Annotated in this window: 53 protein-coding genes, 1 tRNA gene and 3 pseudogenes (1 of these 57 cut by a window edge); 36 read left to right on the top strand and 21 right to left on the bottom strand. The window is 62.3% G+C overall.

The annotated features are described in order from the left end of the window. From AC07SZ_RS21880 to amaB, 6 genes and pseudogenes are all read left to right on the top strand, one after another. Positions 1–138: pseudogene (locus tag AC07SZ_RS21880) on the top strand (IS630 family transposase); the annotation flags it as partial. Positions 139–211: 73 nt separating this feature from the next. Beyond that, complete coding sequence (locus tag AC07SZ_RS21875) at positions 212–1150, top strand: glycosyltransferase family 2 protein (protein WP_494915777.1); 939 nt, start codon at positions 212–214, stop codon at positions 1148–1150. A gap of 103 nt (positions 1151–1253) precedes the next feature. Beyond that, positions 1254–2342 (top strand): DNA topoisomerase IB, encoded by a 1089-nt coding sequence (locus tag AC07SZ_RS21870; protein ID WP_494915776.1) that lies wholly within the window; start codon positions 1254–1256, stop codon positions 2340–2342. 94 nt (positions 2343–2436) lie between these two features. Continuing rightward, entirely contained in the window at positions 2437–2811 is a 375-nt protein-coding gene (locus AC07SZ_RS21865; RefSeq protein WP_056578181.1) for a YciI family protein, read from the top strand. Next, positions 2808–4082, top strand: coding sequence for an RNA polymerase sigma factor (locus AC07SZ_RS21860; RefSeq protein ID WP_056578179.1), 1275 nt, complete (start codon positions 2808–2810; stop codon positions 4080–4082). The genes AC07SZ_RS21865 and AC07SZ_RS21860 overlap by 4 nt, the downstream gene beginning before the upstream one ends. A gap of 203 nt (positions 4083–4285) precedes the next feature. After that, positions 4286–5800 carry an L-piperidine-6-carboxylate dehydrogenase gene (gene amaB / locus AC07SZ_RS21855; RefSeq protein WP_494915775.1) on the top strand — a complete coding sequence of 505 codons (1515 nt, stop codon included), beginning with the start codon at positions 4286–4288 and terminating at the stop codon, positions 5798–5800. A 499-nt stretch (positions 5801–6299) separates the two neighbouring features. Here the strand turns inward: amaB and AC07SZ_RS21850 are convergent, their stop codons facing one another. The 5 genes and pseudogenes from AC07SZ_RS21850 to AC07SZ_RS21830 form a co-directional block, all read right to left on the bottom strand. After that, entirely contained in the window at positions 6300–7166 is an 867-nt protein-coding gene (locus AC07SZ_RS21850) for a hypothetical protein (protein ID WP_494915774.1), read from the bottom strand. Positions 7167–7322: 156 nt separating this feature from the next. After that, positions 7323–8237 (bottom strand): hypothetical protein, encoded by a 915-nt coding sequence (locus AC07SZ_RS21845; RefSeq protein WP_056578173.1) that lies wholly within the window; start codon positions 8235–8237, stop codon positions 7323–7325. Positions 8238–8692: 455 nt separating this feature from the next. Continuing rightward, positions 8693–9067 carry a hypothetical protein gene (locus tag AC07SZ_RS21840; RefSeq protein WP_056578171.1) on the bottom strand — a complete coding sequence of 125 codons (375 nt, stop codon included), beginning with the start codon at positions 9065–9067 and terminating at the stop codon, positions 8693–8695. A gap of 187 nt (positions 9068–9254) precedes the next feature. Continuing rightward, positions 9255–9690 (bottom strand): annotated as a pseudogene (locus AC07SZ_RS21835) (efflux RND transporter permease subunit); the annotation flags it as partial. Between the two features lie 51 nt (positions 9691–9741). Continuing rightward, positions 9742–10500 carry an SDR family NAD(P)-dependent oxidoreductase gene (locus tag AC07SZ_RS21830; RefSeq protein ID WP_056578165.1) on the bottom strand — a complete coding sequence of 253 codons (759 nt, stop codon included), beginning with the start codon at positions 10498–10500 and terminating at the stop codon, positions 9742–9744. Positions 10501–10655: 155 nt separating this feature from the next. Here AC07SZ_RS21830 and AC07SZ_RS21825 point away from each other — a divergent pair, with 155 nt between their 5' ends. From AC07SZ_RS21825 to AC07SZ_RS21785, 9 genes and pseudogenes are all read left to right on the top strand, one after another. Further along, positions 10656–12065: an aldehyde dehydrogenase family protein gene (locus AC07SZ_RS21825; protein ID WP_494915773.1), complete on the top strand. Its 1410-nt coding sequence runs from the start codon at positions 10656–10658 to the stop codon at positions 12063–12065. A gap of 16 nt (positions 12066–12081) precedes the next feature. Beyond that, complete coding sequence (locus tag AC07SZ_RS21820) at positions 12082–12885, top strand: N-formylglutamate amidohydrolase (RefSeq protein ID WP_494915772.1); 804 nt, start codon at positions 12082–12084, stop codon at positions 12883–12885. A gap of 71 nt (positions 12886–12956) precedes the next feature. Beyond that, the gene (locus tag AC07SZ_RS21815; RefSeq protein ID WP_056578162.1) at positions 12957–13541 is read left to right on the top strand and encodes a helix-turn-helix domain-containing protein; all 585 of its coding nucleotides are present in this window, start codon (positions 12957–12959) and stop codon (positions 13539–13541) included. 204 nt (positions 13542–13745) lie between these two features. Further along, positions 13746–14411, top strand: a pseudogene (locus AC07SZ_RS21810) (ABC transporter ATP-binding protein); the annotation flags it as partial. A 43-nt stretch (positions 14412–14454) separates the two neighbouring features. Continuing rightward, entirely contained in the window at positions 14455–15609 is a 1155-nt protein-coding gene (locus tag AC07SZ_RS21805) for an ABC transporter substrate-binding protein (protein WP_056578157.1), read from the top strand. Between the two features lie 42 nt (positions 15610–15651). Continuing rightward, positions 15652–16356, top strand: coding sequence for an ABC transporter ATP-binding protein (locus AC07SZ_RS21800; protein ID WP_056578155.1), 705 nt, complete (start codon positions 15652–15654; stop codon positions 16354–16356). Positions 16357–16364: 8 nt separating this feature from the next. Beyond that, the gene (locus AC07SZ_RS21795) at positions 16365–17264 is read left to right on the top strand and encodes a branched-chain amino acid ABC transporter permease (RefSeq protein ID WP_056578152.1); all 900 of its coding nucleotides are present in this window, start codon (positions 16365–16367) and stop codon (positions 17262–17264) included. Between the two features lie 33 nt (positions 17265–17297). After that, on the top strand, positions 17298–18383 hold the full coding sequence (locus AC07SZ_RS21790) for a branched-chain amino acid ABC transporter permease (RefSeq protein ID WP_056578151.1): 1086 nt from the start codon (positions 17298–17300) through the stop codon (positions 18381–18383). Between the two features lie 32 nt (positions 18384–18415). Continuing rightward, positions 18416–19810, top strand: a complete 1395-nt coding sequence (locus tag AC07SZ_RS21785) for a glutamine synthetase family protein (protein WP_494915769.1) — start codon at positions 18416–18418, stop codon at positions 19808–19810. 17 nt (positions 19811–19827) lie between these two features. Here the strand turns inward: AC07SZ_RS21785 and AC07SZ_RS21780 are convergent, their stop codons facing one another. The 6 genes from AC07SZ_RS21780 to AC07SZ_RS21755 form a co-directional block, all read right to left on the bottom strand. Beyond that, positions 19828–20145: a hypothetical protein gene (locus AC07SZ_RS21780; RefSeq protein ID WP_494915768.1), complete on the bottom strand. Its 318-nt coding sequence runs from the start codon at positions 20143–20145 to the stop codon at positions 19828–19830. Positions 20146–20343: 198 nt separating this feature from the next. Next, entirely contained in the window at positions 20344–21186 is an 843-nt protein-coding gene (locus tag AC07SZ_RS21775) for an endonuclease/exonuclease/phosphatase family protein (RefSeq protein WP_081295210.1), read from the bottom strand. Between the two features lie 120 nt (positions 21187–21306). Further along, positions 21307–22770, bottom strand: a complete 1464-nt coding sequence (locus AC07SZ_RS21770; protein ID WP_494915767.1) for a phospholipase D-like domain-containing protein — start codon at positions 22768–22770, stop codon at positions 21307–21309. A gap of 679 nt (positions 22771–23449) precedes the next feature. After that, positions 23450–24265, bottom strand: coding sequence for an oxidoreductase (locus tag AC07SZ_RS21765; protein ID WP_494915765.1), 816 nt, complete (start codon positions 24263–24265; stop codon positions 23450–23452). Between the two features lie 73 nt (positions 24266–24338). Further along, positions 24339–25637, bottom strand: a complete 1299-nt coding sequence (gene fabF, locus AC07SZ_RS21760) for a beta-ketoacyl-ACP synthase II (RefSeq protein ID WP_056578146.1) — start codon at positions 25635–25637, stop codon at positions 24339–24341. Positions 25638–25683: 46 nt separating this feature from the next. Continuing rightward, complete coding sequence (locus tag AC07SZ_RS21755) at positions 25684–26262, bottom strand: TetR/AcrR family transcriptional regulator (RefSeq protein ID WP_056578144.1); 579 nt, start codon at positions 26260–26262, stop codon at positions 25684–25686. A gap of 78 nt (positions 26263–26340) precedes the next feature. Here AC07SZ_RS21755 and AC07SZ_RS21750 point away from each other — a divergent pair, with 78 nt between their 5' ends. Continuing rightward, a complete protein-coding gene (locus AC07SZ_RS21750; protein WP_494915764.1) occupies positions 26341–27456 on the top strand; it encodes an efflux RND transporter periplasmic adaptor subunit in 1116 nt (371 codons plus the stop codon). After that, a complete protein-coding gene (locus AC07SZ_RS21745; RefSeq protein ID WP_494915783.1) occupies positions 27456–30566 on the top strand; it encodes an efflux RND transporter permease subunit in 3111 nt (1036 codons plus the stop codon). Before AC07SZ_RS21750 ends, AC07SZ_RS21745 begins: the two co-directional genes overlap by 1 nt. Before the next feature lie 235 nt (positions 30567–30801). On the opposite strand, the gene AC07SZ_RS21740 is transcribed toward AC07SZ_RS21745, so the two are convergent. Together AC07SZ_RS21740 and AC07SZ_RS21735 are read right to left on the bottom strand one after the other, a co-directional pair. Beyond that, the gene (locus AC07SZ_RS21740; RefSeq protein ID WP_494915763.1) at positions 30802–32037 is read right to left on the bottom strand and encodes a tyrosine-type recombinase/integrase; all 1236 of its coding nucleotides are present in this window, start codon (positions 32035–32037) and stop codon (positions 30802–30804) included. 1 nt (position 32038) lies between these two features. After that, on the bottom strand, positions 32039–32650 hold the full coding sequence (locus AC07SZ_RS21735; protein WP_494915762.1) for a hypothetical protein: 612 nt from the start codon (positions 32648–32650) through the stop codon (positions 32039–32041). 133 nt (positions 32651–32783) lie between these two features. On the opposite strand from AC07SZ_RS21735, the gene AC07SZ_RS21730 reads away from it, so the two are divergent. The 11 genes from AC07SZ_RS21730 to AC07SZ_RS21680 all read left to right on the top strand — a co-directional run bounded on the left by AC07SZ_RS21730 (position 32784) and on the right by AC07SZ_RS21680 (position 38824). After that, positions 32784–32972, top strand: a complete 189-nt coding sequence (locus AC07SZ_RS21730; RefSeq protein WP_494915761.1) for a DNA-binding protein — start codon at positions 32784–32786, stop codon at positions 32970–32972. Then, a complete protein-coding gene (locus AC07SZ_RS21725; RefSeq protein ID WP_494915760.1) occupies positions 32972–33157 on the top strand; it encodes a hypothetical protein in 186 nt (61 codons plus the stop codon). The genes AC07SZ_RS21730 and AC07SZ_RS21725 overlap by 1 nt, the downstream gene beginning before the upstream one ends. Continuing rightward, the gene (locus AC07SZ_RS21720) at positions 33157–33933 is read left to right on the top strand and encodes a DUF3102 domain-containing protein (RefSeq protein ID WP_494915759.1); all 777 of its coding nucleotides are present in this window, start codon (positions 33157–33159) and stop codon (positions 33931–33933) included. Before AC07SZ_RS21725 ends, AC07SZ_RS21720 begins: the two co-directional genes overlap by 1 nt. Next, positions 33930–34379: a hypothetical protein gene (locus AC07SZ_RS21715; RefSeq protein WP_494915757.1), complete on the top strand. Its 450-nt coding sequence runs from the start codon at positions 33930–33932 to the stop codon at positions 34377–34379. Before AC07SZ_RS21720 ends, AC07SZ_RS21715 begins: the two co-directional genes overlap by 4 nt. Positions 34380–34598: 219 nt before the next feature. Then, a complete protein-coding gene (locus AC07SZ_RS21710; RefSeq protein ID WP_494915756.1) occupies positions 34599–34952 on the top strand; it encodes a hypothetical protein in 354 nt (117 codons plus the stop codon). A gap of 17 nt (positions 34953–34969) precedes the next feature. Continuing rightward, positions 34970–35605: a hypothetical protein gene (locus AC07SZ_RS21705; RefSeq protein ID WP_494915754.1), complete on the top strand. Its 636-nt coding sequence runs from the start codon at positions 34970–34972 to the stop codon at positions 35603–35605. Between the two features lie 46 nt (positions 35606–35651). Continuing rightward, entirely contained in the window at positions 35652–36656 is a 1005-nt protein-coding gene (locus AC07SZ_RS21700; RefSeq protein ID WP_494915753.1) for a phage major capsid protein, read from the top strand. Between the two features lies 1 nt (position 36657). Beyond that, a complete protein-coding gene (locus tag AC07SZ_RS21695; RefSeq protein ID WP_494915752.1) occupies positions 36658–37200 on the top strand; it encodes an HK97 family phage prohead protease in 543 nt (180 codons plus the stop codon). A gap of 68 nt (positions 37201–37268) precedes the next feature. Continuing rightward, a complete protein-coding gene (locus AC07SZ_RS21690; protein WP_494915750.1) occupies positions 37269–37478 on the top strand; it encodes a cold-shock protein in 210 nt (69 codons plus the stop codon). A gap of 139 nt (positions 37479–37617) precedes the next feature. Continuing rightward, the gene (locus AC07SZ_RS21685; RefSeq protein WP_494915749.1) at positions 37618–37926 is read left to right on the top strand and encodes a hypothetical protein; all 309 of its coding nucleotides are present in this window, start codon (positions 37618–37620) and stop codon (positions 37924–37926) included. 103 nt (positions 37927–38029) lie between these two features. After that, entirely contained in the window at positions 38030–38824 is a 795-nt protein-coding gene (locus AC07SZ_RS21680) for a hypothetical protein (protein WP_494915747.1), read from the top strand. Positions 38825–38933: 109 nt separating this feature from the next. Here the strand turns inward: AC07SZ_RS21680 and AC07SZ_RS21675 are convergent, their stop codons facing one another. Both AC07SZ_RS21675 and AC07SZ_RS21670 read right to left on the bottom strand, forming a co-directional pair. Further along, entirely contained in the window at positions 38934–39338 is a 405-nt protein-coding gene (locus AC07SZ_RS21675) for a calcium-binding protein (RefSeq protein WP_494915745.1), read from the bottom strand. Next, a complete protein-coding gene (locus AC07SZ_RS21670) occupies positions 39338–39838 on the bottom strand; it encodes a hypothetical protein (RefSeq protein ID WP_494915744.1) in 501 nt (166 codons plus the stop codon). Before AC07SZ_RS21670 ends, AC07SZ_RS21675 begins: the two co-directional genes overlap by 1 nt. A 228-nt stretch (positions 39839–40066) precedes the next feature. On the opposite strand from AC07SZ_RS21670, the gene AC07SZ_RS21665 reads away from it, so the two are divergent. Beyond that, positions 40067–40495, top strand: a complete 429-nt coding sequence (locus AC07SZ_RS21665) for a hypothetical protein (RefSeq protein ID WP_494915742.1) — start codon at positions 40067–40069, stop codon at positions 40493–40495. Continuing rightward, positions 40492–40944, top strand: a complete 453-nt coding sequence (locus AC07SZ_RS21660; protein WP_494915740.1) for a DUF3102 domain-containing protein — start codon at positions 40492–40494, stop codon at positions 40942–40944. Before AC07SZ_RS21665 ends, AC07SZ_RS21660 begins: the two co-directional genes overlap by 4 nt. A 36-nt stretch (positions 40945–40980) precedes the next feature. Here the strand turns inward: AC07SZ_RS21660 and AC07SZ_RS21655 are convergent, their stop codons facing one another. After that, positions 40981–41289, bottom strand: a complete 309-nt coding sequence (locus AC07SZ_RS21655) for a hypothetical protein (protein ID WP_494915739.1) — start codon at positions 41287–41289, stop codon at positions 40981–40983. A gap of 74 nt (positions 41290–41363) precedes the next feature. Between AC07SZ_RS21655 and AC07SZ_RS21650 the strand changes: the two genes are divergently transcribed. Continuing rightward, a complete protein-coding gene (locus AC07SZ_RS21650; RefSeq protein ID WP_494915737.1) occupies positions 41364–41585 on the top strand; it encodes a DUF768 domain-containing protein in 222 nt (73 codons plus the stop codon). Between the two features lie 82 nt (positions 41586–41667). Then, entirely contained in the window at positions 41668–41910 is a 243-nt protein-coding gene (locus AC07SZ_RS21645) for a hypothetical protein (RefSeq protein WP_494915735.1), read from the top strand. On the opposite strand, the gene AC07SZ_RS21640 is transcribed toward AC07SZ_RS21645, so the two are convergent. Then, positions 41897–42526 (bottom strand): hypothetical protein, encoded by a 630-nt coding sequence (locus tag AC07SZ_RS21640; RefSeq protein ID WP_494915733.1) that lies wholly within the window; start codon positions 42524–42526, stop codon positions 41897–41899. The genes AC07SZ_RS21645 and AC07SZ_RS21640 overlap by 14 nt on opposite strands. 927 nt (positions 42527–43453) lie before the next feature. Here AC07SZ_RS21640 and AC07SZ_RS21635 point away from each other — a divergent pair. Together AC07SZ_RS21635 and AC07SZ_RS21630 are read left to right on the top strand one after the other, a co-directional pair. Then, the gene (locus AC07SZ_RS21635) at positions 43454–43714 is read left to right on the top strand and encodes a hypothetical protein (RefSeq protein WP_494915731.1); all 261 of its coding nucleotides are present in this window, start codon (positions 43454–43456) and stop codon (positions 43712–43714) included. Continuing rightward, positions 43711–44286, top strand: a complete 576-nt coding sequence (locus AC07SZ_RS21630; protein WP_494915730.1) for a hypothetical protein — start codon at positions 43711–43713, stop codon at positions 44284–44286. The genes AC07SZ_RS21635 and AC07SZ_RS21630 overlap by 4 nt, the downstream gene beginning before the upstream one ends. A gap of 36 nt (positions 44287–44322) precedes the next feature. Here AC07SZ_RS21630 and AC07SZ_RS21625 read toward each other — a convergent pair whose 3' ends face one another. Continuing rightward, a complete protein-coding gene (locus AC07SZ_RS21625; RefSeq protein WP_494915729.1) occupies positions 44323–45213 on the bottom strand; it encodes a DUF4238 domain-containing protein in 891 nt (296 codons plus the stop codon). Positions 45214–45376: 163 nt separating this feature from the next. Next, positions 45377–45453, bottom strand: a tRNA-Met gene (locus AC07SZ_RS21620). A 241-nt stretch (positions 45454–45694) separates the two neighbouring features. Between AC07SZ_RS21620 and AC07SZ_RS21615 the strand changes: the two genes are divergently transcribed. Continuing rightward, positions 45695–46660, top strand: a complete 966-nt coding sequence (locus AC07SZ_RS21615) for a Gfo/Idh/MocA family protein (RefSeq protein ID WP_056578140.1) — start codon at positions 45695–45697, stop codon at positions 46658–46660. Between the two features lie 15 nt (positions 46661–46675). Here AC07SZ_RS21615 and mnmA read toward each other — a convergent pair whose 3' ends face one another. Next, positions 46676–47866 (bottom strand): tRNA 2-thiouridine(34) synthase MnmA, encoded by a 1191-nt coding sequence (mnmA, locus tag AC07SZ_RS21610; protein ID WP_056578138.1) that lies wholly within the window; start codon positions 47864–47866, stop codon positions 46676–46678. 287 nt (positions 47867–48153) lie between these two features. Between mnmA and sciP the strand changes: the two genes are divergently transcribed. Next, positions 48154–48429, top strand: a complete 276-nt coding sequence (gene sciP / locus AC07SZ_RS21605) for a CtrA inhibitor SciP (protein ID WP_006203587.1) — start codon at positions 48154–48156, stop codon at positions 48427–48429. Positions 48430–48513: 84 nt separating this feature from the next. On the opposite strand, the gene AC07SZ_RS21600 is transcribed toward sciP, so the two are convergent. Further along, on the bottom strand, positions 48514–49390 hold the 3' portion of the coding sequence (locus AC07SZ_RS21600) for an NADP-dependent oxidoreductase (protein WP_056578136.1). 50 nt of this gene lie beyond the right edge of the window; only the last 877 of its 927 coding nucleotides appear in the window; its start codon lies off the right edge, out of view; it ends in the stop codon at positions 48514–48516.

Genomic DNA, 49390 nt, shown 5'->3' with positions numbered 1-49390 from the left:
AAACATTGGATGCGCCAAGCTCAGAAACGTACCGTCGAGGACACCTGGCGCCACATCGGCCACCTCGTCGAAACCATCGAGGCAGCCGAATGCAGGAACTACTTCGAAAACGCAGGCTACGCTTCCGTCAAAACGTGAAAGGCTCTAGTCTGTATTTGTTCCGAGGGACAACCATCGTACTGCCAAGGCGCGCGAGCGCGGGGTTTTGTCATTGAAAGCGGTCAGCGTCGTCATTCCTGCCCACAATGCAGGGGCCACAATCGCCACAACACTGGCGTCACTCGCCGGCGAAGCCGAGGTCATCGGCGAGGTCCTGCTGGTCGACGATGCATCGACGGACGGCACGACGGCGACGGCGCTGCGGGCCGCGGCGCAACTGTCCTTGCCGCTGCGTGTGCTGCCGTCCAATTGCCTCGACGCCGGCGGCGCCCGCAACGTGGCGCTGGCTGAGGCACTCCATCCTTGGGTTTACCTGATCGACGCCGACGATCTGCATCTTGATGGCGGATTGCGCGCACTGCTGCGGCAGGCCGAGAGCCAGCCGAAAGCCGACATGATCGTTGGCGCCTATCGGCGGCGGGTGAGCGGTGAGGATCGGCAGATCAAGGTGCCGAACGGCTACCAGGCCGCCTGCCTGGCGAACGCTTCCGCCTATGTGAAAGGCGACATACGGTCGGTCGCGGTGGGCAGCGTGCTGGCATCCCGGCGCCTCATCGGCGAGACGCGGTTTCCTGTGGGGCTTGCCTATGACGAGGACACCCTGTTCTGGGCACGGCTGATGAGCAAAGCCTCGTTGGCCATGATGCCGCAGCCGGTGATGGTCTATGAGGTTTCGCCCACCCGTTCGGACGATCGTTTTGCGATAAACCCGGCGCGGCGCTTCCTGGAGTGGCGCCGCGAACTGCGCACGCTCACGGATTGCAGCATCCCGGTCTCGGCGCTCAAGGCCAGGGAGGGACTGGTCGCCCTCAAGATCGCCCGCGTCCACTACGCCCGTGGCGACCTGGACACCGCCGCGCGTTTCCTGGCGGTGGCGGCGGTTGCGCCGAAGCGACGGTCGGAGGCATGGCGCTGCCTGCGCTACAAGCTCAAGCTCGCCGTGCGCCGCCGGCTGTCAGCTCAACAGATAGAACTACAAGGCGTTCTTTAGAGCAAGTCGGCCCCCGTTCGACGTCGCATTACCGACTTTTCGCACGGCTGTGGAACCAGCAGTCAGCCAATGGCTTATCTACCGACATCCGCGGGGAGCCGTCATGCTGCAGAAATCCGGATCATCCTACAGCCGATCGGCCGGCGGTGTAGCGAAGAATGGGGCGCAGCTTTCGGCAAGGGATGCCGCGCTGACCTATGTCAGCGATGCCGAGCCCGGTATCCGCCGGCTGAAGGCAGGCAAGCGGTTTTCCTACAAGGGGCCGGACGGGAAAGCAGTCTCGGATGCCACCAGGACCCGGATCGAGGCGATCGTCATTCCGCCGGCTTGGACGGATGTCTGGATCTCGCCCGACGCGCATGGGCATATCCAGGCGACGGGAAGGGACCAGCGGGGGCGCAAGCAGTATCGCTATCATCCACAATGGGCCGAGGAACGCGATGGTGCCAAATATTCAAGCCTCGTCGCCTTCGCCGAAAGCCTTCCGGATCTCCGGCGCACCATAGACCGCGATTTCCGCCGCCGCGGCCTGCCGTTTGAGCGTGTCGTCGCCGCGGTCGTCTGGCTGCTCGACAACACGATGATCCGCGTCGGCAATGCCGCCTATGCGCGTGACAACAAGAGCTTCGGCCTGACGACATTGCGCGACCGTCATGTCGACATCAAGGGATCGAGCCTGCGCTTTGCCTTCAAGGGCAAATCCGGCAAGGAATGGAGACTGAAGCTTGTCGACCGCCGCATCGCCAGGATCGTACGGGGTGCGCAGGATCTGCCGGGCCAGAAGCTGTTCCAGTATCTCGACGAGGACTGCAACCGGCGCCCGGTCCGCTCCGACGACGTCAACCGCTATATCCGCCAGGCGGTCGGCGATGCCTTCAGCTCGAAGCATTTCCGCACATGGGGCGGCACCATCCATGCCGCGTCGCTGTTTGCGCAGACGGAGCTGCCTGAGAGCCAGGCACAGAAAAAGCGAGCGATGAACAGTGTCATCGACAAGGTCGCCGAGCGGCTGGGCAACACCCGCGCGGTCTGCCGCAAATGCTATATCCACCCGCTGGTCTTCGAGGCCTGGCTGGAGGGGCGTCTGCTTGCCGAAATGGCGGAGGCCAACAAGCGCAAGCGGTCCATCGAGGGGCTCGATGAGGAGGAGGCGCTCGTGCTGAGATGGTTGAAACGCACGAACGGTGACTGACGGCAATCGTCAGCCGCCATCTCGGGATTTTTTTATCGACGTCGTGTCGGGATCGGCCCTACTGTTTCGTCCTTTGATACAGAAAGGACCAGCCATGCTTTACGCCATCCTCTGCTATGCCTCCGAAGACGTCGTCAGCTCGTGGAGCAAGGCGCAGGACGATGAAGTCATGGCCAACCTCCTCGGCGTCCAGGAGAAATACGCCAAGGCCGGCCGGCTTGGTCCCGTGGCGCGGCTTCTGCCGACGACGGCGGCGACCACGCTGCGGAAGGTCAAGGGCGAATCGATCGTCATCGACGGCCCGTTCGCCGAGACCAAGGAGCAGTTCCTCGGTTTCTATACGCTGGAATGCGCCGATCTCGACGAGGCCGTCGAGTTCGCCCGTGAGCTTTCCGAGGTCAATCCGAGCGGCGGATCCTATGAGATACGGCCGGTCTCGGTGTTCAATCCCACCGGGGTTGCCGTATGACCGAACTTGCCTGGATCAGCTCCGCGATCAGCGCCGCCCGCCCCCAGGCGATGGGTGCGCTGCTGCGCTATTTCCGCGATCTCGATACGGCGGAGGAAGCTTTCCAGGATGCCTGTCTCAGGGCGTTGAAGAACTGGCCGCAGAACGGACCGCCGCGCGATCCGGCGGCCTGGCTGATCTTTGTCGGCCGCAACAGCGGCATCGACGCGGTGCGCAAGCGCGCCAAGCAGGCGCCGATGCCGGAAGAAGACCAGATCTCCGACCTGGACGATGCCGAGAGCGATATCGCAGAGCGGCTGGACGGAGCGCATTACCGCGACGACATATTGCGGCTGCTCTTCATCTGCTGCCATCCGGACCTGCCGGCGACCCAGCAGATCGCGGTCGCGCTGCGTATCGTTTCCGGCCTGACCGTCAAGCAGATCGCGCGCGCCTTCCTGGTCGGCGAGAGCGCCATGGAGCAGCGCATCACCCGCGCCAAGGCGCGCATAGCCGACGCCGGTGTGCCGTTCGAGACGCCGGGCGCCGTCGAGCGATCCGAGCGGCTCGCGGCGGTGGCGGCCATGGTCTACCTGATCTTCAACGAGGGCTATTCCACCAACAGCGGCGAGGCGCCGGCCCGCGCGCCACTCTGCGAGGAGGCGATCCGGCTGGCCCGGCTGTTGCTGCGGCTGTTCCAGACCGAGCCGGAAATCATGGGGCTGGCGGCGCTGCTCCTGCTCCAGCATGCCCGCGCACCGGCCCGTTTCGACGAAGACGGCGAGATCGTGCTGCTCGAGGATCAGGATCGCAGCCTGTGGAGCCGCAAGATGATCGATGAAGGGCTGGCCCTTGTCGACAAGGCCTTGCGCCACCGCAAGCCCGGTCCTTACCAGGTGCAGGCGGCGATCGCCGCCCTGCATGCGCGGGCTGACAAGGCCGAGGACACCGACTGGGTGGAGATAGACCTGCTCTATGGCCTGCTCGAACAGATGCAGCCGTCGCCGGTCATCACGCTCAACCGCGCGGTGGCGGTCTCCAAGGTGCGCGGCCCGGAAGCCGCCCTTGCCATGATCGAGCCGCTGGAGCCGAGGCTTTCCGGCTATTTCCATTTCTTCGGCCTCAAGGGTGGGCTCCTGATGCAGCTCGATCGGGGCGAGGAAGCACGCGTCGCCTTCGACCGGGCCATCGCGCTTGCCAACACGGCGGCGGAGGCAGCCCATATCCGGATGCATATCGACCGCTTGATGAAAGACGGGGCCGTGCGCACGCCGGCAAAAAAGGCCAACTGAGCAGCATTCGCCCGCCTGGCTCAATCGTCTCTGGCTCAATCTTGTAATTTGGGCTTGGACCATGCCGGGGTGGCGATTTTCCCCTGAAACGAGTAAGGCCACGCCATGACTTTGCCTGAAGTGCCTTTCCGGCACACGGGCGGCATGGCGCGAGGCTTCGACCCGACGCCATATGGTGACGACGGGATCTGAAAGGGACAAAAATGACCATAGCCAAGGAAACGGCCGAGCTTCTGGCGAAACTGGGTGTTGCCAGGGAGGCGCTTGTCGGCGGCGACCTCATCGTGAAGAGCCCGGTGACGGGTGAAGAGGTCGCGGCGCTGAAGACGATCTCGCCGGCCGATGCGGCCAGGTCGATCGATGCCGCGCACAAGGCGTTCCAGTCCTGGCGGCTGGTGCCGGGTCCCAAGCGCGGCGAACTGGTGCGGCTGCTCGGCGAGGAATTGCGTATCCACAAGGCCGAGCTTGGCCGGCTGGTGTCGATCGAGGTCGGCAAGATTCCATCCGAAGGGCTCGGCGAAGTGCAGGAGATGATCGACATCTGCGATTTCGCCGTCGGTCTGTCGCGGCAATTGTACGGCCTCACGATCGCCACCGAGCGCCCCGGCCATCGCATGATGGAAACCTGGCATCCGCTCGGCGTCGTCGGCGTCATCTCCGCCTTCAACTTCCCGGTCGCGGTGTGGTCGTGGAACGCAGCCCTGGCACTGGTCTGCGGCGACGCGGTGGTGTGGAAGCCGTCGGAGAAGACGCCGCTGACCGCACTTGCCTGCGAGGCGATCTTCGCGCGCGCCGTCAAGCGTTTCGGCGCCGACGCGCCGCAGGGCCTGCTGCAGGTGCTGATCGGCGACCGTGCCGTCGGCGAAGTCCTGGTGGATCATCCCAAGGTGCCGCTGGTGTCGGCTACCGGCTCGACGCGCATGGGCAGGGAGGTCGGGCCGCGGCTGGCCAAGCGCTTTGCGCGCGCGGTGCTGGAACTCGGCGGCAACAATGCCGGCATCGTGGCGCCCAGCGCCGACCTCGACATGGCGCTGCGGGCGATTGCCTTCGGCGCCATGGGCACGGCCGGGCAGCGCTGCACGACGCTGCGGCGCCTGTTCGTGCATGAGAGTGTCTATGACGCGCTGCTGCCGCGGCTGAAGAAGGCCTATCAGAGCGTTTCGGTCGGCAATCCGCTGGAGACGTCCTCGCTGGTCGGGCCGCTGATCGACAAGGCTGCCTACGAGGCCATGCAGAAGGCGCTCACTGAAGCCACCGCCCATGGCGGCAAGGTGACCGGCGGCACGCGGGTGGAAAACGGTCATCCCGATGCCTATTACGTGCATCCCGCCCTTGTCGAAATGCCGAGGCAGGTCTCGCCGGTGACCGAAGAGACCTTCGCGCCGATCCTCTATGTGATGAAATATTCGGATTTCGACGCCGTGCTCGACGAGCACAATGCGGTGGGTGCGGGCCTGTCGTCGTCGATCTTCACGCGCGACCTGCAGGAATCGGAGCGCTTCCTCGGCGTTGACGGTTCGGACTGCGGTATCGCCAACGTCAACATCGGCACGTCGGGGGCCGAGATCGGCGGTGCCTTCGGCGGCGAAAAGGAAACCGGCGGCGGCCGCGAGAGCGGCTCCGATGCGTGGAAGGCCTATATGCGGCGCGCCACCAACACGGTGAATTATTCGAAGGCGCTGCCGCTGGCCCAGGGCGTCTCATTCGACATCGATTGAGACCGCCGGGGCTTTGCCCAAGGCTCGTGTCGATCAGGCTCGGCGAGCATCAATCGACACAGGTGGAGGGCGTACATGCCGCACTGACGCTGGACAGTTTCCGACGCTTGTCCAGCGTTGGCTTTTCGTGCCGTCTCTTCATGCAGGGTCCTCCCGGTATGTCTTGTCGTGCAAGCGTGTCTCGCTTGCAGGAGGCGCTTCGGCGATCAATTCACGCAGGTCGACGGCGTGCAGAGCGCCGTGACACCGGACAGTCGTTCGCGCCTGTCCAGGGTCGGCTTTTCTAGAGCAATTCCAGGAAAAGTGTGAAACGGTTTTCCGTCCGGAGTTGCGTTAAAACAATGAGTTAGAGCAGTTTGCCGTTTCCGTGAAACGGTGAAATGCTCTAGCGTCTTTTCATGTAGTTCCTCTCCAATCATGGCGCCGCGCATAACGGCTATTGGAGTGCCAGCAGGCATGACGGATTCGTGCATCCCCCGTGCGGGAGACGCCACACGCGTCAGCGGCCTGCCGTCGCGCCAAAGGTTTCGGTGAAGGCGGCATCCATAATCGCCAGCTTCACCGCCTGGGCGGCCATGTATTCCCCATAGAAATCGCGCGACACCCACATGACCGACTGGCCCCGTTGGCCGAGCCAGCCGACACTGCCGAGGTCTTCGGCGGCGCGAAGCTTGCGTGCAAGGTGAGTGCGCGACAGTTTCAGCCATTTGGCGAAATCGCCGATCGAGACGACGCCGGTGGGGATCCGATCGAGGCCGGCATGCTCGGGATCGACGCCCGATATCAGCCAGTCCATGACGACGCCGCCATTGTTGAGCCAGGTGAACAGGGAAAAGGTCTGCTTGGGCTCGCGCACCGGATTGGACGAGAGCAAGCCATCGGCAATCCGTGGCTGCAGCATGGCGAGCGCGTCCGGCCTGGCCAGGAACAGGGCCAGGCGGTTCGCACCGTCGAGACCGTCCAGCGTTTGCAGATGCGCCATCAGCCAGAGGGTAACCGGCTCCAGGGAGGCGGTGGCCGGCCGCAGGGGGCGGATGCGGCCATCCTGTGCCGTGGGCACATACTCGATGAAACCGTAGTGCAGCATTTCCTTGACGAAGGCGTCGGCGGTGTTGCGGCTGGCCACCGAATTCTGCCGGATCGCGTCGAGGAAACGCGCCGTCGTCAGTTCCTTGCGATAGTCGTCTGGCTCCCGCCTGAAATGCAAGGCAAGACCGATATGGGCCATGAGCCAGCGTTGCTGCGTGGCAAACACCGACGCGAGCCGCGGATTCATCTCATAGGTCTGGTTCATCGCCTGTGCCTGGACGCGGATACAGCGATGCAGTGCCGGATGATCGGCAATTTCTTCCAACGTCAGCGCCATTCCCCCCGCTGCGATAAGCCCCCTTGTCGCGAAGACGCAGGAACACATTTTCAGTCTTCGCGGCTCGTGTCCAGACGCCGGCCGTCAACAGTGGGTGAATGCGTTAGCGGGTACAAATCACGGCAGCGTTTCATCGCTTCGCGCAAACGCCGCTTCTCAGCCACCGCCTGGCGATGGCGGAAAACAAGTCTCGAAGGCGGTATCGACAACGGCCAGCTTGGCGGCCTGGACAGTCATGTATTCCTCATAGAACCCGTGCGACACCCACATCACCGAATGGCCGCGCTGACCAAGCCAGCCGATGCTGCCTAATTCCTCGGCGGTGCGCAGTTTGCGGCCGAGATGGGTCCGCGACAGCTTGAGCCATCTGGCGAAATCGCCGATCGAAACCACGCTGGTCGGGATTCGCTCCAGACTGGCGTGATCGGGATCGATACCGGACATCAGCCAGTCCATGACGATGCCGCCATTGTTGAGCCAGATAAACAGGGAAAAGGTCTGGTTGGGTTCACGCACCGGCTTCGAGGCCAGCAGGCCGTCGGCGATCAGGGGCTGCAGCGTGGCAAGCATGTCGGGCCGGTCCAGGAATCTGGTCAACCGGTCGCCGCCATCGATATGGTCAAGCGTGCGCAGATGGGCAATCACCCAGCCGGTGAACCTCTCGATGGTGGCCGCCGTCGGCTGCAGGGGATGCGTGCGGCCGTCCCCGCCCGCCACATACTCCGCGATGTTGTAGTGCAGCATCTCCTTGATGAAGGCGTCCGCCGTGTTGCGGCTGGCCACCGCGTTCTTGTGCACGACCTCGATGAAACGCGAGACCGTCAGTTCCTTGCGGCGGTCGTTCGGATCGCGCCTGAAGTGCATGGCTAGGCCGACATGGCCCATGAGCCAGCGCTGCTGCGTGGCGAAGATGGAAGCCAGCCGCGGGGTTTCCTCATAGATTCGGATCAGGGACTGAGACTGTTCCTGAACGTAGCGGTGCAAGGCCGGATGGGCCGCTATGTCTTCCAATTTCAGCGCGGATCTCCTGAAGCTTTGAAACAACTCTGATGGCGAGACTGCGTTCCTCATTTTCCAGCCTTCGGTATTTGTGTCCAGACGTACCAATTGCGAAGAACAGGGCCAGCCGAGATACGGATCCACGGCGACAGGTTCACGGTTCAGTCTGCTAACTGATTGCGATGGCTTGGAAAAATCCTCCCAATCACAGTCAGCCGAAGGAGCGCGCGTTGGATTGATCTTCCAACACGGCAAACCCGAACTACGATATCACCTATGCCGGTGCGTGCCTCATCGCAAGCCACCAGTACAGTGGCCTACAACGCCTATGCACGTGATGCCTGCAGCCGGTGACGGCCTTCTTCACCGGCCAGCTTGGCCTTCGGCCAACGCATGGCCGAAACCGCTTCCATCCGCGCAATCGGCTCGGTCCGACAGGCTCCTGCCTTGCTCGTTCGCGAGGCTCGATGGAAAAACGGCGCCCCGGAAATCTGTCCGAGACGCCGTGCGATCATGGTCAGCCCGTGTCAGCCGTTCGGGTAATAGCCGCCATCGGCGCCGTCGCCGATGTAGGTGCCGCCGCCTGAATCGGTTTGCAGTTGCTGATCCAGCCTCTCGATCTGGCCGAGCAAGCTCTGGTATGCACCGCCACCCGTGGCCGAGCGATGGATGCTGTCGGCCCGCATCATCAGGTCGTGCTCCTGCTCAGGGGTGATCGCCTTTGCATCCATTGCCTCGACAATCCCCTGCTTGACGCCCTGCAACTGGTCCAGGACCGCCCGTGCCTCGACGGACATGCCGCCAGGCTCGACCCGGTGGCGATGCACCGCGTAGGCACTCGATAGTGGCACCGCCGCCAGGAGCGATGCGATTGCTATGATCCTTGGTGTGAAACCGCGCATGGTTGCGCCTCCCTTCAACGGGAAAGCGGTAGGTTATCGCTTTCCGATCGCGGGCAATCTGCTCCGTCGCGTCGTGATGATCCTGTCATCGCCGGCGGATCGTGGCCCGCAAAGTCGATATAGGGATGTTCCGTGGCCCGGCATGGCAGAGGAACGGAAAGTTGACAGCTTGTGATCGACGGCGGGCTCACTCCCCAGCTTGCACGGTTGGTTGCCGGGGATACCGTGCCCGTGAACGCAATTGCCCGCACCAGCGACTGAAGCGGTCGACATAGATGTAGATGACCGGCGTCGTGTAAAGGGTGAGGATCAGGCCGCCGACGATTGCGATGCCAAGCGGCTGGCGCAGTTCCGCGCCCTCGCCAAGGCCGATCGCCAATGGCACGGTGCCGAACAATGCCGCCATGGTCGTCATCATGATCGGGCGGAAGCGCGGCAGGCACGCCTGGTAGATGGGCGTCGTGCGCCGGCTTGGCTTCGTTGCGCTCGGCAGCGAGCGCGAAGTCGATCATCATGATCGCGTTCTTCTTGACGATGCCGATCAGGAGGATGATGCCGATCAGCGCCATGATCGAGAACTCGATGTTGAACAGGGTCAGCGCCAACAAAACGCCGACACCGGCTCTCCGCGGCCATCCGCCTCGGTCGCGCCATCGCCCCCTGGTGGGCGCCTTCTACATGCGCATCAACAGGCCGCCATCGACGGCAAGCTCGATGCCGGTGATGTAGCTTGCCGCGTCGGAGAGGAGGAACAGCGCGGCGTTGGCCATGTCCTGCGGCGTGCCGATGCGGCCGAGCGGTGCGTAGCTCGCCACGGCCGAGCGCTTTTCCTCGGTGTCCCAGCGCGCCTGCAAAGGCGTCAACGCCATGCCGGGGCAGATGGCGTTGGAGCGGATGCGCTCACCGGCGAGCTGCATGGCGAGTGACTTGGAGAGCGCGCACACACCTGCCTTCGAGGCCTGGTAGGCGTCCTGTGGATTGGCGTCGCCGCGATACCACTGGATGGTCGAGAAATGCACCATGGCGCCGCCGCGTCCGCCCGAGCGCATATGCGGAACGACCGAGCGTGCGGTGTGGACGAAGGATTTCAAGTTGATGTTGAAGACCTCGTCCCAGACGTCGAGGTCCATCTCCAAGGCCGATTTGTCGCGGCCGAACCACAGCACGCCGGCGACATTGGCGAGATAGTCGATGCCGCCGCGTTCCCGGCCCGCCGTGTTGACGACCTGTTCGACGAAGGCGGCGTCGGTCAGATCGCCCTGCGCGAAGGTGAGCCTGTCGTCATAGGCGGCCAGCGACGCCGGACGGGCCTTGACGTCGATGGCGGTGACGGAGGCGCCGGCATCGAGCAGGGCCAGCGTGATCGCCTCGCCCATGCCGCCGCCCGCGCCGGCGACCACCGCATGCCTGCCGGTGAAATCGTAAGCGATCATCTCAACTCCCCTCATTTGCTGCCGCCAATGCGCGATGTCGGGACAATAGGGGCGGATAAAAATTCCATCAAGCGGTATTAGAAAAAATTTGCCAAAATGGAAAATCGCGATATCGTGCCCAGAATGACCTCTCATCTCGGATGGATTTCACGACCATGAACCTGCATTTCGGCGCGCGGACCTTTTCCGTGACTTCTCCCGTCGACGGCTCGACCTACACGACGCGCGCCTATGCGGACGGGGTGGCGATCGAGACCGCGCTGAGCCGGGCACGTGCCGCGCTACCGTCGTGGCGGCGCACGCCGCTGGCCGAGCGGCTGGCGATCCTGCTGCGCTTCGGCGAGGAAATGAAAGCGCGGGCAACGCCGCTCGCTGAAATGGTGGCGTGGCAGATCGGCAGGCCGCTGTGGCAGGCCGATGAGACGCCGCGCCTGGCACTGGTTGGCGAACTGCTGGCCGGCGTCGCACCGGAAACGCTGGCCGATGTGGCGTATCCTTCGGACGAAAACATCCGCCGCTACGCCAAGCCCGTGGCAGGTGGCCTGCATCTGTCGATCTGCGCCTGGAACTACCCGACCGCCATGCTCGGCTACCTCGTGACGTCGCCGCTCGCGGCCGGGAATGTCGTGATCTTCAAGCATTCGCCGCAGACGCCGCTGATCGCCGAACTGGCCGAGGATGCCTTCCATGCCGCCGGTGGCCCGGAAGGTGTCTTCCAGAGCCTGCACCTCGACCATGCCGATGCCGAGAAGCTGATCGCGTCGGGTGCCTTCAACGCGGTGAATTTCATCGGCTCGGTCAATGGCGGAAGGCGTGTCCATGCGGCCGCCGCCGGCACCTTCACACAGGTGCATCTCGAACTCGGCGGCAAGGACCCGACCTATGTCAGGGCCGATGCCGATATCGAGGCGACGATCCCGCAGATCGCCGAGGGCACCTACTCCAATGCCGGCCAGTCCTGCTGCTCGGTCGAGCGCATCTATGTCGACAAGGCGATCCACGACCGCTTCGTCGAAGCCCTGGTCGCCGAGACGGCCAAATGGACCATCGGCCATCCCTTCGACGAGAAGCCGATGGTCGGCCCCGTGGTGCGGGCAAGTGCGGCCGACACCATTCGCGGTCTCACTGACAGCGCGGTGCGGGCAGGGGCCAGGCGCCTGATGCCGCGGGACGGCGCGCTCAAGGCCTCCGGCCTTGGTCCAGCCTATGTCGCGCCGGAGGTGCTGGTGGGTGTCGATCACACCATGCAGATCATGCGCGACGAACTGTTCGGGCCGGTGGCCTGCATCCAGCCGGTCGGCAGCGACGACGAGGCGATCCGCCTGATGAACGACAGCGATTTCGGGCTGAGCGCCTCGATCTGGACCAGGGATATCGAGCGCGGCGTGGCGCTGCTTGACGAAGTCGAGGCCGGCACTGTCTATCTCAACCGCTGCGATCATGCCGACCTGCATCTGCCCTGGGGCGGCATCAAGAACTCCGGCCTTGGCCGCACCAATGGCCGCGCCGGACTGGCGGAGGCGACAGCGGCTAAGGCCTATCATGTCCGCTCCGTCATCGGCTGATGCGGAGCTTGGTGCTATGAACGGTCCCGGCCTTGCAGGGCTTGACGATGCGACCATCGCCGCGCTGGCCGCGGCCGGCGTCGAGCGGCTGCACATCGATGCCGCCAGCCCCTACCTGCTGATCGCCGAGCACGCCGGCCATGTCGTGCCCGCGCCCTGGCATGACCTTGGCCTGCCAGGGCCCTATCTCGGCACGCATTTCGCGGTCGACATCGGCATCGACGCCTTGACACGCCGGCTGTCGCGCATGTTGCGGGCGCCGGCCGTTATCGCGCACTATTCGCGGCTGTTCCTGGACTACAACAGGCCGGCCGGCGAGTGGGACTTCATGCGCCCGGATCTCGGCGGCATCCCGGTGCCCGGCAATGTCGCGCCGGATGCCACCGATGTCAGGCTGCGCAAGTCCATCGCCTGGGCGCCGGTCGAACAGGCAATCGTCGAGGCCGCGGCCGGCAGGCAGGCGCTGGTCTCTGTGCATTCCTTCACCCCGGTTATGGGCGGTGTCAGGCGCAATGTCGACATTGGCGTCTTGTGGCGGGAGCCGTCCGCCTTTGTCACCTCAGTGCTGAAGACCCTAGGCGCGCACGGTGCGGAAGCAGGCCTGAGGATCGGCGACAACGAACCCTATGACTGGCGCCAGGCGATCGGCTACACGCTGAACCGGCACGGGCTGGAGCAGGGCAGGCCTTGCCTCTACCTCGAGGTCCGCAACGACCTGCTTTCCGATCCGGAAACATTCGAGCTTGTCAGCCGCACGCTCGAGACCGTCTTCGCAACTGTTGCGATGTCGCTATGGCCGAAACCAGCCGTAGCCGTCTAAAGGCTGGACGCCCCAAGGCGGCCCCGCTAGAGCTTGTCGAATTGGAAACACGACAGCCAAGGGCGTGGGCGATGCAGGGCAATGTGGGCAGCAAGATCCGCGACGCGCGCAAGGAGCAGAATATCACGCTGCGCGATCTCAGCGAACGCTCCGGCCTTTCCGTGTCGCAACTGTCGAAACTCGAGAACGGCAAGGCGCGGCTGACGGTCGATGTCGCGTTGATGATCGCCGGCGTGCTGCATGTGCCGGTGGCTTCCTTCCTGTTCAGTCCCAAGCCCGGCATGCAGGCACGCCGTTCCATCACGCGCGCCGGCAGCGGCATCCTGCACCAGGGCAATGCCATGGAATTCGAGGTCTTGTGCAGCGATTTCCGCGACAAGACCAACATTTTCTGGCGCGTCACGCTGCGCGCGAAGAGTTTTGAGGAGAATGGCGGCTGGCGCAGCCATTCGGGCGAAGAGTTCATCCACGTGCTGAGCGGCAGTTTGGAACTGCACACGATCCACTATGATCCGACGGTGCTGCTGCCAGGCGACAGCATCCTCTTCGACGGCGAAATGCAGCACGCCTATATCGCGCTTGGTGACGAGCCCGTCGTCATGCTCATGTCGAACACGGTGCCGCGCGACGGGCTTCCCGCCGGCGCTGGAATTTGAGCCCAAAGCCGACCGCACAGCTGCTCATCTCAGAATATTTTCTAAAATGGAAAAAAATACTTGTTATGGAAAAGTCAGAGGTCTAGCATCCTTTGACCGGCCGAGAGGAGAAATAGCCATCGACCGGGATGGGAGAGGTGACCGATGCTGTCGGTTGAGGCAGTCAGCAAGACCTTTGGCGGCGTACAGGCATTGCGCAATGCGTCGCTGTCGTGTGAGGCCGGCGAAATCCTCGGCCTGATCGGCCCCAATGGCGCGGGGAAATCCACCCTGGTCAATGCCATCTCCGGCGTGCTCAAGCCCGATACCGGGAGTGTCCGGCTGGGAGGCCAGGAGATCACCGGCCATGGTCCCGAGCATTGCGCCCGGGCGGGGGTCGCGCGCACCTTCCAGACCATCCGCCTGTTCAAGGATCTGACCGTCAGGCAGAATGTCGAGGTCGCCCATATCACCTGCCGGGCGGTTCGCCCGGATGCGGCGGCGCGCATCGGCATCGACCAGTTGCTCGCCCAGTATCAGCTCGATGGGTTTGCCGACGTCCCGGCCGGCACGCTGTCCTATGGCAGCCAGCGCCGGCTCGAAATCGCCAGAGCGCTGGCGCTGGGCCCATCGCTGCTTTTGCTCGACGAGCCGGCCGCGGGCCTCAACGAAGGCGAGTCCGAGACGCTGGCCGTGGCGATCGAAGGCATTCGCAGCGATGTCGGCTGCGCCACCATCGTCATCGACCACGATCTGCGCTTCATCAACCGGTTGTGCGACCGGCTCTGTGTCATGGACCAGGGCCAGGTGATCGCCTCCGGACAGACCGAAGAGGTGTGGCGCGATCCGCGCGTCATCGAGGTTTATGTCGGGCAGTCCGCCACATCGTGACGGCTCCCGGGCCAGCAACAACAAGGCAGAAGGAGGGGTTCAAATGGAGAAGATGATCTTGGGAGCCGCGGTCGTCGCGGCGGGGCTTTTGCAGGTGGCGCATGCCGGGGCCGCCGATCTGAAGATCGGGCTCGCCGTGGCGATGACCGGCACCTATGCACCTTACAGCGAAGCCGAGGGCGCGCGCTGCATGGCCGACAAGCTGAACAAGGCGGCTGCGGCAGGCGATCCCAAGGTCGAGCTGATGATCGAGGACAACCGCTCCGACCCGCAGCTGTCGGTGTCGCTCGGCCAGAAGTTCCTCGATGCGGGCGCGCAGATCATCACCGGTGTGCCGTTCCCCGACGCGCTGATCCCGACCGCGCAGATCGCGGCACCCTACGGCGCCACCGTGTTTTCGGCGCCGAACACACAGCTTGAAATGCAGCAGGCAGGGCTCGACAATTTCATCGCCGGCGCGGTGCCCGATCCGATCAACGCGGCGGCCACCGCCAACGCGCTTTACGGCAAGGGCGCGCGCAGCGTGGCATTGATGGTCTCGCCCGATGCCGGCTCCTATTCGGAAAAGCTGCCGGAATGGTTCGGCGAGGTGTTCGAGCATCTCGGCGGCAAGGTCGTCGGGAAGTTCAACTATTCCTGGGGCACCACCGACTGGTCGCCGCAGATCGCCAGCATCAAGGCGCTGCCGCAGAAGCCGGACGCCATCCATATCTGCGGCGTGCTGCCCGATGTCGGCATCTTCATCCGCCAGCTGCGCGCCAATGGCTATGACGGCTGGGTCGCCGGCTGCGATGCCTTCGACGACAAGTCCCTGGAAGGCACGGTCGGCGATCCGGCGTCGCTGGAGAAGGTGATGTTCGCCACCCACGGCGCGACCGGCATCGACAGCCCGATCGACAAGTTCCTCGCCCAGTGCAAGGCCGACGGCTACAAGATCAACGGCATCTTCGACGCGCTCGGCGCCGACATGGTGCAGATCAGCTACGAGGCGGCCAAGAAATCCGGCACCGTCGAACCCGCCGCCTTGCGTGATGCGATCCGCGCACCGGGCGGCTATCCCGGCACCACCGCGCCTACCATCTCCTTCGCCGAGAAGAAGGGTTATCCGGTGAAAGCCGTACCGGTGATGGGCTTCTCCAACGGCAAGCGAGTGCTGATCACCGATACGCCGCCGACCTTCGTGCCGGCGCTGAACTGACGGGCAGCAGGTGATGATGATGAGAGCCTGGCAGGCCCGGTCGTGCTGAGCGTCGACAATCTGGTCGTCCGCTACGGCGCGGTGAGCGCGGTGCGTGACCTCAGCCTGAAGGTCGGGCGGGGCGAACTTGTCGCCTTGCTCGGTCCCAACGGCGCCGGCAAGAGTTCGACGATCAACGCGCTGACCGGCCTGGTCACGCCGGCCTCCGGTCGCATCGTGCTTGACGGCCAGGACATCTCGCGTGTCCGCACCGAAGATCGTATCCGCGCCGGGCTGACCTCGACGCCCGAGGGCCGGCACATCTTCGCCAATCTGACCGTGGGCGAGAACCTGCGGCTGGGGGCCGCGACACGACGCGACCCCAAGGGCGTGCGCGGCGATATCGAGCGCTTCCTGGCACTGTTTCCGGTGCTGTCCGAGCGCTACGGCCAAGCGGCCGGCACGCTTTCGGGCGGCGAGCAGCAGATGCTTGCCATCGCCCGCTCTCTGATGTCACGGCCGAAGCTGTTGCTGCTCGACGAGCCATCGCTCGGGCTGGCGCCCAAGATCGTCGTGCAGATCTTCGATTTCATCGGCGAGCTCAAGCGGGAAGGGCTGACGCTGCTGGTGGTCGAGCAGAACGCCAAGCAGGCGCTGCGCTTCGCCGACCGCGTCTACGTCGTCAGCGCCGGCACGCTCCGCTACGACGGGCCGCCGGCCGAGCTTGCCGACGAACATGGCCTCTTCAACCTCTATATTGGCGGGTAGGCGGCGACATGGACTATGCCTTGCAGCAGCTTCTCAACGCGCTGGCCTTCGGCGCGGAATATTCGCTGGTCGCGCTCGGCCTGGCGGTGGTGTTCTCGATCATGGGGCTGGTCAATTTCGCGCATGGCGAAATCATCGGCGTCTCGGCCTACAGCGTGCTCCTGGCGGCCGCCCTTGGCCTGACCTCGCCATTCGTGGCCGTGCTGCTTGCCGTCGCCGCCGCCGCCCTTGCGGCGGTCGCCTTTGAACGGGTGGCGTTCCGGCCGGTACGCTACGCGCCGACGACGACAGGACTGCTTACCGCCTTCGGCGTCTCGATCGTCGTGCAGAACCTGTTCATGCTGCTGATTTCGCCCAAGCCGCAGTCGGTCTCGATCCTCAACGGGCTGAACCAGATGTGGTTCTTCGGCCCGTTCGCGGTGTCGTCGCTGCAGGTGATGGAACTCATCGTCTCCGGCCTGACCATTCTGGCGCTGGTGCTCTTCCTCAACCGCTCGACTCTTGGCCTGGCGATCCGCGCAGCATCGCGCGATTTCGCCACGGTGCGGCTGATGGGCATCAAGGCCAACCGGGTGATCGCCACCGCCTTCGCCATTTCGGGCGCGCTGGCCGGCATCGCAGCCGTCTTCATCATCGCGCGGCGCGGCAGCGTCTCGCCCGATCTCGGTTTCAGCCTGGTGTTGAAGGCCTTCGTCGCCTGCGTCATCGGCGGCTTCGGCTCGCTGGCGGGGGCGGCGGCCGGCGGCATGCTGCTGGGCTTCATCGAAGTCGGGCTGCTGGTTGCCTTGCCGCAGGAATATGGGGGCTTCAAGGATGCGCTCACCTACGTGATCATCGTCGCGCTGCTGGTCTACCGGCCAGAAGGCCTGCTCGGCCAGCGGGTCGAACTCGGCGACAAGGAGATCTGAAGTGAGGGAGATTTGAAGTGGGGGAGATCTGAGGTGTCGCAGGTAATAGAAAACACCGCGCCCCCCGTCGCCACCGTGACGCGGCCCAGCAGCGCCCTGACGCGCTCGCTGATCGGCGGGCTGGTGACGTCGCTGCCGGTGCTGGCGATCGGGCTGGCGATCCTCGGCTTCGCGCCGACCTACTACACCTATCTGGCGCTCGGCGCCTTCGTGAACCTGATCGTCGTCGTCGGCCTGCAAGTGTTCATGGGCAACTCCAACATCGCCAATCTCGGCCACAGCGCCTTTGTCGGCCTTGGCGCCTATGGCGTCGCGATTCTCTCGACACCGCTGGCGATGAAAAAGCTGTCGATCCCCAACGCGCCGTTCGGCTTCGCAACCCTGCAGCTCGACCCGGTGTCCTCCGCGTTGATCGCTCTCATTGTGGTCGGCATCGTCGCCGCTATCAGCGGCAAGGTCATCAGCCGCTTGTCAGGTGTCGCCGCAACCATCGTCAGCCTGGCGCTGCTGATCATCGTCCATTCGGTGTTTCTCAACTGGACGGATCTGTTCAAGGGCAACCAAGCCTTCTTCGGCATTCCAAAAGTGGTCGGCCTGCCCTGGATGCTGGTGTTCTCGGTGGTGGTGATCGTATTGGCACGGCTGTTCAAGGACAGCCGCTGGGGGCTCCAGCTGAGGGCCAGCGCCCAGAGCCCGCAAGCCGCCGCCGCACTCGGCATCGACGCGAAGAAGCTGCGGCTGATGTCGTGGGTGCTGTCGGCGCTGATCTGCGGCCTTGCCGGCGTGCTCTATGCCTATTTCGCCGGCACGATCAGCCCGAAGCTCTTCTACTTCCAGATGATCTTCAACACGCTGGCGATGCTGATCCTGGGCGGCATGGCCACGGTGACGGGCGCGGTGACCGGCGTGATCGTGCTTTCGGTCGGGCTCGAATTCATCCGCAGCATCGAATCCGGCGTGACGATCGGCAGTGTCCAGCTGCCGCAATTGCTCGGCCTGTCCGGTGTGGCGCTCGGCGTCGTCATCGTGCTGTGCATGGCGTTCCGGCCAAGCGGCATCAGCGGCCGCTACGAGCTCGACGAACTGCTATCGCGATTTTTTCGGCGCAACGCGAAATAGCGGCGCCCGGCATTCTTGGTGGAGGACTGAAAGTGGAATTTGAGGACAAGGCCGCGGCTTACGCGCCCCAGCTCGAGGCGTTGCAGAAGAAACTCGCGGCCGACGGGGTCGAGTTCATCGAGGTGCATACGGTGGACACGTCGGGCGCGTTCCGCTCCAAGATCGCACCGTTGAAGCTATCGACCCATGGCGAATCCATCAACGCCATCCTCTATTGCGTCACCCATGGTGACGGCCAGCCTATGGGCGATGTCGCCTTCGCATCGCCCAGCGCCAATGAGGAGAACGGCTTTCCCAACATCAAGGGGATCATCGATCCCGCGACCGTGGTGCGGCATGGCTGGAAGCCGAAATTCGCTTCGGCCATCACCCGTTCCTACATGCTTGACGGCGCGGTCTGCCCGTTCGATCCGCGCGGCGTGCTGGCTCGTGTCGAGGAGCGCGCCAAGGCGCTCGGCTACGAGCCGATGTTCGCGCTGGAATACGAGTTCGGCATCTTCCATGCCGACCACGATCTGATGCGCGTCGGGCGCTATCGCGAGCTCAAGCCCTGGGGCCATTCACTGATCAATTATGATCTGGTGCGCAGCGGCGAGTACCAGGATTTCGCCGCCGAGTTCATCACCCGGATGAAGAGCATCGGCATCGGCGTTGCCTCGCTGGTCACCGAATATGGCTACGGCATGTATGAATATGCGCTGACGCCGAAGACCCCGCTGCAGGCAGCCGACGACGCCATGCGCGCCAAGCTGCACCTGCGCGAGCTCTGCGCCGAGCGGGGCCTGGTCGCCACCTTCATGACCCGCTTCCAGCCGCCGGGCAAGGAAAGCGCCTGTGGCGCGCATCACCATGTCAGCCTGTGGCGCGACGGCAAGCCGGCCTTCGCCGCTGGCCCGAACAGACTGACGCCGGTCGCCGAGAAATTCCTCGCCGGTGTGCTCAACCGGATGCAGGAAACGCATCTCTTGTTCCGGCCGACGGTCAATTCCTACCGCCGATTCGATCGTGGCGCCTGGTCACCGGAAGACGTCGCCTGGGGCTTCGAGAACCGCACCGCGCCAATCCGCGCCATCACCACGCCCAATGACGGCGCGTGCCGGCTGGAGCATCGCGCGCCGGGCGCCGACATCAATCCCTATCTGTCGATCGCGGCGATCCTGGCGGCGGGCTGCGAGGGCATCGAAAAGGACCTGCCGCTCGAGGCGCCGGTGACATCCAACCTCGCCACTCTCGACAAGCCGAAACTGCCGCGCACACTCAATGCCTCGATCGAGGCATTCGCCGCGTCGGACTTCTGCGCCGAGGCTTTCGGCGAAGCGTTCCGCGACAATTACGCCGAGAGCCGGCGCGCCGAACAGGCAGCGTTCGATGCATGGCAGGCCTCGCACATCACCGACTTCGAGTGGCAGCGCTATTTTGTGAGCTGACGGGGAGGACGGTCACCTTAGCCGCAGACGCGAACGTCCTCGATCACCCTGTGGTGATGGCGCCAATGCACGACCGTTTCGGTGTGACAGCGGTGATGCCGGTGGTGGCGCCGATATTCGCCTTCATACTGGACGTTCTGGTCGCCATCATACTGATTGTCGTAGCGGCGGTCATGGTGCCGGCGAACAATAATTCCGCCATTATCGGACTCATCATCCGGTGAATATCGGTTGCCGTCGTCGGACTGGATAATCACGCTGGCGGCCTGCGTTGGCGCAATGACTGCCGCTGTCGCCGTCAATGCCAAGAGGGAAGCTAAAATCAATTTTTTCATTTCGTCCTCCTGCGAGTTCAGACTTAAACTCGACATATCAACTCGCGGAGGAACCGAGCGTTCCACTGTCAATCTACACGCTTTGCGACGCCTAGAGCCGGATGATTTCAGGTCGCGTCGACCGGAAATCTGAATCCGCCTCTAAATCAAATAGATAGAGCATGATGTCTTCCGAAAACCGCTTCACATTTTTCAGCATCATGCTCTAGATATTGTGGTGTGATCGGCCGAAACCATATGATCCAGGCGAACGAAGGCTGTAAGCGGCAGATGATCGGAGGCAACGCGCGATAGCGGCGTATCGTGCGCTTCGACCGCCGCTATCATTCCGTGCCGATTGGTCATGATCCGGTCGAGCGCCAACAGCGGCAGGTTGGAGGGGAAGGTGGGGACCGCCGGCGGTTGCGGCCCGAAAGTCGCATGCAGCGTGTTGAGCGCGGAGCGGTTCCCAAGCCGCCATTCGTTAAGGTCGCCAAGCAGCAGGGTCGGCTTCTCATCGGCGCTGCTCATGATGTCCAGCACGACGCGAGCCTGCTGGGAGCGTGAATGGCGCAGCAAGCCGAGATGGGCGGCGATGACGCGCAATGTCCGGTTTCCGTCGAGGTCGATCTCCGCCACCACCGCGCCGCGCGGTTCCAGGCCTGGAAGCCTGATCTGATGCACGTCACGAACGACACCCCTCTTGAACAGCAGGACATTGCCATGCCAGCCGTGACCCTTGCCTGTGGCCGAAATCGGCACCGGCACGAGGCCGGTTTCCCGCTCGAGGCGGGGCAGATCCAGGAGGCCGTCTCGGTCGCCGAAACGGTTGTCCGCCTCCTGCAGGGCGATGACATCGGGGTCGATTTCGCGGATGACGCGGCTGGTCCGCTCAGGGTCGAACTTCCGGTCGACACCGATGCATTTATGGACGTTGTAGGAAGCGACCAGCGTGCCGGTGGCGGCGGTCGCCTTGTGCGCAGCGGCGTTTGCTTTCCGCATCCGCCGGTCACGGATGGTCAAAAGCATGCTTGCCGGAAGGCTGCGTCCGTTCATTCGCATCGTGTGCTTGCCGTTTCTGCTGCCTTCGCCATGCACTTCAAATAGAGTCTTTGCGCCTATGTTCCATGATCGACGTCAAACTATCCGCCAAACACGTCGTTTTGTTAAAGTCAGGCCTTTCTACAAATAGGGTGATCCCAGCCATAGGATACGGTCGAACAGCCGGATGATGAAGGGCCGGGACCGCAGGGAGTCCAGAGTGACAGGCATGGCCGTTTCGATTGCCGATCCAATCCGGGTTTCGATCTCGTGGGCAAAGCCCGCGTCAAGGACCTCCAGATCGATCTCGAAGTTGAGCCGCAACGACCGGGCGTCGAGATTGGACGAGCCGACATACGCCCACACGCCGTCGATCGAAAGCAGCTTGGAATGGTCGAATGGTCCTGCCGTGCGCCATATGCGGCAATAGTTCTTCAGGATCTGGTCGAATTGCGCGGTCATGGCGCGGTCGACGAGGAACAGATTGTTCACCGCGGGCACCACGACATCGATCTCGACGCCGCGTCGGGCGGCGGTGATCAAGGCGCTGATCAGCTCCCGGTCCGGCAGGAAATAGGGCGACATCAGGCGAATCGACTTGCGCGCGACCGAGAACGCCCCGATCAGCAGTTTGTGGTTGGTCTCATTGCTTGCATCAGGCCCGGATGCAACCGCCCGCACCAGCATCGGCTTGCCAGGTGGCGGCGACAGCGGGGCAATTCGCCAGGCATCGCCCTTCAGGGCCTCGTTGGTGGCGAAGCGCCAGTCTTCGGCGGCAACCGAGAACAGGTCGGCGACGACAGGCCCGGTAACCTTGAAATGCGTGTCCCTTGCGCTGTTGGAGCCTGCGAATTCGGCGGAAAACCCCTTGCGGATGTTCATGCCGCCGGTAAAGGCAACCGTGCCGTCGACCACAAGGATCTTCCGGTGGGTCCTGAGATTGGCGTAGGGCAGGCGCAGGCCCATGACGATGTTGCCGTTGAAGACGTCGGCGGGAATGTCGGCCTTGCGCAGATGACCCAGGATGCTGGGGACGGAATAGCGCGCGCCGACGGCGTCGATCAGCACGCGAACGGTGACGCCGCGCCGGACGGCACCGGCCAAGGATTCAACGAAAAGCAGGCCGACGGCGTCATTGTCGAAAATGTAAGTCTCGAGCAGGAGGCTGCGTTCGGCGCCATCGATCGCCGCGCACATGGCGGCATAGGCCTCGTCGCCGGTCTCCAATACGTCGATGGCATTGCCCGGGTTGAGCGCGCGCCGCGCCACCCTGTCGCCCAGCGTCCGCAGACCGGTGAAGCGCTGCCCGTACCGTTCGACAATGAGCGCCTCCTCGGCAGCGACGTCACGCTCGTGCTTGGCGGCCACCGCATCGCCGGCAAGCGGGCGCTGCGCGGTGATCGTGGCGCGGCGAATGCGATTGATGCCGGCCACGGCATAGATCAGCACGCCGAGGATCGGTGAAAGCACCATCACGCCGACCCAGCCGGTGGCGGCGCGGACATCTTCCTTGGTCATGACGGCGTGGGCGATGCCGAAGGTCGCCATCACCACCGAGATGATTGCCAGGATTTGGGTCCAGTGAGTCGCAATGGTGTCGAACATTGCCGGGACTATCCAGCGCGCGATTGCAGAAGGCAATGCGGCCGATCATGCTTCGCATCCGCAGTGGCGCCCCATGGCTCGGTCAGCACTTTGGACAGACATCTGCGCCACGGGATTGGCCTGGGCAAAAACATCGGCGCTGCATACTCCAGCGTCGCCTTGCCGGGTCCCATGGAACGTCGCCGCGCCGAGGTCGTTTAATGCCGATGCCACTCCATCGGAGCGTGACCATGAAGAAAACCTACGTCAGACCCACGCTTGTGAAACGCGAAAAGCTAACCGAGCGCACAGCGCAAATCGTGGCATCCGGGATCATATTGAGCGAGTAATCGCAGCTTCGCGAGCCAGGATTCCCACTGGTGCGAACAGCTACACGGTGTCGATCGGCATTGAGACGGTCGTTTCTGTGTTTCGACCTCATTGGTGATCGGGAAGTCGAAGTCGTGGAGCGTCTCACCGCATTCCTGGGCGAGAGTACCCGACCCTGGGCGAGAGTACCCGACGGCGTCAAAGCAGTGTGAGTGACCCGAGACATAGGTGACGGAACGTACCGGACACATAGTAACACTTTTCGCGATGCGGGAGGGCGCTACCGCCTTTCCCAACACTCATCGCATCGGCGGTTCCTGCTCCGTTGTCTTGGATGAGGATCATTTTGAATTGCCCGCAACCGAAATCGTCAGACCGGCAGCCCGAGCTGCTTTCGAAGGCTTTTGTCGAATGCGGACGCGGGCACGAAGCGGCGTAGGAGACTGACTTGGCGCGCCATTTTGCCCGCCGCATAGCGCCTCTTGGGCGCGGGATCCGTCGCTGCCGCCAAAACGGTCTCGGCTACCACTTCGGGCGCATCGCCTTTTTCCATCGATTTCCGCACGGCTATGGTCATGCCAGCGCGCGCGGAGTCATAGACATCAAGCAACTGATCGGGCGCGGCGAGATTGTCCTCGAATGACGTACGGGTATAGGCGGGCTCCACCAACGACACGCGAATGCCGAACGAGCGCAGTTCGTGATCGAGCGATTCGGAATAGCCCTCGATGGCATGTTTGGTCGACGCGTAAAGCGCGAAATAGGGAGCGGGGATGAACCCCTGTACCGAACTCAAATTGACGATTCTGCCCTTCCCTTGGCGTCGCATTGCCGGCAACACCGCGTTGGTCACGCGAAGGACGCCGAAGACGTTCACGTCGAACAGCGCCTGAGCCTGGGCGGTCGAGGACTCCTCCGCTCCGCCAAACAGACCCATGCCGGCATTGTTGACAAGCAGGTCGATGCGTCCGGCCTTGGCCAGAACGTCATCGACCATTTTCGCAACGGACGCGTCGTCGGTCACGTCGCAGGTCAGCATGGTAACGCTGTCGGATTGGTTGGAGGCTCCACGACGGCTGGTTCCGAATACGCGAAAGCCAGCGCCAAGCAAGGCTTCGGCGGTAGCCCGCCCGATGCCGGAAGATGCCCCTGTCACCAGGGCGACGCCAGGATTGGTCTTGTTCATGGAGATCATTTCTTTCTTCGTGTTGGATCGGAGTTGGAGAAGCATGAAAGGTCGGTGTGAAAGGTGCCAATCATTAGCGCCCCTGGCCCTCGCGTCGGGCCGCCGGGGCGGTCCAGCGCCTGAACAAGGCGCTGGCATTCACGCCGCCAAAGCCGAAGCCATTGGAGATCGCGTATTCCATCTCCATTGGCCGGGGCTCGTTTGCGACGAAGTCGATGCCGTTCGCAGCCGGATCGGGAGCGCTCAGATTGAGTGTCGGTGGTGCCACCTGGTCCCGGAGCGCTAGGATCGCGAAAATGGCACCAAGCCCGCCGGCCGCACCCAGCAGGTGTCCGGTCGCCGATTTCGTTGCGCTGACAGCTATCGCGAAATCGCGCCCGAATACGCTCTTGATCGCTTCGATTTCACCCAGGTCACCGACTGGCGTGGAGGTCGCATGCGCATTGAGATGACGAACCTCGCGCGCCGAAATCCCTGCCTGGGCAATCGCGATCTCCATGGCCCGGCGCGCACCGCCGCCGTCCTCGGGGCCAGAAGTGACGTGGTGGGCATCCGCCGTCGTGCCGTAGCCGACGAGTTCGGCGAGCGGTGTTGCGCCGCGCGCCAGCGCGTGGCTCAACGCCTCGATGACCAGCACGCCGGCTCCTTCGCCCATGACGAAGCCGTCCCGCGATATGTCGAAGGGACGCGAGGCTTGAGCCGGCCCCCAATTGAAGCCGGTTGAAAGAGAGCGTGCCGCAGCAAACCCACCGAGACTGACTATGTTCATGCATGCTTCCGTTCCCCCGCACACGGCAATATCAGCCTCGTTCGCGCGGATGAGACGGGCGGCGTCGCCGATCGCCTGGATGCCGGCCGCGCACGCCGTCACTGGCGCGCCGAGCGGACCTTTGAAGCCATGACGGATTGAGATCTGGCCTGCTGCGAGGTTCACCAGGAAGGACGGCACCGTAAAAGGGGACAGGCGGCGGGCGCCACGCAGGTCGACCGTACGCACGGCTTCTGTGATGGCGGGGAACCCGCCGACCCCCGAAGCGATGACCGTTGCCGTGCGCAGGCGATCCGTCTCCAAGGCAGGCTTCCATTTCGCCTGTGCAAGCGCCTCCTCTGCGGCAGCCAGCGCAAAGAGAATGAACCGATCCACCTTGCGCTGATCCTTCGCAGACAGGATGACATCGGGATCGAAACCGGCGTCCGGATCTTCTTCCAAGGAGGGCACCACGCCGCCGATCTTCGACGGCAGGTCTCGCACCACATCGTCCGGAAGCCTACGGATACCCGAACGCCCGGCCAGCAGGCGCGACCATGACGCTTCGACACTGGCGGCAAGGGGCGTGACGGTCCCCATGCCTGTAACAACAACCCGTCGCATCTATTCTCCTGTCACTTTGGTGCGCGGACAGCGCTGCCGACGCCGTTCAAGCGGCGACTGCTTCGCGGATCCGATCGATTGCCGAATCCAGAAAGGCCTGCGCGAGGTTGGGGTCGTTGACGACCCGCGATAGGAGCACCGCGCCGACCATCGTCGAGAGAATGGCCATGGCCTTGCCGCCGGCCTCATCATTGTCGGCCCCGCCAACCCAACTGCCGAGCATTTCAAGGTATTCCCCGATCCCGGCCTCGAATGACGCTTTCACCTCGGCGCCCTGTCTGGCGGCATCCGAGCCAAGCGCAACGACCGGGCAGCCGTCCATCCTCTCTCCGCGATGATCCATGCTGAGATAGAATGAGATCACTGCGTCGAGCGGATTCTCAGGGTTTGCCGCAGTTGCCGCCGACCACCTGTGGGTGGCGCTCTCCATCGCCCGCCTGGACGCCTGCGCCGCCAAGTCCTCCTTTGACGCGAATTGCTTGTAAAAGGCGCCCTGCGTCAGGCCGGCACCCTTCATCAGATCCTTGAGGCCGATGCCGTCAAAGCCACACTCGCGAAAAAGCCGGCTTGCCACATTGATGACGGTCTCGCGGTTTTCCGCAGCTTGAACTCGGCTTACTCGCATGATCGCTCTCCTTTTTGATTGCGTTCGTAATCTATAATCAGTATAGCGGTCGAATGCAATCTATTTCGAGATGAGGCGATGGGTGTGAAAAAGAGAACCGTTGTAGTATTGGGATCGACCCTGACCGCGATATCATGGGCGGCGGCATTCGCCACGCTTGCCACTCCTGCGCGGGAAGCTCCGTTGGTGACCGACCCAAGGCAGGAAGCACCATTCGTCAGGCTTGTGTCGGCAGCGCCCGTCACCGAATCGGAACGTGGCTTCACCGGGATTATCGCGGCAAGGGTGCAGAGCAATCTCGGCTTTCGCGTTCCCGGCAAGATCGTGGAACGGTTGGTGGACGTCGGTCAGGAGGTCAAAGCCGGTCAGCCGCTGATGCGGATTGACGATACCGACCTGGGCCTTGCGCTGTCGGCGAAACGCAATGCAGTTGCGGCAGCGCGAGCAACAGTCGCTCAGACACAGCCTGATGAACGGCGATACGCCAGTTTGCTTGGCAGTGGGTGGGTGACACCGCAGCGCTACGAGCAGGCGAAGGCTGCGATGGATACAGCCCAAGCGCAACTTGCCGCCGCCGAAGCCGATGCACGGGTTGCCGAGAACGAGGCGGCCTATGCAGTCCTGTTAGCGGATGCGGATGGAACGGTGGTTGAAACGCTTGGCGAGCCGGGGCAGGTCGTCGCTGCCGGCCAGCCAGTGATCCGGACCGCGAAGGCCGGCCCGCGCGAAGCAGTCGTCGCACTTCCCGAAACGATCCGACCGGCGATCGGCTCGGTGGCCGAAGCCAGCGTGTACGCTGGCAATGAGCGTCGTTACTCAGCGCATTTGCGGCAGTTGTCGGACTCGGCCGATGCCCAGACCCGCACGTTTGAGGCCCGCTATGTGCTCGACGGTGAGGCTGCCGCAGCACCGCTTGGCGCGACGGTAACCATTCGGCTCGCAAGCCAGATGAAACAGCCAGAGGTCCAGGTGCCACTGGGAGCCGTGCTTGATGACGGCCGCAAGACCGGCGTTTGGGTGCTGGACAGCGCCACCTCGACCGTACACTTTCAGCCCGTCCAGCTTGTTCGTGTAACCAGCGAAACCGCTGTGATCTCCGGATTGAACTCCAACGCTCCCATTGTGTCGCTCGGCGCCCACCTCCTCCAGGAAGGCGCTCGCGTCCGGACCGAGTCCGAAAGCGGGAGCAACTGATGAGCTTCAATCTTTCCGCGATCGCCGTTCGCGAACGCGCGGTCACGCTGTTCTTCATCCTCTTGCTGGTGGCTGCCGGTGCCTGCGCCTTCCTCATGCTCGGCCGGGCGGAGGACCCGAACTTCACCATCAAAACCATGACGGTTACGACGGCGTGGCCGGGCGCGACGGCGCGAGAGATGCAGGACCTCGTTGCCGAACCGTTGGAGAAGCGGCTTCAGGAACTGACCTGGTACGACCGGGTGGAGACGACGACACGGCCAGGTTACGCGTATATGACGGTCACGCTGAAGGACAGCACACCGTCATCCGTCGTGCAGGAGGAGTTCCACCAGGCTCGCAAGAAGCTCGGCGACGAGGCCCCCAACCTGCCGCCCGGCGTCTTCGGCCCCTTCGTGGACGATGAGTATTCGGATGTGAGCTTCGCCCTTTATGCGCTGAAGGCCAAAGGCATGCCGATGCGGGAACTGGCGAGGCAGGCGGAGGTAATCCGCCAGGACCTCCTGCACGTGCCAGGCGTTAAGAAGATCAACATCCTTGGTGAACGTCCCGAACAGATATTCGTCGAGTTTTCCTACGCCAAACTGGCAACCCTTGGCGTGTCGGCACAGGACATCGCCGCTGCCTTGCAGCGGCAGAACACCGTCACGCCCGCAGGCTCGATCGATACCCTGGGGCCACGCCTCCTCATTCGGGTCGACGGCGCCTATCACAGCGTTCAGGCGATCGCGGACACGCCGATTGTCGCTGGGGGTCGAACGCTGAAGCTCTCCGACATTGCCTACGTCAGCCGCGGCTACGAAGACCCTCCTACCTACCTCATCCGCCGTCAGGGGGAGCCCACCATCATGCTTGCAGCGGTTATGCAGGAAGGCTGGGATGGTCGCGCGCTCGGCAAGGCGCTAGAAGACAAGACTGCCGCGATCGCACAGACCCTGCCGCTTGGTATGACGCTCGACAAGGTAAGCGACCAAGCCGTCAACATCACTTCGGCGGTCGACGAGTTCATGTTGAAGTTCGCTATGGCGCTCGGCGTCGTGCTGCTGATCAGCCTGCTCAGCATGGGCTGGCGCGTCGGGATCGTCGTAGCGGCTGCCGTTCCTCTGACGCTTGCCGTCGTGTTCCTCATCATGCTGGAAACTGGCCGGTTCTTCGATCGCATCACGCTCGGCGCCCTCATCCTGGCGCTTGGTCTTCTCGTGGACGACGCCATCATCGCCATCGAGGTGATGGTGGTGAAGATGGAAGAGGGCATGGACCGCATCAAGGCGGCGGCCTATGCATGGAGCCACACTGCGGCGCCGATGCTGTCTGGAACGCTGGTGACGATCGCCGGTTTCGTGCCGGTGGGTTTTGCGCGCTCGACGGCGGGCGAATACGCCGGCAACATCTTCTGGGTTGTGGGGTTCGCCCTCATCGTTTCCTGGATCGTCGCGGTGGTCTTTACGCCCTATCTCGGTGTCAAGATGCTGCCGGCGATCAAACCGGTCGAAGGCGGTCACCACGCTATTTACGACACGCGCAATTATCGACGTTTACGGCGGGCCATCACCTTTGCCGTGCGCCATAAATTCGTAACCTGTGGTATCGTTGGCATCGCCTTCGCGCTTTCCGTCATCGGGATGGGCGCCGTCAAACAGCAGTTCTTCCCGACGTCCGATCGCCCCGAAGTGCTGGTGGAGGTTCGCCTGCCGGAAGGTGGTAGCATCGAGACAACGACTGCCGCGGTCGAGAAGCTCGAACATTGGCTGGACAGACAGCCCGAGGCCAAGATCGTCACGAGCTATGTCGGTCAGGGCGCTCCGCGCTTCTTCTTCGCAATGGCGCCGGAACTTCCCGATCCCGCTTTCGCCAAGATCGTCGTGCTGACCCCGGACGCCGAGGCGCGTGAGGCGTTGAAGAACCGGCTCCGAGAGGCGGTGGCGCAGGGGCTTGCACCCGAGGCGTATGTCCGCGTTACGCAGCTCGTGTTCGGTCCCTATACGCCGTTCCCGGTCGAGTTCCGGGTCATGGGACCCGATGCCACACAACTCTACAGCATTTCCGAAAAGGCCCTCGACATCATGCGGGGCGTCCCGGACGTGCGACAGGCCAACCGCGATTGGGGCAATCGCACGCCCGTGCTTCGCTTTGTCCCGGATCAGGATCGACTGAACCTCATCGGCCTCTCGTCGGCGGAGGTGGCTCAGCAACTGCAATTCCTTCTCACCGGCATCCCCGTTACCCAGGTCCGCGAGGACATTCGCAATGTCCCCATCGTGGCGCGCAGCGCCGGCGGCGAACGGCTGGATCCGGCACGTCTGGCGGATTTCTCACTCGTTAGCCGAGATGGCCGCTCGATTCCGCTCGACCAGATCGGGCATTCGGAAATCCGTCAGGAGGAGCCAATCCTGAAGCGCCGCGACCGCATGCCCGTTGTAACGATCCGCGCGGACATCAATGAGGCGAGCCAGCCTCCCGAGGTCTCCAAGCAGATCATGAAGGCCCTTCAGCCGCTGATCGCGTCCCTTCCGGCCGGCTATCGCATCGAAATGGGCGGATCGATCGAGGAGGCTGAAAAGGCCAACACCGCGCTAGGCAAGGTCTTCCCAGCTATGATAGCCGCCATGTTGATCGTCATCATGCTGCAGGTGCGATCCTTCTCGACGATGTTCATGGTCATGCTGACGGCGCCGCTTGGCCTTGTCGGCGTCGTGCCGATGCTGCTCATCTTCAACCAGCCCTTCGGGTTCAACGCCATTCTGGGCATGATAGGACTGGCTGGCATCCTGATGCGCAATACGCTGATCCTGACCGAACAGATCAAGGAAAACCGTGCTGCCGGCATTGATGACTATCACGCTGTCATCGAGGCCACGGTGCAACGCACACGGCCCGTCATCCTGACAGCACTTGCAGCCGTGCTGGCCTTCATCCCCCTCACGCACTCCGTTTTCTGGGGTTCAATGGCCTATACGCTGATCGGCGGAACAGCGGCCGGCACGGTGTTAATCCTGCTCTTCCTTCCCGCGCTCTACATCGCGTGGTTCCGGATCAAGCCGACCGCGGATGAGATCCAGGAGGCTTCGAAAGAGGAACCGGAACAGCGGCTAGCAATGGCTGCCGAGTAGGGCACTGTTGTCGAGCCTCATTTGTCTGCACGGGGCGACTGGCGGGTTCGCGGCGTCGATGTGAGTGAGAGTAATCAGTGTGGCTGGCGGTAGCGGATTTTCACGTAACTGATTGATCTTGTTGACCAAATGGTAGCGGGAGAGGGACTTGAACCCCCGACCCCAGGATTATGATGCTTGGTGCGAATGCTGATTTTGTTGCATAATCTGGCTCTATGTCACGCCTATGTCGCATTCACCCCAAAAGCGAGCGTTCGGCTGCAGCCATTTCGTCGGCGTCATCGCCGCGCGGGAACAGGTGCCCGTAGACGTCCATCGTCATCATGATCGAGCTATGGCCGAGCCGTTCCTGGATCACCTTCGGCGGAAGGCCGAGCCCGCCGTCCTGCGGCCGATTGATCGACCATGAGGCATAGAAATGGCGTAGGGCATGCATGCCGCCGTACTTGCCCACCATTACTACCTCGCCAGCGTCGTCTCGCTCATCGCTCGGCACAGTCACGCCGGCCAGCACCTGGGTCGGCAGGAAACCGCGCTTGGTCATGTTCGACCGGCTTTCGATGTTGCCGCTTCCCGTCGGGAACACGTAGTGCAGTTCTCTCACCGGATTGCCGTCAACGTCGTTGCCAGTCAGGCGGCGAGGGCAGGCGAGCTTCCATTCTCGCAGGGCGTTGATGACCATCGGCGGAACCGGAATCGTCCTTTCTCCCGCTTCCGATTTTGGCCGGCCGATCTCGCCATAGTCGTCGGCGCGCTGATGCACGCTGATCTGCGCACGCTCGAAATCGACATCCTGCCAGCGAAGGCCGCGCAGCTCTGACGATCTCATGCCGGTGAAAATCGCGGTGATCAGCAGAGGACGCCAGCGGCCCGTCGCGGCGCCGACGATAGCCTTGATCTCCTCACGGGTCGGGATGTCGACGCCAATCTTCAGCTTGCTTTTCTGACGCTTGTCGGCTTGGCGTTCCTTGCCTCTCCGGCGGGCGCCGCGGAGATCCTTGACCGGATTCCGGGTAGCAAGGCCGCGTTCCTGTGCGTCTGAAAAGATGGACGCCAACGAACCCATCACCTTTCGAACCATAGCCGGAGAGCGGCCATTCTCGCGCAGTTTGTCGGCGAACTCGCGGGCGCCCGGGACGGTGAAATGTGACAGAAGCGTTTGCCCGATGAACGGCTCGATGTGCAATTGCAAGTGGCGCTTGCGCTGGTCGATCGATGACCGCTCGAGCCCGTCCTGTTCGCCCGTGGCAATCCAGAAGGCGCCCGCAGCCTTCACGATGACGCTCGCACTGTCAGCTACGTGTGACCCTGCCCTGACCTCGACCTTGGCTGTTGCGGCGAAGGTGTCGGCGTCCTTTTTCTTGGCGAAGGTCTTCAGCCGGCGAACGCCCTTGCCGTCGGCATAGTCGACCACCCAGGCGGTTTTTTCCTCGCCCTTGCCGTTCGTCCATATGCGCTTGCGGATGGACATCTTAGCGGTCTCCCTTTTGCATGTTCCTCTTGCGCATCGCTGCTTTTCGGCACCTGTCCGAACAAAACTTCGCATGGGATCGCCGGCCGGTAAGCGGGCCAGTCAGGAAATGTTTGCTGCATTGCTCACAGGTTGCCAGCACGGCGCCAGCTTCGTGGGCAAACGCGACCTCCATCTGCATGAGATCGCTCAGGCTTTCCGGTTTCATAACCAGCCGAGCACTGCCACCCGGCCCCTCTCGATCAAAAGCCGGCGTCAGCCTGATGTCTTCGAGCGCTTGGTTTGCTTTCCTGACCATGTCGGTCTCGTTGGCCGGCGCCAGAAGCTTGCGGATTTGCCTTGCCGCGAATGCGATCGCCTCTAGCGAGACTTCGGAAATCTCCGCAGGCATTCCGTATCGACGGATGAAGGCTAGCGCGTCCGTTTCATTCCTCACGTTCGCAAACGCCACGGAGATAGTGTTTTCCAGGTTCGGTATGTCGTGTGTTTCCGAACGAAAGCGCTTGCTCGCAGGTGCTGCAAAGGGACCCTCATAAGGGTTTCCGGTCTTCGTTTCCTCGTAGACGTCGACGCCGTCGATGCACCGTTTCCAGTCAAGCTTTATCGGTATCAACCTTTTTCTCCGTCACGCTAATTCGGACCGCGATTGCATATGGGCTTTACCAGTCTTTCCGTTTGTTCACAACCGTTATAGAACATTGTCACGGACTTCTTGAAAAGAACGTCCCGAAAATGGAGATAGCGGAATGAATGATAGTCCGGTGACGTCGCGCCCGCTTTGGGGCGCCAAAGCAATTGGCAAAGAGTTAGGGCTAACCCCCAGGCAGACGTTTCATCTGCTTGAGCGTGGCCTGCTTCCGGCCAAGAAAATTGGCGACAAATGGGTCGCGGATGCGAACCAGCTTCACGCCTTGATTTCCGGGGAGGCGGCATAATGGAACAGTTCGACCTCCAACCCGATGAGGCCGTGCGCGCCGCGGCCGAATATCTCGCCGGCCCGCGCGAGCGCTCCGGCCAGGCCTGCGTTCCCGAATTGCGGACAAGATACGGCCTGACAACCCCGGAAGCGATCGAAGCGATCAGGCTTGCCAACGCCCTCCGACTGGCGAGGGCGCACTGATGGCACCAGAAAAGCGAAAACCCGCCGCGGGCAAGGCGGCGGGCTCATCAGGGCAGTCGAAAGGTTGGGACCGGATCGACGATCAGGACCATACCGCATCCGCGACCATTGTTCAAGAAAACGCTGTAAATCTGCAAGATCGTCAACAAATACCGAACAGTAACCGCCTGCCGGTGCTTGCCGCTGAAATCAAAAACGCCAGTGTCGTTTTTACCCAGGCCCAGCGGATGTCGGCTGATTGCATCATCGTCATGGGCAAATCGCTGGTCGAGGCGAAAGAGCTTTGTGCGCATGGTGAGTGGACAGCCTTCCTGGAAGCGGCCGGCATTTCGCCTCGATCCGCACAACGCTACATGCGCATCGTCAAGTCGGGAATCGGCACCGACTATCTGTCGATCGTCGGGCTAACCGATGCACTTGAGGAGATCGACGCCGCAGTGGCGGCTATGCCGGATCCAGGCTGGGCAACGTTCATCTCCTATGAAAGCGAAGACGGTCCACCAGATGTCATGATGTGGTGGTCGACTGGGTCACTTACCGGCGGCTTTCTTCAGACTTGGAAAAAGGATGAAAAGCCGGATTGCCACGGCTGTCTAATCGTCGACAGCATGCCCGTCTTCTATATCGCCTTCATAGCGGAGGTGATGGCGTCGGGTATCGAAGGCAACAACCCGCGTCGGCAGATCGTCCGTCAGTCGATCCCGTTTGCCGAACGCGATGAAATGATTGCCTTCGCCCGCTCCGAAATGGCGGCCTATCGGGAGGCTCGCCCATGAGCCGGCGCGAGTTCAGCAAGGTCTCGTCGGCCCTGTGGCGATCGAAGCGCTTCCTGGCTCTCGCCAATGACCGCGCGCGCCTATTGCTGGTGTATTTCATCACCTGTTCGCACCAGAACAGCGCCGGCGCCTACAGCCTGCCAGTAGGCTATGCGCTGGCCGATCTCGGATGGATGGCGGACGAGTATCGGCGCCATCTGGACGAGCTCGTCGAGGCCTGCCTGATCGCCTACGACGACGACACGGAGGAGCTGTTCGTCACCGGCTGGTTTAAGGTCTGCCCGCCACAGAACGAGAAGCACGCCACCGGCACGATGACGCGCATCAACGACATCGAAAGCGATGCCGTCCGACAGGTCGCTTTGGGCGAGTTCAAGGAGTCGACCAAGTCGCGCTTGAGGATGCAAAGCGAGGTGCGCCGGCAGCGCCAGGAGGTCGACGAATGACCTTCAATCGATACCCATTCGATACCGTATTTATAGGGTATCCTATAGACACAGAGCAGAGGAGATGCAGACAGCAGATACAGACCGGAGAGAAGAGCAGACGTCAGACACAGATTCAGACCTCCTCTTTCATAAGCCATAGCTCTACGTCCCCGCGCGCGAGGGGATACGGGTCTTCCGCTCGACGTTGTAGCTACTTCGACAATCGGCGAATTTTCGATGTCGATTGAGCGTCGTTACGGCCCGACCGTCCTTCGCAAGCCAATCAGCTTCACGCTGACTAGCGGCGCCGACCCGACGGATCTCGCCGCGGTGCTTGACGAACTCGCCAACCGCACCTTGCGCCCGGAATGGCGCAAGGCTGCCTTGGCGATCAGAAGGGGAAGACGATGCCGGCGACCGAAGGACCCGCCCGAGCTTTTCGACGAGCTTTGCAGGCTCGTTGCAAGCGGCGTGGAGTTGGGGCCGGCAGCAAGGGCCTGCGCGGCAAACGCGGCCTCTGCCGGCGAGGCCTACAACATGGAAAAGCGCCTTGCCCGCCGCTACCGGCAACAATTTGGGACGCATAACTAAACGTCCCCGATACCGCCTTGTCGATCGACGCCTGGTTCCGGCATAAGCTTGGAATGGCAAAAACGAAATCCACTGCAGCACCCGGATCCTTGGCCCTGCTCAATGAGCGAGCCGCCGATATCCGCGACCACCGCAAGGCCGTCCTGGCCCAAATCATTGCCGCCGAGAAAGCAGGCATCCGCGCCAACTTCGATCCGGCAAAGGCAAACATCCGCGAAGCTGCGCTCAACCTGCTCAACGGCGCCGCTGCGCCGCACATCGCGCCCGGCGAAGATCCATCTGCAACTCTCAACGCCTTGCGTGTCGAGCTCATCGTCATAGACGAGGCGCTGACTGTCTCCGGCGATCTGGCGCGGTCACTGGCGATCAGGGAAGCCGCTGCCCGATACGAGGCGCTGCGCGATGACTGGCAGTCGGTCATGAACCAAATCGCGATGTGCCTCGTCGGACTCGAGAGGGCGCTGCAGGCGCGGGACGCGCTCAGCAAGGAGATCAAATCCACGTCGCCGCTGCCGGGAGAAGGATGGCCGCTCGCCGGTCGCCTCACCAACACGGGCAGCCAAACCTACCGCTTTCTGCAGGTGGCAGCCGCTGAGGGCTGGATCACCACAACCGAATTCGTCCAGGAGGTCGACAATGCACGCCGCTCATAATCAGTTTCTGGTGCGCCCTCGCGCCTTCGATGACGACGCCATGGCCATGAAGGCCGGCATGTTCTTTCGATCGGCGCTGCACAAGGGCGATGACGTCGCGAAGGCCTGGTGCGCGAAGAACGGTGTTGCCCTCCAGAGGGCGCAAGGCGAGACCACCAGCAGCATCGGCGGATATCTCGTTCCGACGGAAGTCGAGGCGGGCATCATCAAGATCCGGGCACTCGTCGGCACGTTCCGGCGCAACGCCAACGTAAAGCGCATGGGCTCAGATTCGCGGTCGTTCCCACGGTTGGACACTGGCCTGACCGCTGCATTCGTTGGCGAGAACGCGCTGATCGCCGAGCAGGATCGCGCGTGGAGCTCCGTCAACCTCAACGCCAAGAAAGCGGCCGCCCTGTCGCGGATGTCGAGCGAACTCGGCGAGGATGAAACCGTCGACCTTGGCAACGACTTCGCCGAGGACGCCGCCTACGCCTTTGCGAAGCTCGAGGATGATTGCGGCTGGAACGGCGACGGCACCAGCGCCTATGGCGGGATCACCGGCGTCAACATCAAACTGATCGACGGCGCCCATGACGCCGGCAAGATAGTCGCGGCAACCAACAACGACACTTTCGACGAAATCACGGCGACCGATCTCGGCACCGTTGTTGCCGCATGCCCCGAATACGCGCTCGCCAATGCGAAATGGTACGCCAGCTCGTACGCGATCGGCCGGACATTTGTGCGCCTCGGCGCCAGCGTCGTCGGGCTGATGATGACGCCGACCGGGCCCAAGCCGCTGCTGCAGTACGGATCGTACCTAATCGAGCCCGTGCCAAGCTTGCCAGGGAGCGGCGACCAAAGCGGCAAGGTCATGATCGCGTTCGGCGATCTTTCTATGGCGGCAACGCTCGGCGACCGTCGCGGCGTAACCGTCAAGACGACCGAAGAACGATACCTCGAGTACGATCAAATTGGTTGCCGTGCGACCCAGAGGTTCGACATCAACGTCCATGATCTGGGCAGCAACACCGTTGCCGGCCCGCTGGTCGCGCTGATCGGAAACTGACATGGCCGAGATTGTCCGCTCCGCATCTCCTGCCGTCCTGAAGTTTGTCGGTGATGGCATTGGATCCCGACAGGTCCGCGCCATCGTCTCGACGGGCGAGGTCGACCGCATGGGCGATGTCATCGACCAGGCCGGAATCAAGCTCGATGCCTTTCGCCGATCGCCAACGGTTCTATGGCAGCATGATGCCGACCATCCCATCGCCAAGGCCCTAAGCGTCGGCATCGAAGGCGGCAAACTCGTCGCTCTCGTCCAGTTCCCGGAAGCGGGCACCAGCGTGAAGGCGGATGAGGTCTATGGCCTGATCAAGGCCGGCGTGGTCAACAGCACGTCGATTGGCTTCCAGCCGCTCAAGAGCGTGCCGCTCGATCCCTCCAAGCCATATGGCGGCCAGCGCTACACTTCGATCGAGATGCTTGAGTTCAGCTTCGTAAGCGTGCCGGCCAATGCAGGAGCCCTCATCACAGGGCGATCGGCGAGCAAGACACCGCTGCTCGATGCAGCAAAGCGGCGCTTTGCCGAGATGAAGGCGGGCACAAGATGAGTATTCGCGAAAGCGATTTCCCGGCGCCGGATGAGCGAAGCAGAAGCCATCTGGCGCCGGTGACCCCTTTGACCAGAACCGGCCAGGTCGTGCGCTGGAAGGTTACGGAAGGCTACGGGTTCATCCGCCGGCATGACGGCGCTGATGTGTTCGCTCATGCGAGCCAGATCGTTGGAAGCGTCCGCGAACTGCGCGCCGGTCAACATGTCTCTTTCGAGATCGGGATCAGCGACCGCACCGGCAAGGCTGAGGCCCGCAGCATTAGATTGGCGAACTGAGATGACCGAAGGGATAGGGGGTCTCGACGCTCGAACCAGCCTGGGGGCTGAACCGCTTCGGGGTCACGAACAGATTTTTTATTCCGGCCGAGGTTTTTCCGCCAGATTGGCCATTTTTCAACGCCCGCGAGGCGCTTGAATGGCCGCGCCGCTGCTCGAACCCAAGGAATGTAGGGCTCCTGCCTGGATGAGTGGGCCTGAGAAGGCGTTGTTTCGCCGGCTTTTGCGGTCGGAAATCCACCAAAAGACATATGTTTCGGTCGAAAAGCTGGCCGTCATGGCCGATTACGTGTGTGCATCGTCACGGCTCAATGATCTGCGAAGCCGGCTCTCCACCGCCATCAAAGAGAACTCCGCAAAGGCCGAAGATAGGCAACGGATATTGGCGCTCAACACACAAATCAACGCCCTCGTCGCGTTGCGGAAGAAGCTGGGGGGCGCCCTATGAATGCCCGCGCATCTCTTGCCGCCACGCATCGCCCAATGAGGCCCGCTGGGGACCGCCCGATCGCCCACGACCAGCCGACGAACAACCAAAGGAGCAAGCAGCCATGACGTTCCCAATGCCATTTTACGGCGGCTTTCAGCAGTCAGCGGCCGCCGCTCCAGGCATCCTTGACGGTCTTTCCCCGACCGGTGCCTGGTCGTTCTCGCGAAACCTGCTTTCCAGCTTCGCAAGTTCTCGCTACTCGACGACAGGGACGCCGGCCCGTGTGCCGTCTCTTTTCGACCAGTCCGGGAATTCTCGCAACCTCACGGATGGTGCCACAGGTTTGGGTCAGCCACTCGCCACCACGGGCGGCCCGAATAGTCGGGCTTGCGGCCAATTCGACGGCACGCAGACCATCCTTTTCTCAAGCGGGGCACTCTCAACCTTTGTCGCGAACAATGCCAAGTTCATGATTTTCAGTTGCGTGATCAATGGTGGCGTCACGTTGAACAACGCCAACATCTATAATAATCACCACCTGTTTGGTGACGGCGGGTCAGATTACTCAGGGATCTACGCCAAAAACGTGGGCGGGACGACCAAGACGTTTTTTTCCTACAATTGGGACGGAACCGAGGACACGCCGGCGGGATCCGCCTTTTCAACGGGAACTGCCTATGTTGTGGCACTCCGGCATGAAGGCGGCAGCCTTTATCTCAGCGTAAATGGGGGAGCGGAAACTTCCGTGGCCAGCGGCAACACGACTGATTTGACCCATCAACTTCGCATCGGTGCGGGAGGGAAAAACAACGGTGCTGATATGTCATGGTTTGAGGGCGCTACCTTCTCCACCGTGCCGTCATCTGGCGACAGGGCTACGATCATCAGCGATTTCATGACCTGGATAGGAGCCTAATCATGACGGGAAAGCGCGTTTTCACACGAAACCCGAAATCGCCAGGTTCGTCCGCGAAAAGGTCGACTCTCTGCGTCCCAGCCGAGATACTGCCGCGCCTTTCCCCCAGTTAGTGACTGTTGCAAGCGATGCCGTCGTGGTTTGCGTCCAGCCTGTTCGTATCGGGGCCCGCAATGGGCGTATTCGCCGGGACGACTGGATTGTTTCCTTTCCCGCCGGCGCAGTCCAGATCGACGCCACTGTTCGGCACTACCCCTACCGCAGGAGTTCCCCCTCGATACCGCTGAACGACCGCCGCCATTCTTTGACCGTCGCCTTCGATGTGCGTGTTCTGGCTGTTCGGGTTGAACGGGTCGACCGTCTGGGCGAGGCCGTTAGCGCGGTTGGCGTCGCCGGCGGCGAGCGTCACCGTGTCATAGTGGTTTAGGTAGTCTGCACTGCAGCCGCTGATGGCCAGAATGGCGCTCAGGCAGAGCATCGATCCCAGGCGACAGATTACCGCGGCGCCGCCCATCAGACCGGTGCCGGGTTGATACCGGCCGCCCTAAGTCGAGCCCCGAGCTTCGATCGAGTGCTGCATGCCGCTTTGTCGCCCGCGACGCACTTGTTGTTCGCATCCGACCAGTCCAGCAGGGCAGTGTTGATCCAACTGCCTGGAGCGCGCTGGACTCCATAGGGTGTTGGTGGCGCACCAGCGGCTACGGCTCCCGCAGCCGCGGCGCCCTGTCCGTGCGGCGCGCGCTTCCATCCGTTTAGGATGAGGCAGTTCTTCATGTATTGATCTTCCGCAGCCAGGTTGCCCAGCGCATTGCCGATTCCGGCACCCGCAACAAAGCCAGGAGACCCAATGGCAATATAGCCTTGGTCAACCGACCCCTTTTGCATTTCGCACTGAGCATGGGCGACGTCGAAACTAGGCCCATAGCCTATTTGCATGTAGTCAGCTTGATTGCTTGTTTGACAGCCACAGAGCGGCATAATGGCAACGAGTGCCATCAACATTTTTCTGTTCATCCCCCAGCCCTCCCAAGGCTTTAAATCAGCATCTCCTAAAGTGAATATTTCTGCAAGTGAGGACAGTTGTTCTGGTAAATTTCGGCGAACATTGTTCCGAAATGTATAGGGCCGACGCCTTCAAGAGATATACCGGGTTATTTATCCTGGCAGGCGGTCTGCATCTCGACTTGCGTATAAGTCGAGACTTATGCAAATATCTGCCGCTCTCACAGCGAGGCGCGCGGCATGCTGGCAAGGCCTGATCGTCATCCCTGCAACATTCACGGCATCGCCCGCACATGCGGCGTCACGCTCCACGACAGCGCTGACAACCGGTCGAGCGGCCGGAAGCCAGGTCACTGCTACTGTAAGCCGACGGTGCGGGAGATAGGGCGCCAGTATGGGGAAGCGCATCTGGCCTTGGTGCTTAAGCTCATCAATCAGACCGGCAACGGCCTTGAGCTCCATGCGGCCACGCTACAGGCCGTCTCCTATCTGATCCGGGTCGAGGTGATGCCGATCGGCTCGGCCTTGTTCGAGGCTTTCGATCGGATCGACCTGGGCCATGTCCGACGCATGGCCAGGGCGATGCCTGGTCTGACTTCCAACAACATGGTGGCGCTGCTGTATCCGATGCTGGCCGGCACCGCGATTTTCGAAAAGGTGGCAGCATGACCGAGATCGAGATCCCGGACGTCGGCACCTATCGGCTGCCAAACCAATGGCAGAGCCAGCGGCTTCGGCGCCTCCGCGGCGAGGAGCGCCACACCGCTGTGCTTGCGATCGGTTGCGGGATGACGGTGCGCCAGTTCAACAAGCTGCCCGTCGACAAGCAACATGAGGTGCACAAGGCCTACCTCGCTCTCATGTCGCCAAGCAATGTCGTATCGCTGGCGGATGATCCGGCGCCGGCCGAGACGCGCCTGATCCCGCGCGGCCATCTGTCGATCGATCAGAAGATGGCGATCGGCCGCTGGCTGCTCCGCAATAAGGCGTCGCTGCCTCATGGGCATTTTGGGCCTTGGCTCGACAAGCAGAAAGGGCTTTCCCAAAGCATGGCCCATCAATGCATGCGACTGGCCACAGGCGGGCGCCAGGACGCGCGGGACGCGTTGGCGGCGTAAGACAGCCGGCAGCGGCAAACGCACGCTGGCGCCGTTCTATGTAGGCTTGTCGACAAGCGGAGTTTTACGCTTTGGCGGCACATAGCTGGTGACGAGCCGCACGGCACTGTGTTTGACCGTAATGCCCAGATCCTTGCCGCCTACCGTCACCGTATCCCCGTCGACGCGAACCACTTCGCCGGTCAGCTCGATTTTCTGCCCGCTGCTTATGTGCGGCGTGCTGTCTACGATGGAGTGTGGCTGACCGTAGGAAGGGATAAGAACACTCACGCGGTCGTCCGTGACGCGCTTGCGGACGGTTGCAGTGATCGCGACGGTATCGCCGACTTTGATGCCTTGGCCCATGCGATGATTCTGTAGCAGCCGGCGCCTGCGTCAAGATGAGCGGAACCTAATATGCATGCGCAGATTATCGCGGCATGAGCACACGCGGCACAGATTTCTTATACAAGTGGATTGGCGCCAACGTCCACAAGACGGCCGGGGCTGACATCATCTCCGTTGCCGAATTGACCCAGAAGCTTTTCGCCGATGCCAAAACGGTCGGGATCAGCAGCGTCGAGATCGAGGAAGACACCGGCAGCGTCTATGAAGCAATCCTCGACGCGATTGTGCATTACGAGTCCGGCCTGCCTGAATAGCCCTTGCGATCGAGATCGAGGCGAGGAATATAATCCTCCCGTTGCGGCGACCCCCCTCAAACGGAGTTCGGAGTTCGCTACCATGGCCAGATCAAAACCGTCCAAGCAATTGTCTCAGGCTGAAATCGAACGCTTCCTGACCGCGGCTGAAGCGCTGCACTTGAGCATCATCAAACCCTTCATCTCACCCCACTGCGATCACTACCGCCAGACGCGCGCCTTGCATGAGGCGCTGTTGAAGGCTGTGCGGGAGGTGACCGGGAAGGAAGTCGAGTTCATCCAGTGGAACACCACAGGACCGGTGCGGCCGCCTACGGCTGGGTAGCGCCATCGCCTTTTTCATCAGCCAGAACCTGGCCGAGCCCGAAGAGCCCGCCCAATATCCCAAATTCACCAGCGCCAGTTGGGGGTGTAGACTTCATCAAGGCCTCAGCAACGCGCTGTATGGACATACGACTCTCAATCGATCTCAGATCGTTGTCGATCTGATTGATGTTGTCGATTTGCTTCAAAAAGTCGTCGATCGACAGATCCATCTCAGGAAATTCCAACTTGCTGGTCGCTGAAATCAGGAAAAACTCGACACCATCCGACTTGGAACTTTGCCGAAAGGGAGTGTGGGCAATGCGATTTCGAAGTTCGCCGCATTTTCTGGCTCGCGTTGCTAGTGCGTCAAACTTCAGTGCTTGCTGCTTTTCGGGTATGAAAAAGTCGACCAGCGCTCGCAGTGTCTTTATCTTTTCATCGAAGCCCATGTTCCGGCCAACAATGGCAAGCCGCGCACCTTGGATGCCCATCACTTGGCCGATTGCCGCGTTGATGCCGAGTTCGAGCAGCGCAAAATAGCCCATGAAGGCACCGACGAGTGTGAAGGCTCTGGTGTCGGGTTCGATGGCTAGTAGGTGGGTCTTGGTTAGCATGCACGGCAGCATCGCGCGCAAGCTTCGCCCCCGCAAGGGCGCCCTTCAAAACCTGTTCAGACTGTCCCGCCTGGCACATCTCTCGACATCGCTCATGTCGGAAGCGCGGCTAAGGCATTGTCTCAGCTCATCATATCCTTGGGCGATGCGTCTGGCCTTCTCTGACAGATCATCCATGTCGGACTTACACACAAATCCGCCAGGGAAGCAGGTGTAACTGTCGAAGCATTGCGCATCTCGACGCACAACTTTTTCGTTGTAGTCGACGCAGGACGGTTGGCCCATCGAGCAAGAAAACGATTGCGCCATGGCATTCGTAGCGCCCAGAAGAGCGATACCTAAGAAGATCAATGTACGCATAAAACTTCCCCCCGAACTCGCAGCGACAATCGCGCGAGCATGGAAAGGCGTCAACGGCATTGACCGGCTCCCCGCGAGGGGAGCGCTTGACGAAATCGGCGAATAAGCGGAACGTTGCAGGCGGAGCTTCGAAACTCCCGCCAATTGGGCTTGCCGGCCCGTAGGCAACCAGAGCGTTGGGCGAGGCGATCCTTGCCGGGATCAAGTACGTCCAACGAAAAGAACGAGCCGACAAGCCGTCGGCGCGAACCGGCGCACTATGCCGGGAAGGCGACGGCTATGCAATACCCGAAAGGGAAAGGCCGTCGCGCACAGTCTCTGGCTGTGTTTCGAACTTCCCGGCGCCAGTGTCGACCGCTGGCAATAGGAAAGCACCGACAACGATCGGCACTTTCCCCGGCCTTCGAAAGCCGGCAATCCAGAGAGACCACAAATGACCTACCTCTCCATAGCCATGCTGCTTGCCGCAGCGGGCCTCCGCACGCGCCTTGGGCGCCTCTGCCTGGCTCACCAACTCCTCAGCGCCTCCAACGTGCTCCACGAGGCCGGTAGCCGTGCCCTTGACGCTGCAAAGCGGGAGGCAGGCCAATGACCAGCCTTTCCCGACGCTCCGCGCTTGGCGCAATCGCATCGATACCGGCCATAGGAGGCGCTGTAGCAGCAAGCGCGGCGCCGGCCAGTCAAACCCCTGTCGAGCGGTTCCAAGCAGCTGTTGAAGAGTTGAAGGCAGCGGCCGAGGTACTTGACCCGAACATCTACGAATGGATGGTGAAGACCAACGGCAGTCTCGCATGCGGGCTGCTGATCTGCGCTTTCCGCAAGGCGAAGCACGGCGAGGTGGCGTCATGAGCGACCTCGATCTCACCAAGAAGGGCGAAGCCTATGTCGCCGCGGCGCTCGGAACTTCTGCCTTGGAAGTTCCGTCCGCCGATACACTTCTCGTCCCGCTCACCAACCGCAAGGCAATCGCCGACTCGATCGAGCGGCTGATCGACATGCTGGACGCGATGTCGCCGGATCCAGACCTCGAGCCATGGCTTGGCGTCGGCGACGACCGAGAGCAGGAGAACGAGCACGGCGGCGACGTTCAGGACGAGCCGCACGACCGAGACGGCGACGACGAGCCTTGGCTTGGCTGGGGAGAAATCTGCGGGCAGGGGCCGAAAGTCGGCATTGACTGCAGCATGAGCGATATCGAGCATGACTGCTGCGCAGACGATGGTGGCGGCGGCGGGCTCGGGTTCACCGGAGAAGGTCACGATCAGGCAAGGAAGATGCTTCGCAAGCTCTGTCGGTCTGAGCCGTCCCTGACCATCATCGGACCGGTCGTCACCGTGCCGGGCTGGAAAGGTCCGCTATCGAAACCCGATCCAGACAGCATGGACCTCCGCGCGCACTATTGGGCGGCGAAGGGATTCTGATCAAAATATTCCCGGCGAGAATAATAGCCCGCTGCCTCACGGTGGCGGGCTTTTCTCGCGAACGCGGAGCAAGCCGGGTTGACGATCAGCGCCCAAACGATTCGAAACGAAGCGGAGCTGGGCGTCAGTCGAGCCGAAGACAAGCTTCTCCGCATGCCCGACGACTAGTCGATTCACTTGCGAGACGAGATCGTTGACGCTCAAGTTTTTGAATCGGTCATTGGCTGCCTTGTTTGTCGACGCCATGAACAGTTTGTGGGGTCCGATCGGCAATGCGATATGTCCGTTTTCGTCGTTCAGGGGCTGTCTGATGACTGGCCTATCAGAGGTCAACAATTCGAACTTAGCGTTCCTGGTGTCAGCGACAGCCCAAAACATGTCGTTGATCCGTCTTCCGACGCGTAAATTGTCAATCATGTCCACATACGCGTCGAAAAGGTATGGGTCCGACTGATCTGGCGGCATTGCTTTCAGGCGCTCTCTGAAGGTGAGCGGATCCGTTTCGCTGCGTTGCGCCTGATAAGCGCGCTCAGCGTCAGCATCAGGCTCGGTAAACGTAGCATCCCAATGATCTCGCAAGGCCGCTACATCTGACGGGGCCCTCAGCGCCAACGACAGTAGGAATCTTGTCCAGGCAGATCTCTCGCTAATGGACCAATCGCCGACGACCGGGCCGCTTCTTTCTAGTCGCTCGAGAACGCGCGCCGCCTGATCGTCCATAACTTGAAAGAATCGCTTCTCAACAACGTCCGCAACGTCGGGTTTGGCGCCCCTGATGCTGTATAGCCGATCTTCGTAGCCGGTCCCGGAAGGGGAGGTCATGCGGGGGTTGACGCGAGGACCAAATGGTCGACTGAACTCGCACAGCCGGCCGTCCGGGCCGACCCAGCGTTTAAGATAGAAGACCGGGATATAGTGGTGTCGCACCCATGCCCCTTATCTATGTCGCATCCATGTCGCGTGGAGTTGCCGATAGTCGCAGGAAACCCTTGGAAATCAACGGTAGCCAGTTGCAACATAGCGCGACACGAGGGCAGCAACAGAGGCGAACTGGATAGCGCCTAAGTTGCTGATTTTATTTGGAGAAATTTGGTAGCGGGAGAGGGACTTGAACCCCCGACCCCAGGATTATGATTCCCGTGCTCTAACCAACTGAGCTACCCCGCCAGGGCGGCGAAAGGCCCGAAATCCGCCTTAAATCGAAAGGCATTTCGAGGCGTTCGCCAAGGTCGCGCGGATATAAGGTTGGGAGGGCGAGCCTGTCAAGCTTCGAAGCATTCCATATCGCAGCATATTCTCATTGCCGAAAAAAGCTTTGCCGCGTGGACATTTGGTTGCAACCGCCGGGGTTGAGTTCGAAGGGGCACGTCGCTATGTCTCGGCCACGAGTTTTTAGAGTTTGAAACAGATGAAGCCGCGCATTGCAGTCCTCGGTTGCGGATACTGGGGCAGCAACCATATCCGCACCCTCAAGGCGCTTGGCGCGTTGTACGCGGTTTCCGACGCCAACCGGGCGCGAGCCGAAGGCTTTGCCAGCGAACAGGATTGCCTGGCCATCGAGCCCGATCAGCTGTTCGGCCGGGACGACATCGACGCCATCGTCATGGCCTTGCCGCCGCAGTTCCATGCCGACCTTTCCGTGCGCGCCGCTGAAAGCGGCAAGGACCTGCTGGTGGAAAAGCCGATCGCGCTGACGGTGGCGGATGCCGAGCGTGCGGTGCAGGCGGCCAAGGACAATGGTCGCGTCTTCATGGTCGGCCACGTCCTGCGTTTCCATCCCGCCTTCGAGACGCTGAAGGGGCTGATCGACAATGGCGAGCTCGGCGAGGTCCGCTACATACATTCGCACCGGCTTGGCCTTGGCAAGTTCCACACCGAGAACGATGCGCTGTGGGATCTGGCGCCGCATGATTTGTCGATGATCCTGGCCATCACCGGCACCGAGCCGATCGAGGTACGCGGCGAGGGCGCCGCCCTCCTCGACAATCTCAGCGACTTCGCGCATCTGCACATGCGCTTTCCCAACGGCCTGCGCAGCCATCTTTTCACCTCGCGGCTCAATCCCTACCGCGAGCGGCGGCTGACCGTGGTCGGCACCAAGGCGATGGCGGTGTTCGACGATGTCGAGCCGTGGGAGCGCAAGCTTGCCGTGTACCGCCACGCGGTCTGGCAGGACAGCGGCCAATGGGCGTTCACCACCAACGAGCCATCCTATGTCGCGGTCGCGCAAGGCATGCCGCTGACGCGCGAGCTGGAGCATTTCATCCACTGCATCGAGACGCGCGCCGAACCCCGCACCAGCGGCGAGGAAGCGATCAGGGTGCTGCGCATCCTGACGGCGGGCACCGTCACCCACACCAAATCGAAAGACTGAGAAGGCGCCGGCCGTCTATTCGGCGGGAATTCGCGCCGGCCTTGCCGCCAGCTTCGTCAGCATGGCCTCGGCCTCGGCGCCCCGCTCGGAGCGCTCGATGAAACCGCCGCCGAAGATGCGGGCTTCGTTGCCGTCATCGGAATAGAGCACGCAGGCCTGTCCGGGCGCGATGCCGGATTCGCCGTCCGCCAATTCGACTGATGTCACGCCTGCCTCATGGCGCAGCACCGCTGGACGCGGCGGCCTGGTGGAGCGCACCTTGGCGAACAGTTCGATGCCGCCGGCTGGCACATTGGCGAGCGGACCGTCGCCAAGCCAGTTCATGTTGCGCAGATAGATCTTGTGCGTCTCCAGCGCCTCGCGCGGGCCGACCACGACGCGGGCCCGTTCGGCGTCGAGATGGACGACATAGAGCGGTTCGCCCGACGCGATGCCGATGCCGCGGCGCTGGCCGATCGTGTAACGCAGGATGCCTTCATGGCGGCCGAGCACGCGGCCATCGATGTGAACGATGTCGCCCGGATTGGCGGCAGACGGCTTCAGCTTGGCGATGATATCGGAATATTTGCCCTGCGGCACGAAGCAGATGTCCTGGCTGTCCTGCTTGGCGGCCACCGTCAGCCCCATCTCCTCGGCGATCGCGCGAACCTGCGGCTTCGACAGGCCGCCCAGGGGAAAGCGCAGATAGTCGATCTGCGCCTGCGTGGTGGCGAACAGGAAATAGCTCTGGTCGCGGTCGGCATCGACGGGCCGGTAGAGCGCGCGGTGGGCGCCGTTGGCGCCGGAGCGGATATAGTGGCCGGTGGCGAGCGCGTCGGCGCCAAGCTCCTTGGCGGTGGCCAGGAGATCGGCGAACTTCACCGTCTGGTTGCAGGAGACGCAGGGAATGGGGGTTTCGCCGGCGACGTAGCTCTCGGCGAAGGGGTCGATGACCGCCTTGCGGAAACGCTCTTCGTAGTCGAGCACATAATGCGGGATGCCCAGCGTCTCGGAGACGCGACGGGCATCGTCGATATCCTGTCCGGCGCAGCAGGAGCCGGCCCGATGCGTTGCCGCGCCGTGGTCGTAAAGCTGCAAGGTGACGCCGACAACATCATAGCCCTCGCGCTTCAACAGGCCGGCGACCACGGACGAATCCACGCCGCCCGACATGGCGACGACGATGCGGGTGTTTTCGGGACGTCCGGGAAGGTCGAGACTGTTCATGATGCTTTCATTCTGCGCGGCGTCTGAATGCCAATGTCGAGAATATAGGTCAAGCTTTCCCACGACGCCAGCTTGCAGGCCGATTCACGGATTGCGGTCGATCCGCCATCCGTCGGATTTTTCCCAACCAATTCAAGGCTTCGAGCCCGATGTTTCAAATGCCTGCGAAAAGACTAACGCGCCGTTCACGATCCTTACCTAGTCATTAGGGTCTGCTTAGGCAATTTTTAAAGCTGTGGCGGTAACGTGGCGGGGATTGGGTCTTTGAGTTTTTTGTAGAGAGTACGATGACCGATCTGGTTAGACCTAGAGTCAAGTATGTTATTGGGCCTGACGGCAGCCCTCTTACGATTGCCGACCTGCCGCCGACGAACACGCGTCGCTGGGTTATCCGGCGCAAGGCGGAAGTGGTCGCGGCGGTGCGCGGCGGGCTTTTGAGCCTTGAAGAGGCATGCCAGCGCTACAAGCTGACCACCGAGGAATTCCTGTCCTGGCAGGCGTCGATCGACGAATATGGCCTTGCCGGGCTGCGCACGACGCGCATCCAGCAATACCGGCATTAGAGCCGGCCTGGCACAGTCAAAGGGCGCGGCACTCCGCGCCCTTTTGCTTTTGCAGGGCCTTCGTCCCGAGGCAATTTCCCGCAATCAGACCGTCAGCGCCACCTTGCCGATCGGCCTGGTGGCGAGAAACGCGTGAGCGGCACCGGCCTCTTCGAGTGGAAAGCTCCTTGCTACGTGAACGGCAAGCTTGTTCGCGTCGATCAACCGACCAAGCTCCACAAGGCCTTTTCGGTCAGGCACGACGGACATGCGCTCGACCCGGATATCGCGCGCGCTGGCCAGTGCCCTGGTGGTGTCGTTCAGGTTCAGCAAGGACACCAGCACACCGCCATTCCTGATGACCTTCAAAGAGAGTTCGGCGTGCTCGCCGCCCATCGGGTCCAGCACCAGATCGATGTCGTTGATCCGGTTGGTAAAATCGCCTTGTGTGTAGTCGATGACCTCGTCGACGCCGAGCTCGCGGACGAAATCGAGCTTGTTCGGGCTGGCGGTGGCGACGACATAAGCGCCGCGCGCCTTGGCGATCTGCACCGCCAGATGACCGACGCCGCCGGCGCCCGCATGAACCAGCACACGCTGGCCCGGCTTCAATGCGCCATGGCGGACAAGGCCTTGCCAGGCGGTCAGGCCGGCCAGCGGCAATGCGCCCGCCTGGATGTGGTCCGCCGCCTTCGGCTTCAGCGCGATTTCATCGGCTGGCACAGCGGTCAGTTCGGCGTAGGCCGCCGCCTGCTTGGGGAAACGCGGCATGCCGAATACCTCGTCGCCGATCTTGAGATCGGTGACGCCGGCCCCCAGCGCCTCGACCGTTCCCGAAATATCCCAGCCGAGGATGAAGGGAGGTTCGCCAAGCAGCGGATAGTAGCCGGCGCGCACGGCGCCATCGACCGGGTTGATGCCGGCGGCCTTGACGCGGACCAGCACTTCACCGGGCTTTGCGGTGGGGTCGGGCTGATCGGCA

The sequence above is a fragment of the Mesorhizobium sp. GW821-FHT07A06 genome, from assembly GCF_059419085.1.
Note: the sequence above shows the minus strand (reverse complement) of the source record. Positions and strands in the feature narration are given on the sequence as shown.

Excerpts from the sequence above, each read along its gene's own strand:
- AC07SZ_RS21870 (WP_494915776.1), top strand. The coding sequence starts at position 1,254 with ATGCTGCAGAAATCCGGATCATCCTACAGCCGATCGGCCGGCGGTGTA.
- AC07SZ_RS21865 (WP_056578181.1), top strand. The coding sequence starts at position 2,437 with ATGCTTTACGCCATCCTCTGCTATGCCTCCGAAGACGTCGTCAGCTCG.
- AC07SZ_RS21860 (WP_056578179.1), top strand. The coding sequence starts at position 2,808 with ATGACCGAACTTGCCTGGATCAGCTCCGCGATCAGCGCCGCCCGCCCC.
- amaB (WP_494915775.1), top strand. The coding sequence starts at position 4,286 with ATGACCATAGCCAAGGAAACGGCCGAGCTTCTGGCGAAACTGGGTGTT.
- AC07SZ_RS21850 (WP_494915774.1), bottom strand. The coding sequence starts at position 7,166 with ATGGCGCTGACGTTGGAAGAAATTGCCGATCATCCGGCACTGCATCGC.
- AC07SZ_RS21845 (WP_056578173.1), bottom strand. The coding sequence starts at position 8,237 with ATGAGGAACGCAGTCTCGCCATCAGAGTTGTTTCAAAGCTTCAGGAGA.
- AC07SZ_RS21840 (WP_056578171.1), bottom strand. The coding sequence starts at position 9,067 with ATGCGCGGTTTCACACCAAGGATCATAGCAATCGCATCGCTCCTGGCG.
- AC07SZ_RS21830 (WP_056578165.1), bottom strand. The coding sequence starts at position 10,500 with ATGATCGCTTACGATTTCACCGGCAGGCATGCGGTGGTCGCCGGCGCG.
- AC07SZ_RS21825 (WP_494915773.1), top strand. The coding sequence starts at position 10,656 with ATGAACCTGCATTTCGGCGCGCGGACCTTTTCCGTGACTTCTCCCGTC.
- AC07SZ_RS21820 (WP_494915772.1), top strand. The coding sequence starts at position 12,082 with ATGAACGGTCCCGGCCTTGCAGGGCTTGACGATGCGACCATCGCCGCG.
- AC07SZ_RS21815 (WP_056578162.1), top strand. The coding sequence starts at position 12,957 with ATGCAGGGCAATGTGGGCAGCAAGATCCGCGACGCGCGCAAGGAGCAG.
- AC07SZ_RS21805 (WP_056578157.1), top strand. The coding sequence starts at position 14,455 with ATGGAGAAGATGATCTTGGGAGCCGCGGTCGTCGCGGCGGGGCTTTTG.
- AC07SZ_RS21795 (WP_056578152.1), top strand. The coding sequence starts at position 16,365 with ATGGACTATGCCTTGCAGCAGCTTCTCAACGCGCTGGCCTTCGGCGCG.
- AC07SZ_RS21780 (WP_494915768.1), bottom strand. The coding sequence starts at position 20,145 with ATGAAAAAATTGATTTTAGCTTCCCTCTTGGCATTGACGGCGACAGCG.
- AC07SZ_RS21775 (WP_081295210.1), bottom strand. The coding sequence starts at position 21,186 with ATGCGAATGAACGGACGCAGCCTTCCGGCAAGCATGCTTTTGACCATC.
- AC07SZ_RS21770 (WP_494915767.1), bottom strand. The coding sequence starts at position 22,770 with ATGTTCGACACCATTGCGACTCACTGGACCCAAATCCTGGCAATCATC.
- AC07SZ_RS21765 (WP_494915765.1), bottom strand. The coding sequence starts at position 24,265 with ATGAACAAGACCAATCCTGGCGTCGCCCTGGTGACAGGGGCATCTTCC.
- fabF (WP_056578146.1), bottom strand. The coding sequence starts at position 25,637 with ATGCGACGGGTTGTTGTTACAGGCATGGGGACCGTCACGCCCCTTGCC.
- AC07SZ_RS21755 (WP_056578144.1), bottom strand. The coding sequence starts at position 26,262 with ATGCGAGTAAGCCGAGTTCAAGCTGCGGAAAACCGCGAGACCGTCATC.
- AC07SZ_RS21750 (WP_494915764.1), top strand. The coding sequence starts at position 26,341 with ATGGGTGTGAAAAAGAGAACCGTTGTAGTATTGGGATCGACCCTGACC.
- AC07SZ_RS21745 (WP_494915783.1), top strand. The coding sequence starts at position 27,456 with ATGAGCTTCAATCTTTCCGCGATCGCCGTTCGCGAACGCGCGGTCACG.
- AC07SZ_RS21740 (WP_494915763.1), bottom strand. The coding sequence starts at position 32,037 with ATGTCCATCCGCAAGCGCATATGGACGAACGGCAAGGGCGAGGAAAAA.
- AC07SZ_RS21730 (WP_494915761.1), top strand. The coding sequence starts at position 32,784 with ATGAATGATAGTCCGGTGACGTCGCGCCCGCTTTGGGGCGCCAAAGCA.
- AC07SZ_RS21725 (WP_494915760.1), top strand. The coding sequence starts at position 32,972 with ATGGAACAGTTCGACCTCCAACCCGATGAGGCCGTGCGCGCCGCGGCC.
- AC07SZ_RS21720 (WP_494915759.1), top strand. The coding sequence starts at position 33,157 with ATGGCACCAGAAAAGCGAAAACCCGCCGCGGGCAAGGCGGCGGGCTCA.
- AC07SZ_RS21715 (WP_494915757.1), top strand. The coding sequence starts at position 33,930 with ATGAGCCGGCGCGAGTTCAGCAAGGTCTCGTCGGCCCTGTGGCGATCG.
- AC07SZ_RS21710 (WP_494915756.1), top strand. The coding sequence starts at position 34,599 with ATGTCGATTGAGCGTCGTTACGGCCCGACCGTCCTTCGCAAGCCAATC.
- AC07SZ_RS21700 (WP_494915753.1), top strand. The coding sequence starts at position 35,652 with ATGAAGGCCGGCATGTTCTTTCGATCGGCGCTGCACAAGGGCGATGAC.
- AC07SZ_RS21695 (WP_494915752.1), top strand. The coding sequence starts at position 36,658 with ATGGCCGAGATTGTCCGCTCCGCATCTCCTGCCGTCCTGAAGTTTGTC.
- AC07SZ_RS21685 (WP_494915749.1), top strand. The coding sequence starts at position 37,618 with ATGGCCGCGCCGCTGCTCGAACCCAAGGAATGTAGGGCTCCTGCCTGG.
- AC07SZ_RS21680 (WP_494915747.1), top strand. The coding sequence starts at position 38,030 with ATGACGTTCCCAATGCCATTTTACGGCGGCTTTCAGCAGTCAGCGGCC.
- AC07SZ_RS21675 (WP_494915745.1), bottom strand. The coding sequence starts at position 39,338 with ATGGGCGGCGCCGCGGTAATCTGTCGCCTGGGATCGATGCTCTGCCTG.
- AC07SZ_RS21670 (WP_494915744.1), bottom strand. The coding sequence starts at position 39,838 with ATGAACAGAAAAATGTTGATGGCACTCGTTGCCATTATGCCGCTCTGT.
- AC07SZ_RS21665 (WP_494915742.1), top strand. The coding sequence starts at position 40,067 with ATGCTGGCAAGGCCTGATCGTCATCCCTGCAACATTCACGGCATCGCC.
- AC07SZ_RS21660 (WP_494915740.1), top strand. The coding sequence starts at position 40,492 with ATGACCGAGATCGAGATCCCGGACGTCGGCACCTATCGGCTGCCAAAC.
- AC07SZ_RS21655 (WP_494915739.1), bottom strand. The coding sequence starts at position 41,289 with ATGGGCCAAGGCATCAAAGTCGGCGATACCGTCGCGATCACTGCAACC.
- AC07SZ_RS21650 (WP_494915737.1), top strand. The coding sequence starts at position 41,364 with ATGAGCACACGCGGCACAGATTTCTTATACAAGTGGATTGGCGCCAAC.
- AC07SZ_RS21645 (WP_494915735.1), top strand. The coding sequence starts at position 41,668 with ATGGCCAGATCAAAACCGTCCAAGCAATTGTCTCAGGCTGAAATCGAA.
- AC07SZ_RS21635 (WP_494915731.1), top strand. The coding sequence starts at position 43,454 with ATGACCAGCCTTTCCCGACGCTCCGCGCTTGGCGCAATCGCATCGATA.
- AC07SZ_RS21630 (WP_494915730.1), top strand. The coding sequence starts at position 43,711 with ATGAGCGACCTCGATCTCACCAAGAAGGGCGAAGCCTATGTCGCCGCG.
- AC07SZ_RS21615 (WP_056578140.1), top strand. The coding sequence starts at position 45,695 with ATGAAGCCGCGCATTGCAGTCCTCGGTTGCGGATACTGGGGCAGCAAC.
- mnmA (WP_056578138.1), bottom strand. The coding sequence starts at position 47,866 with ATGAACAGTCTCGACCTTCCCGGACGTCCCGAAAACACCCGCATCGTC.
- sciP (WP_006203587.1), top strand. The coding sequence starts at position 48,154 with ATGACCGATCTGGTTAGACCTAGAGTCAAGTATGTTATTGGGCCTGAC.